Genomic DNA, 50,138 nt, shown 5'->3' with positions numbered 1-50,138 from the left:
TGTGGTCCTACCCCCGTGCTTTTTGTTGCACGGGACCCACGGGTGCAACCAGCACCCGGCTTTCCCTGCGCCCTCTGGCGATTGAGAGGGTGAAACGAGACGCAAAGCTCGGACGCAACGTGCCGCGAGAATGCGAACTTGTATCCCTCACGAATTCCTCCGTCATGCCCCGCGAAGGCGGGGCATCCAGTATCCGGCGACGTCTCGGCTCAGGCACTGCCGCCGCTGGAATACTGGATCGTCCGGTCAAGCCGGACGATGACAGCGGAGCGCTGTTTGACATTTGAATCCGAACCTCGCCCCACGTCGTCCCGGGCTTGACCCGGGACCCGCTCCGCTGCAACCGCTTGCTCGCGCAACAATCCCTCCCTGTGGTTATGGGTCCCCGCCTTCGCGGGGACGACACCGGTGCGAGGCGCGAGAGAATCCGTAAAGTGAGCAAAACCCTCACGACATCAGGCTTGCGATCCAGCCACTCTTCTCGCCGGCTTCCGGCGGTGCCGCATCCGTCGTCCCGCCCGCTGCAGCGGCGAAGCGCGTGAAGAATTCGCCGGCGAGCTTCTTGGCCGTGGAATCGATCAGCCGCGAGCCGAGCTGCGCGAGCTTGCCGCCGATCTGCGCGTCGACCTCGTAATGCAGCACGGTGACCTCGGCGCTTTCCGCCTCCAGCCGCACCGTCGCGCCGCCTCTGGCGAAGCCGGCGACGCCGCCGGAGCCTTCGCCCGAGATGCGATAACTGTTCGGTGGATCGAGATCGGACAGCGTCACCTTGCCGCCGAACGACGCCTTCACCGGTCCGACCTTGATGACGACGGTCGCGGTCATCTCGGTTGGCGACGTCATCTCAAGGCGCTCGCAGCCGGGAATGCACTGCTTGAGCACCGCGGGATCGTTCAGCATCGCCCACACCCTTTCCTTCGATGCGGGGATACGCTGGCTGTCGTTCATCTGCATGAGTAGGTCCTCAATGATATCAGGCGGAAACCGGCAAGCGCTGGCCGCGCCGCCGCTCGATCGTGATCTCGGCCAGGATTGACATCGCGATCTCCTCCGGCGTGATGGCGCCGAGGTCGAGGCCGGCCGGAGCCTTGACGCGGTCAACCAGCGAAGCGTCCACGCCCTCGCCGATCAGCTTGGCGCGCAGCGAAGCCATCTTGCGTCGACTGCCGACGAAAGCGTGATAGCAGGCATCGATCGCGACCGCCGTGCGCAAGGCGGCTTCATCGCCCTTTCCCTGCGTCGACACCACGATGAAGCGCTTCGCGTCATTCAGTTTGCCCAACTGGAAGCCGTCGATCCGCTCGTCGGCATCGGGCACCGCGGCAACATCGGCGGCGGGCGCGGCGAGCGTGACGTGATAGCCGAGCGTCCGCGCCTGCGCGGCCAGCGACAGCGCCACCGGGCTCGCGCCAAGGATGATGAGCGAGGGATGCGGCAATACCGGCTCGACGAAAATATCCATCGTACCTTGGCTGGGGCACATGTTGCTGGCAAAGCGGATGCCGCCGCGGCTCTCGCCGGCCTTGACGCCGAGCTCGGCGAGCAGGTCCTGCGGCTGCACCGACACCATCCGCGGCACGCCATCGGCGAGCGCCTCACGCGCTGCCTTCAGTACTGCACTGCGCGCGCAGCCGCCGCCGATCCACCCCGCAACGATGGTGCCGTCAGGCGCGATGATTGCCTTCGCGCCGGCCTTCGCCGCCGTTACCGAGACCGTGCGCACCACGGTGGCCAGCACGAAAGCCCGTTCGGCCGACTTCATCTGCGCGACCAAGTCCATGACTTCGACATGAGCGGTCATAGGAAGACTCCTTCAGAGCTTCGCCAGATACGGCTCGAGCGCGCGCAGGCTCTGCAGCGTATTGGCGGGTGCATAGAGATCGACATGCGGCAGCGCCGCCTTGATGCCGAACGCCTCCGGCGCATAACCCTCCCAAGCCATCATCGGGTTGAGCCAGACGATGCGGCGGCAACGTCGTGCAAGCTGTGCCATCTCGCGGCCGAGCAGCGCCGCATCGCCGGTCTCATAGCCATCGGACACGATCATCACGCAACTGCGCGAATGAATGACGCGCGCAGCGTGCCAGCGGTTGAAGGTCTGCAGGCTCTCGCCGATCCGGGTCCCACCGCCCGCGCCCTGCGCCATGATCGAGAGCCGGTCGAGCGCGCGGCCGGCGTCCTTCTCCTTCATGGCGTCAGAGACGTAAGCCAGACGAGTATGAAACAGGAATGCCTCGGCCTCGCGGAATTCGTCGAGCACGCCGTGGATGAAGCGCAGGAACACGCTGGTGTACATGCTCATTGAACCCGACGCATCCAAGAGCACGATCAGCCGCAGCGGCTTGTCCTTGCGCTGCCGCTCCACCAGGCTGATCGGCACGCCGCCATGATTGATATTGCGGTGGATGGTGCGGCGCAGATCGAGCCGATAGCCGTGCCGCCGCGCAAGATCCCGCCGCGTCAATCGCGTACGCATGACCTTGGCGAGTTGCGCTGCAGCCTCATGCGCCTGCGCAACCTGGTCGGGATCGGCGAGCTTGCGGAAATCGACCTCGGCGAGATTTTCCGCCCGCGAAGCGCCTTCCATCCGTCCCTCACCGCTACGTCCTTCGGGCACATCGTCGGACGACGGCACTTGGTCAGTCGCGGATTGGCCACCGCCCGGCGCAGGTTGGCGCTCCTGCAGGCGCTTGAGCGATGGACTGTTCGCCGCCTGCCCCGATGCCATGGTCCGCGACCGCGAGCGCACGCGTTTGCCGAGCCAGAACGCATCGAACAGCCCCTCGAATTTCTCCCAATCCGACTTCCGCGCCGAGAACAGATGCTTGAACGCCGACCGCAACAATCCTGGCCGCGCCGCATAGCCTTCGGCCATCAGCGCCGCGGCATCGCGGCCCTCGGCAAGGCCGATGCGAAAGCCGTTGTCGCGCAGCGTGCGGAGAAAGGCTGCAAGCCGACCCGAGACCAGCCGCGAGACCTCGTCGATCTCCTCAAAGCCCGGATTGGTGCCACAGCAGCTCATGCGACCTTCCCTAGCAGGCGCTGCGTCACCTCAGGTGCGAAGCGGGCGCGATCCTCATGAGTCTTCAGCAGGCAGATCAACGTCTCATGCACCGTCTCCGGCGCATCATTGAGATCGCGGATATCGAGGCCGACCAGCGCCGCGGCCCAATCCAGCGTCTCGGCGACGCCGGGGACCTTGCGCAGATCCTCCTTGCGGATCGCCTCCACCATGCGCGCGATCTGCAGTGCCAGCGACGGGCTCACATGCGTAATTCGCGCCAGGATGATCCGCGTCTCGCGATCGACATCGGGGTAGTCGACATAATGATAGAGACAGCGTCGCCGCAACGCATCCGAAAGCTCGCGCGTGCCGTTGGACGTCAGCACGACATGCGGGATCGTCACGGCGGAGACGGTTCCGAGCTCGGGGATCGAGACCTGAAAGTCCGACAGCAGTTCGAGCAGGAACGCCTCGAACTCGTCGTCGGCGCGGTCGATCTCGTCGATCAGCAGCACCGGCGCCTGCGCGCGGCGGATCGCAGCGAGCAGCGGCCGTTCGAGAAGATACTTCTCGGAGAAGATCCGGTCCTCGACGGCATCGGCATCCTCGCCATGATGCGCCTGGATCGCCAGGAGCTGCCGCTGGTAGTTCCATTCGTAGAGCGCGGCCGACTGGTCGAGCCCCTCATAGCATTGCAGGCGGATCAGCTCGGTCGAATACGCCTGCGCCAGCGCTTTCGCGACCTCGGTCTTGCCGACGCCCGCCTCGCCTTCCAGCAGCAGCGGACGCCGCAGCAATCGCATCAGGGAGATCGCGGTCGCCAGCTCCGCATCGGCGATGTAACCCGATGCGGCCAGCGCTTGCGCGATCTCCTCACGTCCTTTCATCTAGGCAACCGCTCCGAGAGTCTTCGCCGCCTTCCAGTTGCGCCAGAAGTCATGCGGCATCTGGATGTGGGTCGAGCCGAGGAACGAGAAGGCATCGTTAACGGCGTTGGAGAACGCCGGCACGCCGCCGACATTCGGGCTCTCGCCGACGCCCTTGGCACCGATCGGATGATGCGGCGACGGCGTCACCGTGAAGTCGGTCTCCCAATGCGGCGTCTCCACCATGGTCGGCATGAAGAAGTCCATGAACGAGCCAGTCACGACATTGCCAGTGTCGTCGTAGCGGATCTCCTGGCCCATCGCGATCGCGAAGGCTTCGGTGAGCCCGCCATGCACCTGGCCCTCGATGATCATCGGGTTGATCCGCGTGCCGCAATCGTCGAGCGCATAGAAGCGTCGGACCTTGTAGACGCCGGTATCGACATCGATGTCCATCACGCAGAGATAAGCACCGAACGGATAGGTCATGTTGGGCGGATCGTAATAGCTCACCGCCTCCAGCCCCGGCTCCATGCCCGGCGGCACGGAGTTGTAGGCGGCCCAGCAGATATCCTTCATCGACATGAACTTCTCCGGCAACCCCTTGACGCGGAAGCCGTCGATATCGAACTCGAGATCATCTTCATGGACTTCGAGCTTGTAGGCCGCGATCATCTGCGCCTTCGCCTTGATCTTGCGCGCCGCCATCGCGATCGCAGCGCCTGCGACCGGCGTCGAGCGCGAGCCGTAGGTGCCGAGCCCGTATGGCGCGGTGTCGGTGTTACCCTCCTCGACCATGATGTTGTCGGCGGGAATACCGATCTCGGTGGCGATGATCTGAGCCCATGTGGTCTCGTGCCCTTGGCCCTGGCTCTTGGTCCCCATGCGCGCGATGCCCGCACCGGTCGGGTGCATGCGGATCTCGCAGGAGTCGAACATCGCGATGCCCAGGATATCGCAGTTCTTCGACGGGCCGGCGCCGACGATTTCGGTGAAGAAGGAGACGCCGAGCCCCATGATCTCGCGGGTCTCGCCGCGCTTGAAGGCCGCGCGCTTGTCCGCCTGCTCCTTGCGGAGCGCGGCGTAGTCGGTTGTCTCCATCATCTTGCGCATGGCGGTGTGATAGTCGCCGGAGTCGTACTCCCAGCCGAGCGCCGAGTGATAAGGAAACTGCTCCGGCTTGATGAAATTCTTCAGCCGCAGCTCAGCAGGGTCCATGCCGAGCTTCTGCGCCAGAATGTCCATCGCGCGCTCGATGCAATAGGCGGCTTCGGTGACGCGGAAGGAGCAGCGATAGGCGACGCCGCCCGGCGCCTTGTTGGTGTAGACGCCGTCGACCGTCAGATGCGCGGTCGGGAAATCATAGGAGCCGGTGACAATGTTGAAGAAACCGGCGGGCCATTTCGACGGGTCGGCGCAGGCATCGAACGCGCCGTGATCGGCGAGCACATGGACGCGAAGGCCGGTGACCTTGCCCTCCTTGGTCGCGGCGATCTCGGTCGTCATGTGATAGTCGCGCGCAAAGGACGTTGCGGTCAAATTCTCGATCCGGTCTTCGACCCACTTCACCGGCTTGCCGGTGACGATGGAAGCGACCGCCGCACAGATATAGCCGGGATAGGCGCCGACCTTGTTGCCGAAGCCGCCGCCGATGTCAGGCGCGATCACGTGGATCTTCTGCTCCGGCAGCTTGGCGATCAGCGACACCACGGTGCGGATCACATGCGGGGCCTGGAAGGTGCCCCAGATCGTCAGCTCGCCCTTGACCTTGTCGAAGGAGCACACGCACTGGCAGGTCTCGAGCGGCGACGGATGAGTACGGTGATAGGAAATCATCTCCTTGATCGTGACCTCGGCCTTTCGGAACGCCGCATCGGTCAGGTCCTTGTCGCCGACCGTCCACTCGAAGATGTGGTTGTGATGCTTGCGCGGCCCATGCGCGCCCGTGGTCTTGCCGGCGAGGTCCTCGCGCAGCACTGGCGCATTATGGTCCATCGCCTTGAACGGATCGACCAGCGGCGGGAGCGGCTCGTATTCGACCTCGACCTTGTTGATGCCATCGTCGGCGGCGTAGCGGTCGGTCGCGACCACGAAGGCCACCTCCTGGTTCTGGAACAGCACCTTGCCGTCGGCCAGCACCATCTGCACGTCGCCGGCGAGCGTCGGCATCCAGGCGAGATTGACGGTCTTCAGCGTCTCGGCGGTGATCACCGCGAGCACGCCCGGTACCTTCAGGGCCTCTTCAGTCTTGATCGCCTTGACGCGTGCATGTGCGTGCGGCGAGCGGACGAAATCGCCATGCAGCATGCCCGGCAGCTTGACGTCGTCGACATAGTTGCCCTTGCCTTGCGTGAAGCGGATGTCCTCGACACGCTTGCGCTTGCAGCCCATGCCTTCGAGCGCGGCGGTGCGTTGTTCCCGCGTGGGAGTCATGTCGTTCATTCCGCGGCCTCCTTGAATTCGACATTGTTGAGCTTGGCGGCGGCATACTGGATCGCCCGAACGATGTTCTGGTACCCGGTACAGCGGCAGAGATTGCCTGACATGCCCATGCGGATGTCCTGCTCGCTCGGCGACGGATTTTCCTGTAACAGCCGGTGCGCGCGCATGATCATGCCGGGCGTGCAGAAGCCGCATTGCAGGCCGTGCATCATGCGGAAACCTTCCTGCAGCGCCGAGAGCGAGCCGTCGGGGTTGGCCATCCCTTCGACGGTGGTGATCTCGGAGCCGTCGGCCTGCACGGCGAACACCGTGCAGCTCTTCACCGACATGCCGTCGAGATCGACGGTGCAGGCGCCGCAATGGGTGGTCTCGCAGCCGACATGGGTGCCGGTGAGCTGCAGATTCTCGCGAATGAAGTGCACGAGCAGCGTCCGCGGCTCGACCAGCCCTTCGACCTCCGCGCCGTTCACTTTCATGGTCACATGCGTCTTTGCCATCTGTTCTCTCCCTCTATGCCGCACGGCCAGCGGCGCGCTGCAGCGCGCGCATCACCATGATGCCGCCGACATGCTTGCGGTATTCGACCGGACCTCGGGCGTCGGCCGCCGGCGCCATGATCGCTTCCGCGGCGGACGCGGCTTGCTTCAGTGTGGCCGCATCGAGATTGCTGCCGATCACGGCGTTGGCAGCGTCCGTCGCGAGCAGCGGCGTCTCGTGCAGATTGGTCAGCCCGATCGCGCAGGTCGCGACCTTGCCGCCTGCCATGGTCAGCACGACGGCTGCGGCAGCGGTGGCGTAATCGCCAACCTTGCGCTTCAGCTTCTCGTAGGCATAGCCGTGACCGGCCGGCGGCACCGGAATGGAGATCGATGTCAGGATTTCGCCGGGCTCGAGCGCGGTGAAATAGGCGCCCTGATAGAATTCGCTCGCCGCGACCTCGCGCTCACCACCGGGTCCGCTCAGGCGGAAATTTGCGCCGAGCACGATCATCAACGCCGGCATGTCGTTCCCGGGATCGCCATTGGCGACATTGCCGCCGATGGTGCCGAGGTAGCGCACCTGGGGATCGGCGATCAGGGCTGCCGCCTCCTGCAGGATGGGCAGAGATTGCCGGATGTCCCCGGACGCCAGCAGCTCGTGCTGGGTGGTCATTGCCCCGATCACGATCGTGTCGCCGTCGCGGCTGATGCCCTTGAGATCAGCGACGCCGTGAAGATCAACCAGATGAGTGGGCGTGGCGAGCCGCAGCTTCATCATCGGCACCAGGCTGTGCCCGCCGGCCAGTGGCCGGGCGTCGTCGCCCAGATCGGCCAGCAATTTGACCGCGCCGGCCAGGGTAGCCGGCCGGTGATAGCTGAAAGGTCCCGGGATCATCGTTTCCTCCAATCGTCCTTTGGCGCCGGTCGGGCGCGTGGACGTTGGCAGGACGGTCTCTCCGGTTTTTCCCGACCGCAATCGTTCGGGCACGGAATGGGGTTTTTCGCACGAAATGCGGATTGCAGGACACGAATTGCGTCAACCGCAGCGACCTATTGGCCGGAGCCGGGCCTAGGCATGGCGACGGCTGAGACCGAGTCGCGCCTTGACCTCGGCGATCTTGGCGCGGCTGACGGGGACGCGATGCGGCGAAGTGCCGTCGAGCTCGATGATCGCGCCATCGCCCTCCCTGCGGACGAAGGCCACATGCGGGATCGCGACGATGTGGCTGCGATGCACCCGCATGAACAGAGCGGGATCGAGCTGCGCCTCGGCCTCGGAGATCGACCACGGACACATCCGCTCCCGAGTCCCGTCATGCACCCGGGTATAATGCGCATCGGCCCGGACGCTGCGCACGTCAGCGATATCTATAAAGTGTGTGCCGTCGGCGCCTTCCACCGGCAGCCGCGGCGCGGGCGCCGAACGGGGCGGCCGGCCGACACCGCCGAGCGGCGCCACGCTCAGCCGCGGTGCAACAGCGGCAGCCGCGACCGTTTCGGGCACGAGCGCATCGGCAGGCAACGCGACCTCGCCGGCCATCGCCGGAACCAGATTCTGGCGGCGCGGATCCGGCACCAGCGACAGCAGGAAGCCAGCCGCGATCACGAAGCAGAGCACGGCAACGATGATCGAAAGGATTTGTTGCGACGCAGCAAGTCCGCCGCCGAGATGCTGATGCGTCCCCGCCGCAAGCGGTGCGAAATGCATCCCCGCCATCGCCGTATAATGCATGCCGGAGACGGCGACACCGAAGGCAATCGAGCTGACAACCAGTCGAAAGCCTTCCTGCTGCGCGAGGAAGGCGCGCAGGCCGCCATAGGCCGTCACCATCGCGACGATCACCGACAACAGGACGAATGCGTCGTCGTGCTCGATCGTGAAATGACCGGACAGACCGTGGATGCCGACATAATGCATGCTGGCGATCCCTGCGCCGAGCAACACGGCGGACGAGGCCACGCGCCTGAGCGACGGCTCGCCGATGCTGACGAAGAACAGGGAGATGCCGACCACCAGCGCGCAGATCAGAAAGGAGATGATCGTGGGCAGGACCAGATAGACGGTGTCGGGCGGCAGCGGGGCCGCCAGCATGCCGACGAAATGCATGGTCCAGATGCCGACAGCCAGAAACGCGGCGGCGCCCGCGAGCAGGATGCGGTTGCTGCCTCCCGGCGTGCCGCGAATCCGCGCCGCCAGGCTGAAGCCCGTATATCCACCCAGGATCGCGATCGCCACCGACAGCGCGACGAGATAGGGATCGTGTCCTTCGAACATGATCGTCTCGGCCGCCCGTCTCCACGGGCTGGCCCCTCCCTAGCCTCCCTACATAACCGGACAGTCAGAGACAGTCTACCGCTGCAGCAACGCCCTGTTCCCTTCGCAGATGCGATGTCATCTCGAAAAGCCTATGGTTGCGCGTGCACGTTCAATTGCGAAAGACATCGTCACGAACGTTGTCATTTGGTAACCAAGTAACAGTTGGCCGCACACAAGGAGACGAACCCATGGAAAAGGTCGCGCCGTTCGGGGCCGCCATCCTCATCCTGCTTCTGACGATTCCGCCAAGCCATGCCGGTCCCTGCGAGGACTCGATCGCGCGCCTTCAAGCCCAGGCCGATGCCGCGATCGAGAAACGCGCCGGCGCCGGGGGTTGGCAGAAGGAGAGTCTCGACGCGACGCGCAACTACCAGCCGACGCCGCGATCGATCGCTGCCACCGAAGGCAAATATGGGCGGCGTCTCCAACGCGTGCTCAATGCGCTCAATCTTGCCCGCGCCGCCGATCGCGCAGGGGATGCCGCGCAATGCAACGCCCAAGTCGACAAGGCCACACGTGCGCTCGCGGCGGCGCGATGAGCCGTCACAGGTGGCCGCACGGCGTGCGGCTGCCAAATGAGCGTAGCCGGAGGCCTAGCCGTTAACGGAGCGCGCGTTTCGCCACTGAGCCGGCGTGCTTCCCGCGATCCGCTTGAACACCGTGGTGAAATGAGCCTGGGTCTGGAATCCGACGCTCAGGGCAACCTCGACGATCGTCATCGTCGTGTGCCGAAGCAGTTCGTCGGCGCGGCGGATGCGCTTTCGCAGCAGATATTCGTGCGGCCGAAGGCCAGTCGCGATCCGGAATTGCGAAGCAAAATGCATCCGGCTCAATCCCGCAACGACCGCCAGATTCGAGAGCGTGATCTTCTTCGACAGATGGCTGTCGACATATTCGGCGACACGCTTCAGCCGCCACTTCTGCAATCCCCCGACCGGTCGCTCGGCAGGAACCGTCGTGACAGCTCGATCATTGACGAATGACCCGTTCTCGGCCTGCAACCCAAGCAACCTGATCGCCACGGCGAGCCGCAGCGCATCGGCGCGAATTCCGGCATGGCGGTCATAGGCCTGCCCGGTGTCCGCGAGCGCATCCGACAGGCATTTGATGACGGGATCCTTGAGCCGTTCGATCGCAGCCTTGTGCTGGAGGAGATCGAGGCTGCCGGCGGCGTTCAGCAGCGCGTCGCGCTCAGCGGCATTCCCCTCCGCATGACCCTGTGCTGCGATCGCGAGCACGAGGTGCAGGCGTTCAAAGGCAAGCGCCATCCTGTCATCGATGACAGGACGGCCGGGCAGCAGCCCCGCCTGCGTCGGCTCATTGACACGTTCGGCTGCGGCTGTCTTGCGGCGATATGGTGTTTCATGGACAGTCGCGTGAACCGGCAGACCATCGTTGAAGTGAACGTTGTCATCTCGTCGAAGCTGAATCTGCGGCATGGTACCATCTCTCTGTCGCCATGGTGACCGTACGCCGGAAGGCCTGTACACGTTACCAATCGAGAGATCACTCTTCCTTGAGCGCCTCTCCTCGGAGCGGCTGCATTCCGACTTGTGCCTTGGAGAATATCTAGCACCGCCGCTCGCTCCATTCTACGGGCGTTTTCACGTACGTATATTGTGGAGCTAAGGCGATCATACCTTGGTATCTGCTGCGTGCGTTCGACGGGTAGGGCGTGCGTTCTTGAAATACCGTCGCGGAAGGCGGGAAGTAACTTTTCGGAGAGCTTAACCTCCGGAGAGCCGTCCTATGACAGGTCCGCTTCGGTCGAGGCGAAACCAGCTTTCGCGCACGTCCGGACGACGATCCCTAATCGCCGCACTCGCTGCTTGCATTTCGCTGTGGCTCGCCGTCGAATCGATTTCGCTCGAACCCGCGACCGCGCAGGCAGCGACGCTTGGCGTGCAGCCATTTCCGAACCTCGCCTCGCCGCTCGGTTCGGCAACGGGTTCCGCCATCCGGCCGGCAGGCATTCCGCTGGGGTCCACCGAACTTGCAACACCCGGCACGAGTCCGGTGCTGCCGCAATCCGGCGCCGCCATGAGTTTCGGAAACGAAAACTGTTTCACCGCCAGCAAACCGAGAGCGGTTTTCGATGGCGGCGGGCTGTCGGGACATTCCTCGGCCGGCTGCGGCGCGCACGGCACGACGAGCATCGTGCGTCCCATGACGTCGACATCGTCATCCGTGGGACCGATCGGAGTTCCCTTGGGCTCGACTGAACTGGGCAGTGCGGGTCTCAGTCCGGCGCTGTCGTTCCCGTCACCTGCGTCATCGCCAGTAGGTTCTTCGCCTCCGGCCGAAGCGCTGCCTTGTCCGGCCGATGGCACCACAACAACGACGGCGGCACCAGGCGGCTGTTGAGACAAACACATTTACGAGGCATGCCGTGAAGCGAAAGATCGCGATCGCAGTGGCCGCTCTGCTCGTGGTGCTGGCGGGCGGCGGGTTCTGGTACATCAAGCGCCCGCTGACGTCAGAGCAAGCCGCCGCAGTGCCGGAGCCGGCGGCGATCCCGGTGATCGCGACGACCGTCACCAGCAGCAATGTCCCGATCTATCTGACCGGCGTCGGCACGGTGATCGCCTACAATACAGACCTGGTGCGCAGCCAAATCCAGGGACAGATCACGCAAATCACCTTTGTCGAAGGACAAACCGTCAAGGCCGGCGATCTGTTGGCGCAAATCGATCCGCGGCCTTATCAGGCGGAGATCGAGCAACTGACCGCCAACCTCGCCCGCGACAATGCGCAGCTCGAGAACGCACAGGCCAATCTGTCGCGGTACACCCAGCTCGGTAACAAGGGCTATGCCACCCCGCAACTGATCCAGACCCAGCAGGCGCAGGTGGCGCAGTTGCAGAGCGCGGTGAAGGCGGATCAGGCCCAGATCGACGAGGCCAAGATCCAGCTCAGCTACACGCGCTTGACCTCGCCAATTCCCGGCGTGACCGGCGTGCGCCAGATCGACGTCGGCAACATCATTCACCCGACCGATCCGAACGGCCTCGTGGTCGTCACCCAGATCGAACCGATTTCACTGATCTTCACGCTGCCGGAAAGCTATCTGCCGCGAATCCAAGAGGAGATGGCCAAGGGTCCGCTGAAGGTGATCGCCTACAGTCAGGACAACAAGATCAAGCTGGATGAAGGCAAGCTGCTCCTCGTCGACAACGAGATCGTGCAGACGACCGGCAGCATCCAGCTCAAGGCCGAATTCCCGAACGCCGCGCATCGGCTCTGGCCCGGCCAGCTCGTCAACGTCAACCTGCTGCTTGAAACCCGCAAAGACGGGCTGACCATCGCCGCTTCCGCGGTCCAGCAAGGCCAGAACGGCTCCTATGTCTACGTGGTGACGCCGGATGGGACCGCGCAGTTGCGCTCCGTGAAGGTCGGCCAGATCAGCCAGGGACAGGCACTGATCGATGACGGCCTCAAGGCCAATGAGACCGTCGTGGTCGATGGCCAATACAGATTGCAGCAGGGCAGCCGCGTCAAGGAATTGCACGGCAAGGCCGCAACCGAAGCCGATCTGCAAAGCTCGGTGCAGAAGGCTATTCCATGAACCTCTCGGCACCTTTCATCGCCCGGCCGATCGCGACCGTCCTCTTGATGGCCGGGCTATTGCTGTGTGGACTTGCCGCCTATCCGCTGTTGCCGGTCGGCGCACTGCCGAACGTCAACTACCCGACGATCCAGATCTCGGCGCAATTGCCCGGCGCCGACCCGCAGACGATCGCATCTTCTGTCGCGACGCCCCTCGAGCAGCAATTGAGCCAGATCCCCGGCGTCACCCAACTGACGTCATCGAGCGCGCTCGGCGTGGCCCAGGTAGTCGTCCAGTTCGAGCTCTCGCGCACTGTCGACAGCGCCGCCGTCGACGTGCTCTCGGCGATCAATGCCGCAAGCCCCTATCTGCCGCAGAATATTCCCTACCCACCAACGATCCGGAAAGTGAATCCGGCCGAGACGCCGATCATGCTGATCGCGCTGACCTCGGAATCGCTGCCGATGACCACGGTCGATGCCTATGCCGAGAACATCCTGCTGCCGAAGATCTCCCAGATTCCCGGCGTCGGCCTGGTCGGCATCGGCGGTCAGCAGAAGCCCGCCATCCGCATTCAGGTCAATCCGCAGGCGCTCGCCGCAAGGGGAATAAGCCTTGAGGATGTCCGCACCGTCATCGCCGGCGCCAATGTCGATCTGCCGAAGGGAACGCTCAACAGCCCGCGCGTGACCTACACGCTCAACACCAACGATCAGTTACTCAATCCCGCCGCCTATGACGAGTTGATCATCGCCTATCGCAACGGCTCTCCGGTGCGGATTCGGGATATCGGCAAGGCGATCGAGGCTCCGGAAAACGACCTGCTGGCCGGGTGGTATGACAAGCAGCCGGCGATCATCCTCGCGGTCCAGCGCGTGCCCGGCGCCAATGTCATCGAGACCGTGGACCGCATCAAGAAGCTATTGCCGACGCTTCAGGCATCCATTCCGCCCGCGATCAAGGTGACGATCGCGGCCGATCGCACCACCACCATCCGCGCCGCCGTCGCCGACGTCCAGTTCACGCTGATGCTGACGGTAGCTCTGGTCGTGATGGTGATCTTTCTGTTCCTGCGGAACCTCTGGGCCACCGTGATTCCGGCGGTCACCGTCCCGCTATCGCTGATCGGCACCTTCGCGGTGCTCTACGTGCTCGGCTACAGCCTCGACAATCTGTCGCTGATGGCGCTGTCGATCGCGGTCGGCTTCGTCGTCGACGATGCCGTCGTCGTCATCGAGAACATCGTGCGTCATCTCGAGAAAGGCCTCACGCCGATGCAGGCCGCGCTGAAGGGTTCAGCCGAGATCGGCTTCACGATCGTCTCCATCACGCTATCGCTGATCGCAGTGTTCATCCCGCTGTTCCTGATGGGCGGCTATGTCGGCAAATTGTTCCAGGAATTCGCGATCACGATCACGGCTTCGCTGTTGCTGTCGCTCGTGATCTCGCTGACGCTGACCCCGATGATGTGCTCGCGGCTCCTGAAGGACGACAGCCACAAGAAACATGGCAGGATTTATCTTGCCTTCGAGTGGGGTTTCGATTCCCTGCTCGCGCTTTATGCCCGCGGCCTGAAGGTCGTGCTGCGCCATCGGTTCGTTACGTTGATGGTGATGCTGAGTACGATCGCGCTGACGGGATTTCTCTACGTCGTCATTCCGAAAGGCTTCTTCCCGCAGGAAGACACCGGCCAGATCGTCGGCATCACCGAAGCCGCGCAGGACATCTCGTTCCCGGCGATGTCGGAGCGGCAGCAGGTGCTGGTCGACACGCTGCTGAAGGACCCCGCCATCGATTCGGTGGCGAGCTATATCGGGCCGGGCGGCCCGACCGCGACGCTCAATCAGGGCCGCATCTTCATCATGCTGAAGCCCAAGCCACAGCGCAAGGCGAGCGCGGACGAGATCATCAATCGGCTGAGGCCGCAGCTCGCGCACATCCAGGGCATCACCCTCTACATGCAGGCCGCGCAGGACATCACCATCGGCGCGCGGCTGTCGAAGACCCAATATCAGTACACGTTGACCGACGCGGATTCGAACGAGCTGACGCATTGGTCGGCCATCTTCCTAGAACGGATCAGGAGCCTGCCGTTCATCACCGACGTCGCCAGCGATCAGGCGAACGCCGGTCCGATGCTGGACGTCACCGTCAATCGCGAGATAGCGTCGAGCTTCGGCATCCTTCCCTCCGCCATCGACAACACGCTGGATGACGCCTTCGGCCAGCGCATCGTCTCGACCATGTTCACCGCGCTGAACCAGTATCACGTCGTGATGGAGGTCTATCCGAGCTTCCAGTACGGGCCCGAGGCGCTGAAGGACATCTACGTGAATTCCGCGAGCGGCCAGCAGGTCCCGCTCAGCCAGCTCGTCAAGAGCGAGATCAAGCCGGCGCCGATCTTGATCAACCATCAGAGCATGTTCCCGTCGGTCACCATCTCTTTCAACCTCAAGCCCGGCGCGTCGCTCGGCGAGGCGGTGGCCGGCATTCAGAATATCGAAAAGGAAACCGGCAAGCCGGCCTCGCTCGCGACGTCGTTCCAGGGCAACGCGCAAGCCTTCCAGTCGTCGCTGTCGGGCACCCCGCTGTTGATCGGCGTGGCGCTGATCGTCATCTACATTATTCTGGGCGTGCTCTATGAGAGCTTCATCCATCCGATCACGATCCTATCGACGCTGCCTTCGGCGGGCATCGGTGCGCTATTGCTGCTGATGGCCGTGCGCATGGATCTCACCGTCATTGCCATCATCGGCATCATCCTCCTGATCGGCATCGTCAAGAAGAACGGCATCATGCTGGTCGACTTCGCGCTCGAGGTCGAGCGCAATGAGGGCTTGAGCCCGGAAGAGGCGATCTATCGGTCCTGCACCATGCGGTTCCGGCCGATCCTGATGACGACCATGGCGGCGCTGCTCGGCGGCGTGCCGCTGATGGTCGGAACCGGCACCGGGTCGGAGCTGCGCCAGCCGCTCGGCTACACCATCGTCGGCGGCCTGATGCTGTCGCAGGTCCTGACCCTGTACACCACCCCGGTGGTCTATCTCTATCTCGACAGGCTGGGCAAATGGCTCGGCAGTATCGGCAAGCGTCCCGCCGAGAAAGTGGTTGCGGCAGCCGCAGAATAAGGAAGTGGATATGGATGCACGTGAACTCTTGAAGCTCGACATGACCGCGGAAACGATGATCATCGTGACGCCGGAACTGACGGTCGGACATTTCGTTCCGGGCATGCCGCGGGTCTATGCGACGCCGATGATGATCCTGCACATGGAGATCGCCGCAGGTGCCGCCATCTCAGCGGCGCTGCCGAAGGGATTTGTCAGCGTCGGCATGGAGGTGAACGTCCGCCATCTCGCGGCAACTCCGATCGGCCAGACCGTACGCGCGACCGCCCGCGTCACCGAGCTCGATTCCAGGCACATCCTGTTCGCCGTCGAAGCCTGGAACGAGGAGCGCAAGATCGGCGAAGGCACCCACCGCCGCGGCATCGTCAACGTCGCAGAATTCGAGAAGCGGTTCGGCGTGAATGAGAATGCGGCTGCGTGAGTCCTCTTTAGCGGAGCACGAGACCAGATCTCGGGACCTCCACCTCGCCCCCGCTTGCGGGGAGAGGTCGGAATTCAAGCGAAGCTTGAATTCCGGGTGAGGGGGAGCCTCCGCGAGTGCAACTCGCACCGTATCCGTGGAAGCAGCCCCTCACCCTACCCTCTCCCCGCAAGAACGGGGAGAGGGAGGAGAGAGCGGGCCCGCTTAGTTCTGCTCCCTCACCGAGCGCACGATCCGCACCGGAATGCCCTTGGACGACGGGGTGAAGCTCATGGGATCATGCGCATAGAGCGGCACCAGCGGATTGGTCTCGGGATAATAGGCGGCGCAGCAGCCGTTCGGGAAGGAATAGCCGACCACGCGGAAATTGTGCACGCTGCGCTCCATTCCGTCGGTCGAGAGCGTGACGAGATCGACCCGGTCGCCGTCCGCAAGGCCGCGCTTCTTCATTTCCGCCTCGTTCAGGAACACCACGTCGCGCTGACCGTACACGCCGCGATAGCGGTCGGACATCGAATAGAGCGTCGTGTTGTACTGATCATGGCTGCGGATGGTGCTCAGCCAGAGCATCTCCGGATCGCTTTCACAGCTATCTTCGCCCAATCCTTCGAACAGCAGGAAATTGGCTTTTCCCGACGGCGTCATCCAGATGCGCTCGCGCGCCGTCGAGGTGAGATGGAAGCCGCCGGGCACGCGGATGCGGGCGTTGTAGCCTTGGAAGATCGGGAACACGTCCTCGATCGCATCGCGAATGCGGTCGTAGTCGGCGACTAAGGCCTCCCAATCCACCACGCTGCGGTTGCCGAGGGTGGCGCGTGCGATTCCGGCGATGATCGCCGGCTCGCTCAGGAGATGCTCGGAGGCTGGCTTGTTGCGGCCGCCGGAGGCATGAACCATCGACATCGAATCCTCGACCGTGATCGATTGCGGTCCGGTCGCCTGGATGTCGATCTCGGTGCGCCCGAGGCACGGCAGGATCAGCGCATCGCGCCCATGGATCAGATGACTGCGGTTGAGCTTGGTCGAGACATGGACCGTGAGATCCAGATTGCGCAACGCGGCCTGCGTCTGCTGCCAGTCCGGTATCGCCGCGGCGAAATTGCCGCCCATGGCGACGAACACCTTCACCTCGCCGCGCAGCATCGCCTCGAGCGCCGTCACCACGTTGTGGCCGTGCGCGGGTGGCGGCTTGAAGCCGAAGCGATGCTCCCGCCGATCGAGGAATTCCTTGGTCGGCACTTCGGTGATGCCGACGGTGCGATCGCCCTGCACATTCGAGTGGCCGCGCACCGGACAAAGGCCTGCGCCCTCGCGTCCGATGTGGCCGCGCAGGAGCGCGAGATTGGCAAGCTGCTGCACATTGCAGGCGCCGCGCTTGTGCTGGGTGATGCCCATGCCATAGACGATGATCGCGCGCTCGGCCTTCATATAGACGTGGGCGGCATGCTCCAGATCCTCGCGCGAGAGACCGGACTGCCGCTCGATATCAGGCCATTGCGCCGCCTTCAGGTCCGCGATGAATGCCTCGATGCCGGCTGTATGGCCACGGATGAAATCCCAATCGAGGATCTCGGGCTTGTCGCTTGCGCGCGCAGCCTCATCTTCCTCGACCATCACCTTCATGATGCCTTTGAGCGCGGCAATGTCGCCGCCGACGCGTACCTGGTAGAGCGGCGAGCTGATCTTGGTGGCCGAAAAGGTCGCCATCTCGATCGGATTCTGCGGATACTGGAAGCGCTCCAGCGCCCGCTCGCGGAACGGATTGAAGGAGATGATCGCGGCCCCCCGACGCGACGCCTTCCACAGGCTCGTCATCATGCGCGGGCTGTTGGTGCCGGGATTCTGGCCGAAGATGAAGATGCAGTCCGCCTTGTCGAAGTCGTCGAGCAGCACGGTGCCCTTCCCCACCCCGAGCGACTGCGGCAGGCCGACACTGGTCGCCTCGTGGCACATGTTCGAACAATCAGGAAAATTGTTGGTGCCGTATTCGCGGGCGAAAAGCTGATAGAGGAACGCGGCTTCGTTCGACGTGCGACCCGAGGTGTAGAACTCCGCCATATTAGGGTCGGGCAGTGCGTTGAGGTGGCGGCCGATGATCGCGAAGGCATCATCCCAGCTTACCGGACGGTAATGATCGGACGTCCTGTCATAGACCATCGGATGGGTGAGCCGACCGACCATTTCGAGATCGTAATCGCTCCAGCCGGACAACTCGGTGACGGAGTGCTCGGCGAAGAACTCCGGCGTGCAGCGCTTCGCCGTCGCTTCCCACGCAACTGCCTTGGCGCCGTTCTCGCAGAACTCGAACGACGACGTATGCTTCGGATCAGGCCAGGCGCAGCCCGGACAGTCGAATCCTTCGGGCTGGTTCATCCGGCTCAGCGTCGTCGCGCCCTTGATCGGAACGCGCTGCTCGATCAGATGCTCGCTCAACGCCTTGAGCGCTCCCCATCCGCCGGCCGGCTGATGATAGGGACGGATGGATTTGCGAACGGTCATCGGCAAAGGCCTTTTTTAGAATGCCAGGGTCGGTTGAGTAAAGGAGAGCTGTCCAACCGATGTCTTTCCAAAACGAGGCGGGATTTGCACAATCGCACCGCTCGCCGCGTGAGAAGCTAGCACGTCGTGCTCACGCAACTGCGCGTCATCTGTCATCGCGGCAGTGCGTTCCAGAAAAAGCGTGTCATTACGGAAGCAAAACCAACAGCGCCTGCCTAGGTCTTGATGAACGGGCCGCTGATGAGCGGATCTGTGCCGGTTCGATCATCTCTTTCTGGAGTCTCAGCTCATGTTCTCGCGACGAGATTTTATGGCAGCGTCGGCTGTCGGAGCCGCAATGACCGCATCCGCGCATGCGGCAAGCTTCGGTAATCCGGACGAGCCGCCTCAGGGCGCCATCAACGCCAAGTCGCCTGGAAGTCTGACCGATCCCGGTCCGCAGAATCCAGCCATTGCAAAACAGTTTCCATCCGCATTCACTCCGCCCGCGACCGACGTTGGCGGCCTGCCTACGACCTGGGCGTCCTTCAACAATGCACCGAGACGCATTCAGAACGGCGGCTGGGCGCGGCAGGTCACGGTCGACGATTTCGCGATCTCGAAGGAAATATCCGGCGTGAACATGCGCCTCGCCGCCGGCGGCATTCGCGAGCTGCATTGGCATCAGGCCGTCGAGTGGGCCATTATGACCTATGGCACCTGCCGCGTGACTGTTCTCGATGCAGAGGGGCGTCCTTATGTCGGCGACCTCAAGGCGGGCGACCTCTGGTATTTTCCGGCCGGCACGCCACACTCGCTGCAGGGCCTCGGACCCGACGGCTGCGAGTTCGTGATCTGCTTCGATGACGGCCACGCCGACGAGTTCAATACGCTGCTGCTGTCGGATTGGATTGCCCACACGCCGCCCGAAGTGCTCGCCAAGAACTTCGGAGTTCCGGTCGAAAGCTTCGCGAACATTCCGCTGCACAACCTCTGGATATTCCAGGGCACCGTGCCAGGCGACCTCGCCGGCGACCGCGCCGCGATGAGCAGGAACGCAGAGATGCCGCCGCATCCCTTCATCTTCTCGCTCGAAGGCTCGCGCCCGCTCAAGCAGTCCGAGGCCGGCACCATTCACGTTGCCGACAGCACCAACTTCAATGTCGCAACGACCGTGGCCTCGGCGCTGGTCACCCTCAAGCCGGGCGCGGTCCGCGAGATGCACTGGCATCCGAACGCCGACGAGTGGCAATACTACATCAAGGGCAAGGCCCGGATGACGGTGTTCAACACCGGCCCCAATGCGCTGACAATGGACTTCAACGCGGGCGACATCGGTTACATCAAGAAGAACTACGGGCACTATGTCGAGAACGTCGGTGACACCGACCTGCAATTCGTCGGCGTGTTCCGCGCCCCTCGCTACGAGGAAGTCTCGCTGACGAACTGGCTCACGCATACGCCGCCCAAGCTGGTAGCGCAGCATCTCAACATCGACGAAGCGATGATTGCCAAGTGGCCCGACAACAGTCCGGGTATCATGCCGAAGGCATGAACCTGGGTATCATGCCCAAGGCATGAACCTGGGTATCTTGCCGAAGGCATGATCGCAGTCGGGCGGACTCATTGCGCCCGTCCGACATCCTCATGGAGCGGCAGGGTGAACTGGAAGGTCGCGCCCGGCCCGGCATTGCGGGATGCAGACAACTTTCCGCCATGGGCCTCAACGATCGAGCGGCAGATCGACAATCCCAAGCCAAGGCCGGCCGACTTGGTGGTGAAGAACGCATTGAACAGCCGCTCGGCGTTCTCGTCGGAAAAGCCGACGCCGCAGTCCGCCATGATCAGGATGGCCTGATCGGCATCGAAACTGCGCTGCGATCGGATCAGCAATTCGCGCGGCCGATCCGTAACCGGCTGCATCGCCTCGATGCCATTCATCACCAGGTTCATGACGACCTGCTGCAATTGAACCCGGTCGGCGCGGACGATCAGCGGATCGGTCGCAAGCTCCGTACGCAGCGTGATCTGCTTGCTCGTGAGCTCGCGCCGCATCAGCACGCGGGCCTCGTTGACGACCTCGTTGATGTCGAGAAGCGCCCGCTCCGTATCGGTCTTGCGCGCCAGCGCCCTAACGCGCCCGATCACGTCGGCCGCGCGGCTGACATCCTTGACGATCCATTCCACCGAGCGCCGCGCATGCTCCATGCCTGCCGCGCCGCGGTCGAGCCAGCGCAGGCAAGCCTCTCCGTTTGACATGATCGCGGCCAGCGGCTGGTTCACCTCGTGGGCGATCGAGGACGTCAACTCGCCGAGCGTGATTACGCGCGTCGCGTGCGCGAGGTCCGCCTGCGCGTCGTTGAGTGCGGCCTCGGCCTGCTTGGCGGCGGTGACATCGGTCACCGCGCCGATGTACTCGATGCCATCAGGACCGTTCTTCACGGCATGGGCCAAAGTGCGAATATGCTTTAGCGCGCCATTCGGCATCACCAGCCTGGCTTCGTGACCGAAATCCACGCCATTCTGCGAGGCCTCGTCGAGCAATTGCTGCACGAAATCCCGATCTTCGGGATGCATGCGCTGCAGAACGAACTCCAGTGTCGGCGTTGTGGCCGGATCGCATTCGAAGATCCGAAACGTCTCCTCCGACCAGCTGATCTCGCCGGTCGCCACCTTCCAGCCGAAACTGCCGGTGCGGCTCAGCCGCTGCGCTTCGGCCAGGTACATTTCGCTCCGCAGCAGCCGGGCCTCGGTCCGCTTCTGCGCTTCGAGCGCACCCAACAGGTCGCGGCGGGAAAGCTCGAGCGATCGCGTCGCCTTTCGCTGTGCTGAAGCGATCCAGTTGACGAACAGCGCCGTGATCAAGAACAAAGTCACTCGCGGGATCTGATGAACATCGATCTCGAACGAACCAATCGGTGTCGCCACGAAATACTCGAACGCCAAACCTGCAAGCGCAGTCGACACCAAGCCGGGGCCGAGGCCACCAAACCAGGCCGCAAACATGATCGCGCAGAGGAACAGCGAGACGTACGGTTCGATGTTCAGGTACTCGACCGCGGCCTTGGAGGCGATTAGAGCTGCAGCGACCGACAAGATCGCAACCGCATAACGGGAGAACGTCGCCCAGGGCGTCTGATCGAAATCGGTCAGTCCCAAGCGCCAATCTGAAGATGGCCGCGGGGCATCGACGGACAAAGCGGGCGCACCTGTTTCGCTGCTACGCTGGCCCGGATACATGCCAAATGCTCCTTGTGCCGCCCGATCATGAAATCCCTGCTTACGGTCGCGCAAGCGTTCTTCCAACTCAAGACTCGTTCTTCCAACTCAAGAGCCGTTGAATTTCCGTGTAGCAGGAGTGGACGAGCCGTGAACGGCGGCCGCGATGCGGTTTTGGTGATCATCGGGACCCGTCCCGTCTGGCGACCGACCGGGGTCGGAAAAACCCGCCTGCCGAAGAATTCAGATCTTGACAGTCGGACCTTGCCCATCACGCCCCTGCAGGGCCTGTTCAAGGTTTTGAATGAGATTGTCGGTCTCGAACGGCTTGGTCAAGAGACAGACTGCACCGGCACTTGCGGCGTGGGCGGACACGGCCGCCTCGGGAAAAGCCGTGATAAAGATGAAAGGTATCTCGTTGCCGCGGGCGCGCAGGCGAAGCAGGAGCTCGACGCCGTTAGTGCCGGGCATATTGACGTCGGCGATCACGCAGGCGGTCTGGTCGAGCACGCCGGACTGCAGAAATTCGTCAGCCGACCCAAACGCGAGAACGCCATAACCAAAAGACCTCAGCAGATTGTCGGTCGCGGTACGGACGGACGCATCGTCGTCGATGATGGAGATCATCGGTGTTGTCGGCAAGATCGCTGTCCTTTTGGGGAAACGGGGAATAAGGATCCGCTAGCGCGCGATGACTTTTCCTCGAATCGTCAGCCCGCCTAGATTCTTGTCCGGCACACGATCTGCCGCGCAAACGTTCCCCATTTGTCGCGCGGAAAAGCCGGCACCGCTTCCCCGGATCGCACGCTCGTAACGTTAAAATGCGCTCTATCAAGATACCGGGGAATCATACTTAGGTTTCTCGCCCACAGCTATCGGCGGCGAATTCCGATCATTTCGGCCATCCTGACCAGATCGGCGAGCGATTTTGCGCCCATCTTCTTCATGACGCGCCCGCGATGGATTTTGACGGTGATCTCGGCAACCCCGATCTGCGCCGCAATCTGCTTGTTCATGAGGCCCGCAGCCACCAAAGCCAGCACTTCGCGTTCACGGTCGGTCAGGGTCTCGAAATGTTCTCGCAAGCCCGTAACGGCTTTCTCAGCCTCGCGCCTTTCGCGATCGCGCTTGATCGCGGTCATCACGGAATCGAGCATATCCTGATCGCGGAACGGCTTGGTCAGGAAGTCGATCGCCCCGCCCTTCATGGCGCGGACGCTCATCGGAATGTCGCCGTGACCGGTCATGAAGATGATGGGAATGTGGACGTCGGCCCTGGCCAATTCGAGCTGGAGGTCGAGCCCGCTCAACCCGGGCAGCCGGATGTCCAGCACCAGGCAACTCGCGACATCAGGCAACTTGCTGTGCAGCAATTCCGCGGCGGAGCCGAACTCCTGCACCTCCAGGCCCACCGATTGGAACAGGTTGGCAAGCGCCCGTCGTACGCTCTCGTCATCGTCGACGACGAAGACAACTGACTCCTGGCCCGTCGTCAGGTCGTGAGGCGACGCAAACGGATTCATGCGCCATCTCCGCATGCAATGGCCGAATGAGAACTCCAGCGGACGGCAGCAGACGGATGTTTCGGATTCAAAACTGATTTTCCGGGTATCCCTGACCTCTGACGTTAGAACACATCAGCGGAACCTCCGCAATTCTACGGGGGTGCCGGGAATAGGACGCAACCATGCTCCCGCGGCGCTGCTGCTATGCCTGCGACAAAATAGCCAACCGGGATCGAAGGCCTAGCGGCCGACTTCCACACTGGCAGTGGTGCCGGCAACGAGGCGCACCCCGTCAGGCACATGATCGATGCGAATATGCACCGGGATCCGCTGCGCCAGCCGCACCCAGGTGAAGATCGGATTGACCGACGCGAGCCCGCCCTGCCCCGGCTGCGCATTGGTGACAGTGATGCCGCGCGAGACCCCGCCGACATGGCCACGGATGAGCTGGCTGTAGCCCATCAAGCGGACTGTCGCCGGATCATTGTCGCGAATCCTTCCAAGGCTCGTCTCCTCAAAATAGCCGTCGACCCAGAAGGAATCGGCGTCGACCAGCGAGACCAGGTTTTGGCCGATATTGGCGTAGTCGCCGCGCTGGGCCAGCAGATTCGTCACATAGCCATTGACGGGCGAGCGAACGGTGACACGGCTGAGATTGAGTTCCGCCTTGGAGACCATGGCCTGGCCCGCGGCGACAGCGGCTTGCAGTTGATGCAGCGAGCTTGCCGATTGCTGAAAGACGTCCGTCGACACCCAGCCTTCTCCGCGCAGCTTCGCCTGCCGTCCTTCGTTGGCGCGCGCGTAGTCGAGCGCGGCCTGGTCGCGCGCAACCTGAGCGCGGGCAGCGTCCAACGCGATCTGGTAGTCGTTCGGTTCGATCTCGAACAGCACGTCGCCCTTGCGCACCATCTGGTTGTCGGCGACCGGCAGGTTGACGATCCGCCCGGCAATCTCCGGCGCGACGGTCACGACATAGGCCCGCACCATGCCGTCGCGCGTCCACGGCCGCCCCATATAGACGTCCCACGCGAACCATCCCAACAACGCCGCCACCACGACAGCGCCCAGCGTGAGCAGTGCCGGGATCACGGAACTGAGCGATATCGTGCGGCTCGCCCCGCCTGCCGAAGAGCGCAGCAGAGCTTTCTCATCCCCCGCCAATCGCGTCTGAACTTCAGACATCGCTACACCTCAGCTACCACCAAAACCACGCATGAAAGCAGAATGATATAAATCGCGAGCACGAACAGCGCCGGATGCCAGACATGGCGCAGCAAGCCGAAGCCCGCCACCATCCGTCGCAACACGACCAGGATAAGCCAGGCCGCCACCATCAGCAACGAAAGCGGGGCGACGTAGACGCCAAACAGGTTGACTTCCGAAAAGCTCATGGCGGCGATGTTTCGAAATAGGTCTTATGTTGTGCGAGCGTTTCCGACAGCACGAGGATGCTGCCGCGCGCCCGCTCCCTGACGGGCAATCCCGGCGTCGTGGGCGCGACCGCGGCAAGCTTCGCATCGAAGTCTCCGAGGCGCTCGATCGCAGCCGCGATATCGGCTTGCGCGACCGCATCCAGTGCAACGGAGAACTCCTGATCAAGGTCGAAGCGACCGGCGACGGGACGAAGCCGGATGATGGCATTGCCCACCACCAGGGCCGACAGGAGATCAGAGCGTGCCGTCGGCTCGGTCTTTTCAGGGAGCGCCTGCAGGTAGTTGTAGATCCGTCCTTCCCACGCCTCCGATGTCAGTTGCAGCCGGTCGGTGGCAAGGCGCCGTAGTTCCCGCAGCGTCCGCCGCAGCAGACGGCGGACACGGAGCTCCGCCGACAGCGGCGGCACCATGCGGAACGCAAGCGCGGCCGCGCCGAGTCCCACGAAGATCGCCAGCGCGACATTGTAAAAGGCGAGCGTATTGTAGGTCATCTGGTTCGCCGGCCCGAGCAGCGGAATGAAAGTCGCGACCAGCGCGATGAAGACCGGCGGCAGCCAGGGTTGGGTCATCAGCGCACCGGCCGGAATGAGGACAAGCCCGATCACAAGGCAGAGGCCGGCGAAGGATGTCATCTGCGGCAGAAGCGCGAAGTTGGCGATAGCCGCGAGCACGGTGGTGATGGCGGCGCCGACCATGAACAGCATGGTGATGCCATAGGCCTGATCGGGCCGCGCCGAGAACAGGGTGAGCGCGATCGCCGCAAAGGCGACGGCAAGCGCGCCATTCGGCCACGCCGTCACGACCCAGAACAATTCGACCGCGGCGATCGCGGTGAATGCCCGTGCCGCATTGAGAAGCGAGGGAGCATAGTCCGGAACCGGAAACCTCTCATGCCGCCGCGCCCGAACGGGCTGCGCGGGATCAGTCAGCACGAGCAAGCCGCCAAACGCCCTTCGAAGCGCAAGCAGCGACCGCGCCGCCTCATCGACGATCAGCTTGATCGACGGCGTCGCACATCGCATCGCGAGCAATTCACGCACGGCTGCAGCACATGACCTGCGCAAACGCGCCGGATCGGTTTGTGCGATCGTCGCAACGCCGACGGATTGCGCCGTCAACTCCGTTGGAAAGCTGCGGGCGATCTGGCCGATTTCATGCCGCCCCTCTTCGCTTGGCAGCAGATCGAGATGGACGGCCACCCTTCGCCATGCGGACATTGCGCGGAGAAGACCAGTCGATGCCGACTCTAATTCCAGCATGTGATAGCGAACGTCATAGGACTCGCCGCCTGCCTCATCCATAAGGGGATCGAGAGCACCGATCCGCTGCGCCAGACCGAAGCCGATCCGGCGGGATCCCTCTCGCCTTTCCGACAACGTCGCGACGAGCTGAGCCAGGATTTCCGTCGCCAGCGCAGCCATCTCCTTCGCCAGCCGCCTTGGCGCATCGCCGAAATCCGTCATCGCCATCACCAGGCCCGAGCACACGATGCCGACGCAGATCTCGCTGGCGCGGTTCACCGCAAGCGTGAAGACCTCGCCATTGGCGCCACCGGTGGCGCCAAGCAGGTCGCTTGCGACGATTGCAGCGGTAAAGCCCGCGAGCGCTGCCGAATAGGACGCGAAATTGCGCAGCAGCGTTGCCACGAAAGCGCAGCCCGCGCTCCAAAGCGCCAGTCCAAGCAGGAATCCGACCCGCTGTTGCGGAAAGAGTGCTGCCAGCACCACGATCGCCACAGCGCCGATCGTCGTCCCGATCAGGCGAAACCAGCCCTTGCGTAGCGCAGCGCCAAGGTGCGGCTGGCTGGCGATCGCGGCCGATGCACCGGCCCAGGACGGAATCTCGAGCTGAAGCCAGAAGCTGAGATAGAGGGCGAGGCAAACGCTTGCCCACAAACGCAACCCAAACATCAGCGCCGACGCCGGAACGCGCAGCCGGTCGGCAAGCCGTCTTGCTTCGGGAAGCCGGCCCGCAGTCCAATCAAGCAGAAGCGACGCCGCCCTGGTCATCTGCCTCACCTATGCACATCGGGCAGACTGCGCGCTGATCTCAATCGAGCTCAGGCCGCATCAGTAATGATCGGTCATGGGACCGACCTTACCACGGAACACGCGGTAGCCGATCACGATGTAGAGCAGCATGAGCGGGAACACGAACAAGCCCTCGCCCCAGAACATGAAGGCGAGGCTGGAATGCGGCGCGGCCGCCTCCTCGATTGTGATGACAGAGGGGATCATATAGGGCCAGAACGACAGCGCCAGTGTCCCGAAGGCGGTAACGAAGATCGTCGCCACCATGTGGAACGGCCAGTAATCGTCGTGGCGGAGGATGCTGGTGGCAAGCACCAGTGCCGCCGCAGCACCGATCGCCGGAAACACGAACAGATAGGGCCTGTCGGTCCACCGCTGCAGGATCGGAAGATTCTCGGTGAGTGCATGGGCGAAGACGACGATCAGGAACACCAGCACGGCGATCGCAAGGACCGGGATCTGGCGGCGCGCAGTGGCGCGAACCGCCCCTTCGCTCTTCCGCACCAGCCAGCAGGCGCCGAGCAGCGCGTATCCGAGGCAAAGGCCGATACCGCACAATACGGCAAAGCCGGTCAGCCAGCCGAGCGCGCCGCCGGAATATTCGCCATTGGTGAACTCAAGTCCCTCGACCAGCGCGCCGACCATCGCGCCCTGCATGAAGCTCGCAACAAGCGAGCCACCGGAGAAGGCGACATCCCAGACCCAGCGCGAGGCCAGCGCCTTGTTGCGGAACTCGAACGCCACGCCGCGCAGGATCAATCCCAGCAGCATGACGATGACGGGGATGTAGAAGGCCGACAACAGGATCGCATAGGCGGCGGAAAACGCGCCCCACAGGATCACGCCAGCCACGACCAGCCAGGTCTCGTTGCCATCCCAGACCGGCGCGACCGTGTGCAGCATTTCGGCCCGATCCTTCTCGTTCTTGGCCAGGCCGAACAGCATGCCGACGCCGAGGTCGAACCCGTCGAGCAGGAGATAGATCAGGATACTGATTGCGAGCAGCGCTACCCAGAACATCACCATGTCTATTCTCCTGCACTGATGTAGCTGCGTGCGCCGACCGGGGGCTGATCGGCCATCGACATGGGCCGGTTCGGTGCCGCTTCGCGCGGCTCCGTGGTCGGAATTCCGGCCGGGCCGGCGCGCAGCAGGCGATAGATGTAGTAGGTGCCAAACGAAAAGATGAAGGCGTAGACCAGAACGAACAGGATCAGCGTGGTCAACGCGGCGGAGGCGGTGAGGAACGGCGTCATCGCATCAGCCGTGCGCAGCACGCCATAGACGGCCCAGGGCTGACGGCCGACTTCCGCGGTGTACCAGCCGGTGAGGATCGCGATCCACGGCAGCGGAAAGCTGAGAAAGATACCCCAGAGCAGCAGGCGGTTCCGCTCGAGCCGATGCTTGAGGCTGAGATAGGTCCCGAGCCAGGCCAGCCCCAGCATCACGAGACCGCAGCCGACCATGATGCGGAAGGTGAAGAACGGGATGATCACCGGCGGCCGGTCCTTTGGCGGGAATGTCGTCAGACCGACTTCCTTTGACGTCAAGCTCATGCTGCCGATGATGCTGCCGAGCACGGGAATGCTGATCGCGTATTTGTTGGACTCGGTGCTCGAATCGGGGACCGCGATCAGCACTTCGGAGGCGGGCTGCTCGTCGTGCCAACGGGCCTCGATCGCGGCGAATTTGGCCGGCTGATAATCGTGGACATAGTCGCCGACGAGGTGTCCGATGAAGAGCTGGATCGGAAGCAGCACCGCCGCAAGCGAAAGGCCCATGCGCAGCATCACCCGCGCCTCTACGTAATAGGTCCGTCGCATCAGGTACCACGCGCCGGTCGCCGCCACGCAGAACGCACCGGTCAGGTAAGAGGCGATCAGCATGTGCGGAAAGCGCACCCAGACCACGCGATTGAAGAGGATCGCCACCCAGTCGTCAGGCGCGAACTGTCCCTTCTCCAGGACATAGCCGACCGGCGCCTGCATCCAGCTATTGTTGACCATGATCCAAAACGCCGAAAGCGTCGTTCCCAGCGCCACCATGGCAGTGGAGAACAGATAGAACCATGGCGGCACGCGGTTGCGGCCGAAGATCAGGATGCCGAAGAAGCTCGCCTCCAGCATGAAGGCGGTGAACGTCTCGTACGACAATAGCGGCCCCTGGATCGGTCCCGACATCTTGGCCAGCACGCTCCAATTGGTACCGAACTGGAATCCCATGACCACGCCCGACACCACGCCCATGCCGAAGGCAACGCCGAAGATCTTGAGCCAGAACTCGAACAGTGTCCGGTACACCGGCTTGCCGGTACGCATGTGCATCGCTTCGAGCACGGTCAGCCACGCGGCCAGGCCGATCGTGAACGACGGGAAGATGATGTGAAAGGAGATGGTGAAGGCAAACTGCAATCGTGACAGGAGAAGTGCTGTGGCATCCATCGGAAGTCTCCTGCCTTCTCAAGCCCGTTGCGCTGCCGAGGTCGGCGTGGCGGCCGGCGGTGGAATGTTGTCGACCTTCAGAATTTTGGCGGTGGTCGCACGGATGCGCCGGCAGAAATCCGCATCATCGATCAGCGATATGCCGTAGGAGGGGATGATCTCTTTCAGCTTGGGCAGCCAGGCGTTCGCCGTGAGCTCGCCGGCAAAGCACTTCTCCAGCACGCTGATGGCGATGAAGGCCGCGGTCGAGGCGCCCGGCGACGCGCCAAGCAGCGCGACCAGCGAATGGTCAGCAGCGCCGACCAGTTCCGTGCCGAATTCGAGCAGTCCGCCGCGCTTGACGTCCGGCTTGATGATCTGGACGCGCTGGCCTGCGACCTGCAGCCGCCAGTCCTTGGGATCAGCGTTCGGATAATACTGGTCGAGCGTCGCCAGCCGATGGCTCTCGGACTGCAGCACCTGCCCGATCAGATATTCGGTCAGGTCGAAATTGTCGCGCGCCACCGCAAGCAGCGGTTCGACGTTGGCGGGCCGGATCGACTCGAATAAATCAAGCCGCGAGCCGTGCTTGAGGAACTTGCTGGAGAAGCCGGCATAAGGCCCGAACAACAGCGAGTGCTGCCCGCCGATGACGCGGGTGTCGAGATGCGGCACCGACATCGGCGGCGAGCCGACCGCAGCCTTGCCATAGACCTTGGCATGGTGACGCTTATTGACCGCGGGATCGTCGCAGCGCAGCCAGATTCCCGAGACGGGAAAGCCGCCATAGCCATTCCCTTCCGGAATGCCGGATTTCTGCAACAGCGGCAGCGCGCCGCCGCCGGCGCCGATGAACACGAACTTTGCCTTGACCGACCGTTTCTCGCCAGTGTCGGTATCGCGGACCTCGATCCGCCAACGACTGTCCTGATCGCGAATGAGATCGGTGACGGCGCTCTTGTAGTGGACAGCGCAGCCGGGCTGGCTGACGAGATGATGAACCAGATGATGGGTCAGCGAGCCGTAGTCGACATCGGTGCCGGTGATGATCCGCGTTGCAGCGACCGGATCGTCGCTACTACGGCCTTCCATCACCAGCGGCACCCAGTCGGCGATCTGCTTCGGATCCTCTGTGTACTCCATGCCCTCATAGCAATGATGGGCCGACATCGCCTTGAACCGCTTCCTGAGGAACTCGACATTGTCGGCGCCGGACACGAAGCTCATATGCGGCACCGGATGGATGAAGGAGCGCGGATCCGAGATCGCGCCCTTGCCGACAAGAAAGGACCAGAACTGCCGCGACAGATCGAATTCGACATTGACCTGCAGCGCTTTGGAAATGTCGACGCTGCCGTCGGGCCGCTCCGGCGTGTAGTTCATCTCGCAATTGGCGGCGTGCCCGGTGCCGGCATTGTTCCAGGCGTCCGAGCTTTCCAGCCCGCAATCCTCCAAGACCTCGAACATCGAGATGGTGAGTTGCGGCTCCAGTTCCTTGAGGAAAACGCCCACCGTAGCGCTCATGATGCCTGCGCCGATGAGGACGACGTCCGGCTCACCAGTGGGGGTGCTCTGCATGGATATCTCCTTCCGGGTTGATATCGCTGTCCTGAACGTCTCACGCCGAGGCGGGCTGCTGCTCCTTGGAGCGGAACGGCACATGCGCACCGGGCCGCAGCACCACATAGGCGCGGCGCCAGGATGAATTGTCGGTCAGTTTCCAGCTATGTCCGGAGCCGGCAGTGTCTTCCGCCAGCAGGATGTCGCCGGGATGCAGCAGGAAGTGCTCGCCATCGCGGGTCTGGAACTCCAGCGTCCCGGAGAGCGTGATCACCAATTGGCGGATCGGCGCGGTGTGCCAGGCGAACGCGCCGCCCGATGCCGTCTCCTGGAAGGAGATGGTGACGGCGTCGGCCTTGCTGCTGAGCCAATCGCCGCGCTGGCCCGGCTCGAGCTCGATGAGCCCATCCTCGAAATGCGAATTGCTGTCCTCACCGGTCCATAACCTGACGCATCTGATCATGCTGCGCTCCTTCAGCTCGTCGGTGTGCCGGCTTTGACCGGCGCGTTGCCTTGGGCCACATAGGGCTTGACCATCTTGGCGGGATCGACGACGCGGTCGAATTCCGGCTCGCTGACGAAGCCGAGCTTCAGCGCCGCCGCCTTCAGCGTGAGATCGTTGTCCATCGCGTAGTGCGCGATCGCCGACGCCTTGTCGTAGCCGATCACAGGCGCGAGCGCGGTGACCAGCATCAGCGAGCGCTCGACATATTCCTTGATCTTTTTCTCGTTGGGCTTGGTGCCCTCGACCAGGAACTTGCGGAAATTCGTGCAGCCGTCGGTCAGGATCGTGATCGACTGGGCGATGTTGTGGATCATCAGCGGCTTGTAGACGTTCATCTCCAGATAGCCGCTGGCGCCGCCGAACCCGACCGCAACGTCGTTCGCCATCACCTGCACCGCGATCATCGTCAGCGCCTCGGCCTGGGTCGGGTTGACCTTGCCCGGCATGATCGAGGAGCCCGGCTCGTTCTCCGGGATCATCAGTTCGGCAAAGCCGGCGCGCGGACCGCAGGACATCAGGCGGATGTCGTTGCCGATCTTGTAGAGCGAGACCGCAAGCGTGCGCAGCGTGCCGGAAAGCTGCACCAGCGCATCATGCGCGCCCTGCACGGTGAACTTGTTGGGCGCACTGACGAACGGCAACCCGCTCAGGCGCGCGATCTCGGCGGCGACGGCCTCGGCAAAGCCCGGCGCGGCATTGATGCCGGTGCCCACGGCAGTGCCGCCAAGCGCCAGCCGAAACACGCCCTTGAGCGCGTCCTCGATCCGCGCAAGGTCATCGGCGAGCATGCCGGCATAGCCCGACCATTCCTGGCCGAGGGTCAACGGCGTCGCATCCTGCATGTGGGTGCGGCCGATCTTGACCACGTCGTCCCACTGTTTGGCTTTGGCATCGATCGCGTCGTGCAGGGCCTCCACCGCCGGAACAAGGCGTTGCGTCACGTTGACGGCGGCCGCGATATACATGGCGGAAGGAAAACTGTCGTTCGAGGATTGCGACATGTTGACGTGATCGTTCGGATGAACCGGATGCTTGCTGCCGAGCGGCGTGCCTGCGAGCTGGCAGCACCGGTTCGAGATCACCTCGTTGACGTTCATGTTGAATTGCGTGCCGCTGCCGGTCATCCAGACGTGCAGCGGAAACATGTCGTGATGCTGGCCCTGCAGGATCTCGTCGCAGACATGGACGATCAGCTTGTGGACCTTGGCATCGAGCCGCTTGCCGGCATGGTTGGCGTTCGCGGCGGCCTTCTTCAGGATCGCATAGGACTGGATCATCTCGCGCGGCATCAGGTCCTTGCCGATGCTGAAGTGCTCGAGCGAACGCTGGGTCTGGGCGCCCCAGAGCTTATCGGCGGGGACTTCGACTTCACCAAGACTGTCGGTTTCCTTGCGGAAGTCACTCATGATCGCCTCTCTTTACGCGCGGTTCGAAAAGCAAGCATCGGCGTTGCGGCAAGGCTACGTGCGGGGTCGCGTACAGGCTTCCTGAAACGAACGTCTTTTACGGAATTGCATGTCAGCACTGCGCTGCGACAATTTTCGCGAATTTCCGTCGTCACGAGCAAGAACGACGCGCCAGCGCGGAAGGCCGCGCACAGGCACATCAGTACAAACGGCTACGCTTGCCGCTATCGCCGATAATGTTCACTTTGGCCGAGGCCGCGAAAGCATTCACGCCGTCGCAAAGCCATCGCCTGTCTCAACGGAACGGCGACGCATTCCCGGCGCGAAGACAACACGGTCGGGATGCGTGAACACTTCGTAGCCGTCGTCGCGCGCAATGGCGATCAAGGTGATCCCCGCTTCGTCAGCGGTCTTGATCGCGAGCGTCGTCGGTGCGGAAACGGCGACGATGACGGGCGCACCGATCATGGCGGTCTTCTGCACCATCTCGACCGAGATGCGGCTCGTGAGCAGAATGGCGCCGTTCGAGACCGACCTGTTGTGGCGGATCAGTGCGCCGGCGAGCTTGTCGAGCGCGTTGTGGCGGCCGACATCCTCGCGCACCGGGCCGACGCCGCCATCGGCCTGCCAGAAACCGGCCGCATGCACGGCGCGGGTTTTCTGGTTGAGGTCCTGCAGCGAGGGAAGCGCACCCATGGCTTCCAGGAGATCGCGGGCATCGAACGTCGCGTCCTTCTTCACCCTGGGAACCGCGCGCCTCGCCTGCACCAGGCTTTCGATGCCGCAAAGACCGCAACCGACGGGGCCCACCGAGGCACGGCGCCGCGCGAACAAGGCCGCGGTCCGATTTTCTGCAAGCCAGATCCGGACCTCGATGCCGAGATCAGTCTCGATCAGATCGAGACTCCTGATCTCCTCAGCGCGGGCAACGATGCCCTCCGTCACGGCGAAGCCGACGCCGAAATCCTTCAGATCGGCAGGCGTCGCCATCATCACGGCATAGGTCGATCCGTCGAAGGTCAGCGCGATGGCGGTCTCTTCCGCCACCGCTCGCGACGAAGAGCTCGCGCGGCCGCCCCGCCAGTTCAGGCCGGTTCGTTCGATGAAAGCACCATCGGCGGCCATGATCACCTCAGCTCGGGTTCGGCATCGAATTCGCGGCGGGCTACACGGCTCAGGTCAGGAGTTCCTGTTCCGCGTCGCCTCATAGAGGAACCAGGTCCGGCGCTCGGTCTCGTCGATCCAGTTTTCCAGCAAGCTCGCGGTGGCGACGTCGCCATATTCGTCACAGACATTGTGAACCTGGCGCATCTCCCGCGTGAGCTGTTGGTTGTCGCTGCCCAGTTCGGCGAGCATGTCCTGCGGATCGACATAGTCGGCGTCGTTGTCGAGGATGCGCTGCTGGCGTGCGATCTGACCGATCGAGCGGATCGTGGTGCCGCCGATCTTGCGCGCGCGTTCGGCGATCGGGTCGGTCATCGCGAAGATCTGGTCGGATTGCTCGTCGAGCAGAAGATGGTAATCGCGGAAGTGCCTGCCCGACATATGCCAGTGGAAGTTCTTGGTCTTGACATAGAGCGCGAACACATCGGCCAGCAGGGCGCTGAGCGCGGCTGAGATATCGCGAGTCGCCTCGGCCTTGAGGTCGGTCGGGCTCTGCAATTCGGGGCGCGTGGACTTGAGCATTCGTGCCATCCTTGTTTCTTGGTCGGCGGCCGCAGCGCTTCCGGGCCGTCCTCGACGGTTGCGATACCGTGCATCTCAGAGCGTATCTTTCCAGAGCCTGCGGACTCTTTCGGATTCGCACGGATTTCGAGACATTCTTCCGAATTGGCTGCGAAACCCGCGCAGAACGGGGCGGGTCAGACTTTGCGAAAGCTTGCGCGGTACTGGCTCGGCGTGATCCCGAGGCGCTTGACGAACACGACGCGCATATGCTCGGCGCTGCCAAAGCCGCTTTCATGCGCGACCACTTTCAGCGCAAGGTCGGAGCCTTCGAGGCGGTTGCGCGCGGCATCGACGCGCGCGCTTTCGACGAATTCGGCCGGCGTCACATTGGTCTCGCGCTTGAACGCGCGCGCAAAACTGCGTGCGCTCATTCCGGCGACCTGCGCCAGCACCTCAACACCGTTCCGCTCACGCAAATGCGCCATCACATGAGTATGGACGCGCGCGATCGGCGAATCCTTCTCGGCCGGCGGCACGAGATAGGGACTGAACTGGGATTGCCCGCCCTGCCGCTGCGCCACCACGACGAGCCGCTTGGCGACCGCGAGAGCGACTTCCGGCCCGTGATCATCCTGCACGATCGCGAGCCCGAGATCGATTCCTGCCGTGACGCCGGCCGAGGTGAGCAGCGGCCCGTCGCGGAGATAGATGCGATCGAACTCGACCTTCGCCTTCGGGAACTGGCTGGCAAGACTAGGCGCATTCTGCCAATGCGTCGTGACCGTCTTGCCGTCGATCAGGCCGGCATGGCCGAGCGCGAACGCGCCGGTGCAGATTGAGCCATATTGCTGACAGCGCGAGGCCCTCTCGCCAAGCCAGTCGACAAGCCGTGGATCCGGCGGCGTGGTCGGAAGCGCCGGTCCGCCGGCGACCAGCGCGAGATCGAACGCCTGCTCCGCATCGGCAAACGTCATCTCCGGCGTGATCGACATCCCGTTAGACGCGCGGTACGGTTGCCGTTCGGCACCGATCAGCGTGAGGACGTAGCCGCGATCCGTTCCGACGAACGCGTTAGTCTCGGCGAACACGTCAAGCGGGCCAGCGACATCGAGCGCCTGCACTCCCGGAAAGATAGCCAGCGCGACCGCCTTCATCGACCAACAATCCAGTTGATGCGCGTGGATGCGCGCCATGACTATGCATGCAATCCTGCCAGCCGGCCATGCATTTCAGCCAGCGGCTTCTTGCACGAACGCCATCGGCAGAAAAGCATGGTGTTTTGACGGTTTCGCAGGGATCGGCGGCGTTGTTCGCGCCAACGTAAAGCGTCAATTGTCAGGTGAGCTATTCACCAAGACCATAAGGACATCAGATCATGACCAGGATCATTGCCGGTATCACCGTTCCCGACAGCAAGCTGGCGCGCGAGGTCGACGAACTGGTTCGCGACACCGAATCCGAACTGCTCTACCACCATTCCAATCGCGTCTTCCTGTTCGGCGCGCTGGCCGGGCAGCGTCGCGGGCTGAAGGTCGATCATGAACTGCTCTATGTCGGCGCGATGTTCCACGACATGGGCTTGCAGGCACCCTATGCCAGCACAAGCGAGCGTTTCGAGGTCGACGGCGCCAATGCCGCCGCAAGCTTCCTCCGCGCCCATCGCATCAATGAGCGCGACGTCGAGGACGTCTGGGACGCGATCGCGCTGCACACCACGCCAGGCATCCCGCAGCACAAGCGGCCGGTGGTGGCGCTGGTGACGGCCGGCGTCGAGATGGATGTGCTGGGGCTGGATTTTGACTCCTTCACGGCCGCACAGCGCCATGAGGTCTGCGCCCACCATCCGCGCGGCCACGACTTCAAGAACGGCATCATCGATGCGTTTGCGGCCGGCACGATCAAGAAGCCGCAGACGACTTTCGGCAACGTCAAGGCGGACGTGCTGGCGCTGCGCGACCCGACCTACCACCGGATCAATTTCTGCGACGTCATCCTGAACTCGAAATGGTCGGAATAACGAAAGCATCTCCTCGATGCGAACCGATTGAACCGAGAAGGATTGACAGCTCACCACCTATGCGGATTCGGCCTGAACCTCCGATCTGGCGGCTGGTTGCCTAACCCTGCGGTGCCCGGCATGCTAGGCCTCCTCGATCCCTCCCTGCGAAGGCCTGAACACCGCAATGTCCGACCAGTTCTCCAACACCCAGCAGATCCGCAAACCGGCCGTCACCTCCAAGGGCGGCATCGTCGCCGCGCAATCGCGAAGGGCTGCCGAGGTCGGCGCGGCCGTGCTGGCGGCGGGCGGCGATTGCGTCGATGCCGTGGTCGCGACCACCTTTGCGCTCGGCGTGGTGGAGCCCTGGATGAGCGGGATCGGCGGTGGCGGCGCCATGGTGCTCTACCGCGCCCGCGAAAACCGCTATGAGGTGATCGACTACGGCATGCGGGCCCCGAACAGCCTTCGCATCGAGGACTATCCGCTGACCGGCGACGGCACCGCTTCCGACCTGTTTCCCTGGGCGCGGGTGAAGGACGACCGCAACCTGCATGGCCCCGGCTCGGTCGCGGTGCCCGGCGTGGTGGCAGGCATGGAGGAGGCGCATCGCCGCCATGCCAAATTGCCGTGGAAGGACTTGCTCAAGCCGAGCGTCGATCTTGCCGGCGAAGGCCTGTTGGTCGATTGGTGGACCACGCTGATGATCGCGAGTTCAGCCGCCGACCTCCGCCGCTATCCGGCGAGCGCGGCCGCCTATCTGCAGGATGGCCTGCCGCCGAATGCGCAATGGGGCATCAAGTCGGTGGTGCGGCTGCCGCAGGACCGGCTGAAGGCAACCATGGCGCAGCTTGCCGCCGAAGGACCGCGCGACTTCTATGAGGGCGGCCTGGCGCGCAGCATCGCCGCCGACATCCGGGACAGCGGCGGCGCACTGTCGGTCGAGGATCTGGCTGCGTTCCGCGCGCATGTGCGCGAGCCGCTGCGCATCCCCTATCGCGGCGGCTACGTCTATGCGACGCCCGAACTGACCGCAGGGCCGACGCTCGCGCATACGCTGCGTTTGCTGCAGCAGAGCGTCCAACCCTCGCCCTCCCCGGAGGCCGCCGCCTACACGGCTTACGCACAGGCGCTGCAGACCGCCTATCGCGAACGCCTGCAAGGCATGGGCGATGCCGATGGCCGCCGCTCGCTCGGCGCGGAAGCGGTCGCGCCCGCCTGCACCACGCATTTCTCCGTCGTCGACCGCGATGGCAACATGGCGGCGGTGACGCAAACGCTGCTGTCGACCTTCGGCTCCAAATTCGTGACGCCACAGACCGGCATCACCATGAACAACGGCATCATGTGGTTCGATCCGACGCCGGGCACGCCGAATTCGCTGGCGCCGGGCAAGCGCTGCCTGACCAACTATACGCCGGTCGTGGCGCAGGCTGCTGACGGCCGGCGCCTCGCCGTCGGCGCCTCAGGTGGCCGGCGGATTCTTCCGGCGGTGACGCAGCTTCTCTCCTTCGTGATGGATTTCGGCATGAACCTCGATGCCGCGATCCATCAGCCGAGGATCGACGCCAGCGAAGGCGCAATCGTGATCGGCGATGCGCGGCTGCCACCAGCGGCGCGGGAGGCGCTGCGCGCACGGTTCGACTATGAAGAAGCGCGGATGCAGACGATGCCGCTGAAATTCGCTTGCCCCAGCGTCGTGCTGCGCGACGGCGCCAGCAACAGCGGCGCCGCGGAGCCGTTCCACGCCTGGAGCGAAGCGGTGGCGGAAGGTTGATGTCTCTCTCTTCACCTCTCCCATCGGGAGAGGTCGGCGCGCAGCGCCGGGTGAGGGGTTACGGTTTCTCATGGGCACTCGAGCCCCTCACCCGAATCGCATCTTGCGATGCGATCCGACCTCTCCCCGATGGGGAGAGGTTTTGCACCTCCCGCATAGCACCAACTCGATCTCATCTCATCGGCTCAATTCAACCCGATATCGCCGCCGACAGTACCGCTTCGAGTTCCTGCCTGACATCGTCGAGCGGCTGCGCGTTGCGGGCGGCGCGGCACAGCGCGAGCGCGCCCTCGATCGAGGCGACGACCAGCGCGGCCAGCCGCCGCGCGCGGGCCGGCGTCACGCCGTCGCGGCGCAGCGCGGCGATCATGATCTGCTGCCAGTCCGCGAACACGCCGTCGGCGAGATCGAGCAAGTGGCGCTGCGCGGCTTCGTCCGGCGCTCCCGCATTGTCCATGGCGTCGGAGACATATTGCTCGACCGCCACGGCGAGCACCGGGCAACCGGCCTGAAACCTGCTGCGCTCGAGAATTTTTCGCCACAATGCGATGAAGGCGCGCAAGCCATCGATCGTGCCGCGCTCGCGCGTGAACTGCTCCAGCGGCTTGCTCACCTGTGCGCCGGCATAGACGATCGCATCTTCGATCAATTGCTGCTTGCCGCGTGGAAAATGATGGCTGATCGAGCCGCGCGGCGTGCCGGTATGGCGGACCACCTCGCGCATGCTGGTGGCGTTGACGCCACGGCGGCTCAAGAGGTCGGCCGCTCCCGCCACCATCTTTGCTCTCGTGCTGGAAGTCATCCTTGCCTCTCGGATTCGTCGATCCAGACTAGACTATGACACTTGACATAGCCAGCCCCGATATGCAGCTATGTCAGGCGTCATAGGCGACCGGACGAGAGTGGCGCGATGACGAATGCTGACAACGAAAGGGAGGGTACATGACCACGCCAGGCAGCATCCGGACTGAAGCACACGACCACATCTTCAAGATCGTCATCGACAACCCGGCCAAGAAGAACGCCTTTTCGCCCGCGATGATGGAGCAGCTCTCGGACGCGGTGACCGAGTTGCACAACAACGAGACCTATTGGGTCGGCGTCATCTGCGCCGAAGGCAAGGATTTCACCGCAGGTCTCGACATGCCGAAATTCTTCGGTCCCACCGCCGAGAAGCGCAACATCAAGGAGGGCAATGTCGACGCGTTCGGCCTTTCCAAGCGCTGCAGGAAACCGATCGTCACGGCAGTCCAAGGCATCGTGTTCACGATCGGCATAGAGCTGATGCTGGCAGGCGACATCGTCGTTGCCGCCGATGACAGCCGGTTCTGCCAGATGGAGGCAAAGCGCGGAATCGCGCCCCTCGGCGGCGCACATTTCCGCTTCCTGTCGCGCACCGGATGGGGCAATGCGATGTATCACCTGTTCCTGTGCGACGAATTCACGGCGCAGCGCGCCCGCGAGATCGGCCTGGTCCAGGAAGTGGTGCCGGCGGGCCAGCAGATCGCCCGCGCGATGGAGCTTGCCGCCGCGATCGCGCGCAACGCGCCGCTCGGCATCCAGGCGAGCAAGGAAGCAGCCGCGAAATATATCGAGGGCGGCGAGGCCGCTGCGATCGCCTTTATCCCGTCGATCCGCGAACGCGTCCTGAACAGCGCCGACGCCCGCGAAGGCATTCAATCCTTCATCGAGCGGCGGGCTGCGGTGTTCCAGGGACGCTGACGCGGCTGTACTCTAAAGCCGCGTCAGAAGATCATCGATCCGGATCGGGAAGCGGCGCACGCGAACGCCGGTGGCGTGCCATACCGCATTGGCGACCGCACCGGCGCTGCCGGTGACGCCGATCTCGCCGACGCCCTTGATGCCGAGCGCATTCACATGCGGATCGTGCTCGTCGACCGTCAGCACATCGAGCGACGGCACATCGGCATTCACAGGGATATGGTACTCGGCGAGGTTCGCGTTCAGGATGCGGCCGGAACGGTGGTCCATCACGGCTTCCTCGTGCAGCGCGAACGAGACGCCCCAGATCATGCCGCCGAAGAGCTGGCTCTGCACCATCAGCGGATTGATAATGCGGCCGGCTGCAAAGGCGCCAACCAGGCGCGTGACGCGGACCTGGCCGAGTTCGGGATCGACCTTCACCTCCGCGAACACAGCGCCATGCGCATGCATGGCATAGTTCGACTGCGCTGCCGGATCGGCCGCGCCGCCACCGCTGGCTTCGATCTCGGCGACGCCGGCGCGCGTGAGGATGTCGGCATAGCTCTCGCTGCGCGCTTCATCGTCGCGGCGGAACAGCCGCCCTTCCCGCGCGATCACGCCGGCATTGCCGGCGCCGAACAGCGGCGAGCGCTGGTCATTGGTCGCGAGATCGGCGAGCTTTGTGATCACCGCCGCGCCGGCACTGTGGATCGCAGCACCGGCGGTCGCGGTATGGGCCGAGCCGCCGGCAATGCCCGCGTCCGGCAGATCCGACGTGCCCGACCTGAATTCGACCTGGTCGATGCCGAGGCCGAGTCCGTCTGCCGCGATCTGGGCGAGCGCGGTCCACGCGCCCTGCCCCATGTCATGCGCGCCGGTCTCCATCACGCCGGAGCCGTCGCTGCGGATCACGGCGCGCGCCTGCGCCTGGAACATCAGCGCCGGAAAGGTCGCGGTGCCCATGCCCCACCCGACCAGGAAACCATCATCGTCGTGCATCTGCCGCGGCGCGAGCGGACGCCCTGCCCAACCGAAGCGTTCGGCACCCTTGGCATAACACTGCCGCAGCGCCTTCGAGGAGAACGGCTTTCCGGAGATCGGCTCGACCTCGGCGTAGTTCTTCAGGCGAAAATCGAGCGGGTCCATTCCGCACGCCACCGCGATCTCGTCGATGGCACTCTCGAGCGCGATCGAGCCGGTCGCCTCTCCCGGCGCGCGCATGAACAGTGGCGTGCCGGTATTGACGCGCACCGCTTCATGCGAGGTCTTGATCGCGGGGCTTGCATAGAGCGTGTGCGAGGCGTCGGCGGCCGGCTCGTAGAAATCATCGAACGTGCTGGTCGTGACCTTGGCGTGATGATCGATCCCGGTCAGGCGACCTTCGCCGTCGGCGCCGATGCGCAGCGTCTGCCGGGTCGGCGGACGATGGCCGACCGGGCCGTACATCTGGTCACGGCGCAGCACGAGCTTGACCGGACGTCCCACCAGCTTGGCCGCCATGATGCCCAGCACTTGCGGCCCGGAGACCAGTCCCTTCGAGCCGAAACCACCGCCGAGGAACGGGCTGCGGATATGAATATTGCCAGGCGGAATGCCGAGCAATCCGCCGAGCCGCATCTGTGCCATCGCCATGCCCTGGCTCGGCGTATCGATCGAGAGCTTGTCGCCGTCCCAGGCCGCGACCATCGCGTGCGGCTCCATCGCATTGTGATACTGCGCCGGCGTTTCATACGTCGCCTCGATGCGGTTCGATGCACCGGCGAGCGCAGCATCGACATCGCCATGCCGGACCTCGGCCGGATTGCCGATACCGACCACCGGCGGCACATAGCTCTCGGCACCATCAAGGCCGACCCGCGCGGACTCGATGTGATATTGCGGCGACAGCAGTGCCGCGCCTTCGGTCGCGGCTTCCAGCGTCTCGGCGATCACGACCGCTATCGCCTGGTTCGCATAGCGCACCTCGTCGTTCTGCAGGAGCTCCATCTTGAATGCGAAAGGATTGGGCTTGCCGTCCGGATCTTCGGCAAGCGGCGGCTTGTGCGAGGGCGTCATCACGTCGACGACGCCGGGATAGCGCTTGGCGGCATCGACATCGAGGGAGGTCACACGGCCGCGCGCGATGGTGGAGACGGCGATCACGGCATAGAGCATGCCCGCCGGGTGATTGTCGGCGGCATAGCGGGCCTGGCCCTTGACCTTCAGGACGCCGTCGCGGCGGGTCAGCGGCTGGCCGATATTCGAGCCGTGCCTGAGATGGGCAGGATCGCGGGTGAGCTCAAGCGACATGGCGCACTCCTGATGAGAAGGGAGAGCCGGGAAGCGCGGGAATGCGCGCCGGCGTGCCCGCGGTGGCGAGTGTCAACGCCCGCACCACGATACGCTCTGCGAGTTCGATCTTGAACGCGTTGTCGCCGGACGGCTTTGCATCGGCAAGCGCGATGCGCGCAGCCTCGCGGAAGCCCGCAGCATCGGGCGTAACGCCGGCAAGACTCTGCTCCGCGGCCCGCGCGCGCCAGGGCTTTGCCGCGACGCCGCCGAGCGCGAGCCGTGCCTCGCGGATCAGACCTTGCTCCAGCCGCAGGCTCGCGGCGGCCGATACGACCGCGAATGCATAGGAGGTGCGTTCGCGAACCTTGATATAGCGTGCATGCGCGGCAAAGCCGCGTGCCTCCGCCGGCAGCCGCAGCGCGACGATCAGATCACCGCGCTCGAGCAAAGTCTCCCGCTGCGGCGTGTCGCCGGGCAGGCGGTGCAGCGCCTCGAGCGCGACCTCGCGCCGCCCGCTCTTGCCCTCGATCTCGACGACTGCATCCAGCGCAACCAGCGGGACGCAAAAATCGGAAGGATGCGTGGCGATGCAGGCTTCGCTCCAGCCGAGCACGGCATGCAGCCGGTTTTCGCCATGGCGTGCATCGCAGCCGGCGCCGGGCCAGCGCTTGTTGCAGGCACTGGGGGCGTCGTAGAAATAGGCACAGCGCGTCCGCTGCAGCACGTTGCCGCCGACAGTCGCGGCATTGCGAAGCTGCGCGGAAGCGCCCGACAGCAGCGCCTCGGCCACTGACGGAAAGGCGCGGGCGAACTCCGCATCATGCGCGAGATCTGCATTGCGGACCAGCGTGCCGATCCGGACGCCGCCGTCGGCAAGATATTCGACGCGGTCCAGCCCCGGCAGGCGCGTGACGTCGACCAGCCGGCTCGGATGGCAGACACCGCCCTTCATGAGGTCGAGCAGATTAGTGCCGGAAGCAAGATAAGTGGCGCCCTTCTCGGACGCGGCCGCGACCGCCTCGGCGATGGTGGCGGGCCTGACGTAATCGAACTTCATCATGCGGAGCGCCTCTGTTCGGAGTTCGCGAGAGTTTGTTGGGCCTCAAGCACGGCTTCGGTGATGCCGGCATAGGCACCGCAACGGCACAGATTGCCACTCATGCCTTCGCGCACGCGCTCGGGATCATCGCCGGCCTGGCCTTCGGTGATCAGTCCGATTCCGCTCATGATCTGTCCGGGCGTGCAGAAGCCGCATTGAAAGGCGTCATGCGCGATGAAGGCGGCCTGCACCGGATGGAGTTGGTCGCCATGCGCGACACCTTCGATGGTGAGGATGTCGGCGCCGTCCTGGCTCACCGCCAAGGCGAGGCAGGAATTGATGCGCCGCCCGTCGACCAGGACGGTGCAGGCGCCGCACTGGCCGCGGTCGCACCCCTTCTTGGTGCCGGTCAGATCAAGACGTTCGCGCAACAGATCGAGCAGGGTGACGCGAGGGTCGTCGAGCTCGATCTCCCGCCGCACGCCGTTCACGGTGAGGCTGATGGAGAAATTCATGCAGGGCTCCGATCAGTGCTATGGTGGAATTGTTACAGTGGTAATGCGCCGCCGGCGTCCGCCAATGTGTTGATCGGCGGACCTTTGCAGGCCGGGTACTCATCGCATATACGGAGGCATCCTCCGTTTTACAAGGGAGGGGAAATCACAAATCTGATGGTCAGTCAGTTCGCAGGAATAGTTCGCAAGCCACGCGCAGATGCCGTGCGCAACCGGGAGCGCGTGCTGGAAGCGGCGAAAGCCGTGTTCAGCGCTGGTGGTCCCGAGGCCAGCCTGGAGGCTGTGGCACGGCACGCCGGCGTCGGCATCGGAACGCTCTACCGTCACTTTCCGACGCGCGAAGCACTGTACGAAGCAGTGTATCGGCGCGAGGTGGATCAGCTCGGCGACCTCGCGGAGCAGTTGCATGAGGAGACCGATCCGGTCGAAGCGCTGCGGCATTGGCTGCATGCCAACGTGCAATTCGTCGCCACCAAGAAGGGCATGGCGGCGGCGCTGGCGCTGGTCGCGCACGGCTCGCCTGAGCTTCACGCCTATTCGCTCGACCGACTGACCAAGTCGATCGCCGCGCTGCTCGCCCGCGCCGTCGCCGCCGGCGAGATCCGGGCCGATATCAGCGCCGAGGACGTCCTGCGCGCGCTGATCGGCCTGTGCTACATGCACGACCAGGCAGGCTGGCAATCGACCGTGCTGCGGCTATTGGATGTGTTCATTGACGGACTGCGCCTGCAACCGGCGCAGAAGGCGACGGTGGCGGTGCCGAAGCCGGCGAAGAAGGCAGTCAAACGAAAGCGTTGACCGCGCACACCGTCATTGCGAGCCAACGGGTCGCGCGAACGCGCGCCCGATGACAGGCTCCGCGAAGCAATCCGTCGCGCCGAAAGCGGAGACGTGCATTGCTTCGTCGCTTCGCTCCTCGCAATGAGGGAGGGAAATCACCCGAACCGGTGATCGTAGCGCGTGATCGACAGCTCGCTCACATCGATCTCCGGCTTGCGTCCGGACAAGAGGTCTGCCAGCACCCTGCCCGAGCCGCAGGCCATGGTCCAGCCAAGCGTGCCATGGCCGGTGTTGAGATGGAGGTTGCCGTATTTTGTCGCGCCGATCACCGGAGGTCCATCCGGCGTCATCGGGCGCAGGCCGCTCCAGAACGTCGCCTTGGCAAGATCGCCGCCACGCGGAAACAGATCCATTAGCGAATGATCGAGCGTCGCGCGACGCGCGGCATAGAGCTTGTCGGAATAGCCTGAAATCTCTGCGGTGCCGCCGACGCGGATGCGGTCGCCGAGCCGCGTGATCGCGACCTTGTAGCTCTCGTCCATGACAGTCGATTCCGGCGCGCCGCTGGCATCTACGATCGGCACCGTGATCGAATAGCCTTTCACCGGATACACCGGCAGCGAAATGCCGAGCGGCCTGAGCAGTCGCGGCGACCAGCTTCCGAGCGCGACGACATAGGCGTCGGCCTGCAGCACGCCCTTGCTGGTCGCAACGCCGGTGACGCGCGAGGCGTCGGCGATCAAGCCATCGATGGCGACGTTGAATTCGAAGCGCACGCCGAGCTTTTCGGCATCGAGCGCCAGAGCCTGCGTAAACATGTGGCAATCGCCGGTCTCGTCCTGCGGCAGCCGCAGTCCGCCGGCGATCTTCTCCTTCACCGCGGCGAGCGCCGGCTCGGCGGCAATGCAGCCCTCGCGATCGAGCACCTCGAACGGAACGCCATATTGCTTGAGCACCGCAATGTCATCGGCGGTGTGGTCGAGCTGGGCGGCGTAGCGGAACAATTGCAGCGTGCCGCGGGAACGCTCGTCATAGTGGATGCCGATCTCGCTGCGCAACGCGCGCAGGCAGTCGCGGCTATATTCCGCGATCGGGATCATCCGGCTCTTGTTGACCGCGTACCGCTCCGCGGTGCAGTTGCGCAGCATCTTGAGCAGCCAGATCCACATCGCGGGATCGGGCTTCGGGCGAACCACCAGCGGACCGTGCTTCATCAACAGCCATTTGATGGCCTTGATCGGCACGCCGGGACCGGCCCATGGCGAAGAGTAGCCGGGCGAGACTTCGCCGGCATTGGCGAAAGAGGTTTCCAGCGCAGGCTTGGGCTGGCGGTCGACAACCGTCACCTCATGACCGGCGCGCGCGAGATAATAGGCTGACGTGACGCCGATGACGCCGCTGCCGAGGATGATGACTTTCACGCTTTTCAGGCTCCCGCCGCGGCATGACTTGCCGCTGCAAATAATCTCCGCAACGGCTGGAGCAAGGTCAGGCTACGCGCTTGATGGCGTCGCCGAGGATCGACACCATGTCGTCGATGTGGCTGCGCTCGACGATCAAGGGCGGCGACATCGCTAAGGAGTCGCCGCTCTGGCGAAGGTAGAGGCCGTGATTGAAACAATCGACCATCAGGTCGTAGCCGCGCGCGCCCACCCCGTCCTTGCGCGGAGCGACTTCGACGGCGCCCATCAGGCCGACATTGCGGATGTCGATCACGTTCGGCAAGCCCTTGAGCTGATGCAGCGCATCGCGCCAATGCTCGGCGAGCGAAGCGCCGCGCGTCAGCAGGCCTTCGTCCTTGTAGATGTCGAGCGTCGCAAGGCCGGCGGCGCAGGCCACCGGATGCGCCGAATAGGTGTAGCCGTGGAACAGCTCGATCTGGCTTTCCGGCCCGGTCATCAGCCCGTCATAGATCTTGCGGCTGGCAAACACCGCGCCGCAGGGAACGGTGCCGTTGGTGATGCCCTTGGCGGTCGTCATCAGGTCAGGCGTCACGCCGAAGAACTGCGACGCGAACGGCGTGCCGAGCCGGCCGAACCCGGTGATGACTTCGTCGAAGATCAGGAGAATGCCGTGCTTGTCGCACAATTCGCGCAGCCGCTGCAGATAGCCCTTCGGCGGCGGCAGCACCGCGGTCGAACCCGGCACCGGCTCGACAATGACGGCTGCGATCGTCTCGGCACCGTGCAGCGCCACCAGCCGCTCGACGTCGTCGGCGAGTTCGGCGCCGTGCTCCGGCTGATCCTTTGCAAACGCGTTGCGGGCGAGATCATAGGTATGGCGGATATGGTCGACACCGGGCAGATGGGTCGCGAAGGCCCGGCGGTTGGCCACCATGCCGCCGACCGACATGCCGCCAAAACCGACGCCGTGATAGCCGCGCTCGCGGCCGATCAGGCGCGTGCGGGTCGGCTGGCCGGCGGCGCGGTGATAGGCGAGCGCGATTTTCAGCGCGGTATCGACCGATTCCGATCCCGAATTGGTGAAGAAGACGCGGTCCAATCCCGTGGGCGCCAGCGCGGCGAGGCGTTCGGCGAAATCGAACGCGATCGGATGGCCCATCTGGAACGACGGCGCGAAGTCCAGCGTCATCAACTGCCGCTCGACCGCTGCAGCAATCTGCTTGCGGCCGTGGCCGGCATTGACGCACCAGAGCCCGGCCGAGCCGTCGATCACCTTCCGCCCATCGACGCTCGTGTAATACATGCCCTCGGCGGAGGCGAACAGCCGCGGCGTCTCCTTGAACTGCCGGTTGGCCGTGAACGGCATCCAGAACGAATCGAGCTTGATGGTGTTCGGAATCTGATGAACGGTCACGGCGTCGCTCCACTGCTGACGCCGCAGCCGAACATGCTCCTAAACGCGCAACAAGCCCTTTTCTGTGCCGCCGCAACCCATTGATCTCATTGGGGCGGACGCGGCATATTTGCGCGATCCGCAACACCTGCAACAGGGATTCTCTCCATGAGCGTCGATATCGGTGGCCGGCTGCGATTCATTCGCGCGCAGCAGAAGCTGTCGCAGCGCGAACTCGCCAAGCGGTCCGGCGTCACCAATTCGACGATCTCGCTGATCGAGTCCAACCAGATGAACCCATCCGTCGGGGCGCTGAAGCGCATCCTCGATGGAATTCCGATGGGACTGGCGGAATTCTTCGCGCTTGAGCCGGAGCGCCGCCGCAAGGTGTTCTACCGCTCCGACGAACTGACCGAGATCGGCAAGACGCCGATCTCCTATCGCCAGGTCGGCGACAATCTGTTCGGCCGCAGCCTGCAGATCCTGAAAGAGCGCTACGAGCCCGGCAGCGATACCGGCCGCGTGCCGCTGGTGCATGACGGGGAGGAAGGCGGCATCGTGGTCTCCGGCAAGCTCGAGGTCACCGTCGATGACGAGCGCCGCATCCTCAATCCCGGCGACGCCTATTATTTCGAAAGCCGCCGCCCGCATCGCTTCCGCTGCATCGGCGGCAAGCCCTGCGAGGTGATCAGCGCCTGCACCCCACCGACATTCTGAGACATTCTGAACCTGGCGGACGCCGCGCGGCGCCTCACAGATTCCGGGTCTGCTTGTCGCCCCAGGCGATGACCGCAGCGATCGTCACGAATATCGCCGTCACGCCAATAACGACCAGGATGGTATCGAGGGTCATGGCTTCTCTCCGTGGCTGATGGAGAAAAGCTAGCGGATTGCCGCCACAGCGCTTTGCGCTCGATCAAATCCGAAAGGATGGTAGGCCTAGGCCATCGCCAGCCGCTGCCGCGAGCGGATCAGCAGCATCAGCATGATGGTGACGTTGAGCGCGTTCCAGGCGAGCCCGTTGGCGAAGGCGGCGGCGTAGGAGCCGGTGGCATCGAAGATCACGCCGGAAATATAGCCGCCCAGCGACATGCCGATCACCGAGGCGAAGATCACGATGCCCACCCGGGTGGCGGCCTCCGCGGCCGGCATCGCCTCGCGGATGATGATGGCGTAGCTCGGCACGATGCCGCCCTGGAACAGGCCGAACATCGCCGAGATGATGTAGAGCGAGGTCAGGCTGTCGAAGAACAAATAGAACAGCAGCGCCGTGCCCTGCGCGACCGAGCCGAGCAGCAGCGTGCGGATGCCGCCGATCCGGTCGGCGAGGAAGCCCGAGCCGATGCGGCTGATGATGCCGAAGCCGAGCATCAGGGACAGCATCTCGGCGCCGCGCGCCACGCCATAGCCAAGGTCGCCGCAATAGGCGACGATATGCACCTGCGGCATCGCCATCGCCACGCAGCAGGCGATCGCGGCCAGTGAGAGGATCGCCGTCAGCGCGTTGGTGGAGAGCCGCACATTGACGCGCGGCGGCGCCGCGTTGAGATGGCTGCGCCGGCTCGCCGCGCCCGTCAGGCGCCGCAGCACCAACAGCGCGACTGTCATCGCGACCGCGGTGAAGATGCCGATCGCGACATGCGTGGCGCGCCAGCCGAACTGCTGCATGCCGAGATTCACCAGCGGCGGCCAGATCGTGCCGCCGATATAGTTGCCGCTGGCGGCGATCGCGACCGCGAGTCCGCGGTAGCGGTCGAACCAGTGCGAGGCTTCCGCCATCAACGGCCCGAAGGTCGCCGATGACGACAGTCCGATCGCGAAATGAAACAGGATGAACGACCAGATCGACGGCGAGTAGCCGGCGCCAATATAGCCGAGCCCGAGGATGCCGATCCCGAGCCCGATCGCGGTGACGATGCCGTAGCGATCGGTGATCTTGCCGGTCAAAACCCCGCCCGAGCCGAAGCCGATCATGACGAGGGTGAATGCGAGCGAGGCGGTCCCTCGCGTGGCGGCGAAATCCCCCTGCACCACCGGCAGCGCCACCACCACGGACCACATGCCGACGCTGCCGAGCGCTCCGATCACCACGGCGACAGCGAGCCGCAGCCACGACTGGCGCGAATCGGGAATGAACTGGTCCGGATTTGGGCTGATCTGAGAAGGAATTTCCACGGCGAGGCCAAACTTCGTCGCGAATTGCCTCCTGGTCAAGCGCTTTGGCGAAATATTGGGCATGCGGAAACCGCCGGGATAGCCAACGAACCGGCATCTAGCGCGTTTAACCGCGATCGGGATCGTCGCTCAGCGCAGAATGATGTTGCCGGCGCCTTGGCGAAGCCGGCGATTGGCGATACTTTGCCGACGATGTTCGTACGCTTGACGAAACCGCAACGGGCCAAGGCAGGGTGGTTGATCGCCCTGCTCTACCTGTTTTGCGTCGTTGCGCCGGGGGCCGCACTTGCGGTGGGCAATCCCGCATGCTGGCTGCCGGCCGAGGTCGGGCTGGCGGCCGCCGACGCGCATGCCAGTGCCGAGCAAGGCTTGCACAAGCATGGCTCGCACGAACATGGCGGCACGCACGCCGCCCATCAGGCCGGCAGCGGCGACTTCAAGCACAAGCATGACGGCAAGACCTCGCCAGGACCGTGTTGCGCCATGCTATGCCTTTCCGCGATGACGGCCGATTTGCCCAGCATCGCGAAGCCCACGCAGCCGATATCGACCTCCGTCTCGGAAATCTACCAGCGCGTGCACGATACGGCGCCCCCTCTGCCCTATCGTCCACCCAACACCTGAGCTGACGTGACGACGTAGGCGCCGCGCGGAATC

At 63.9% G+C, this 50,138-nt stretch carries 43 protein-coding genes; 11 read left to right on the top strand and 32 right to left on the bottom strand.

The window, feature by feature from the left end; all coding sequences use genetic code 11:
* Positions 1 to 447: 447 nt before the first annotated feature.
* The 8 genes from ACZXDY_RS02790 to ACZXDY_RS02755 all read right to left on the bottom strand — a co-directional run bounded on the left by ACZXDY_RS02790 (position 448) and on the right by ACZXDY_RS02755 (position 9,066).
* Positions 448 to 954 carry an SRPBCC family protein gene (locus ACZXDY_RS02790; RefSeq protein ID WP_464344376.1) on the bottom strand — a complete coding sequence of 169 codons (507 nt, stop codon included), beginning with the start codon at positions 952 to 954 and terminating at the stop codon, positions 448 to 450.
* 19 nt (positions 955 to 973) lie between these two features.
* Positions 974 to 1,801 (bottom strand): XdhC family protein, encoded by an 828-nt coding sequence (locus ACZXDY_RS02785; protein ID WP_028162165.1) that lies wholly within the window; start codon positions 1,799 to 1,801, stop codon positions 974 to 976.
* Between the two features lie 12 nt (positions 1,802 to 1,813).
* Complete coding sequence (locus ACZXDY_RS02780) at positions 1,814 to 3,022, bottom strand: vWA domain-containing protein (protein WP_464344375.1); 1,209 nt, start codon at positions 3,020 to 3,022, stop codon at positions 1,814 to 1,816.
* Complete coding sequence (locus ACZXDY_RS02775; RefSeq protein WP_464344374.1) at positions 3,019 to 3,891, bottom strand: AAA family ATPase; 873 nt, start codon at positions 3,889 to 3,891, stop codon at positions 3,019 to 3,021. Before ACZXDY_RS02775 ends, ACZXDY_RS02780 begins: the two co-directional genes overlap by 4 nt.
* Complete coding sequence (locus ACZXDY_RS02770; protein WP_464344373.1) at positions 3,892 to 6,312, bottom strand: aerobic carbon-monoxide dehydrogenase large subunit; 2,421 nt, start codon at positions 6,310 to 6,312, stop codon at positions 3,892 to 3,894. It lies immediately after the preceding gene.
* Entirely contained in the window at positions 6,309 to 6,809 is a 501-nt protein-coding gene (locus ACZXDY_RS02765; protein WP_028162161.1) for a (2Fe-2S)-binding protein, read from the bottom strand. Before ACZXDY_RS02765 ends, ACZXDY_RS02770 begins: the two co-directional genes overlap by 4 nt.
* A gap of 13 nt (positions 6,810 to 6,822) precedes the next feature.
* Positions 6,823 to 7,686, bottom strand: coding sequence for an FAD binding domain-containing protein (locus tag ACZXDY_RS02760; protein ID WP_464344372.1), 864 nt, complete (start codon positions 7,684 to 7,686; stop codon positions 6,823 to 6,825).
* Between the two features lie 174 nt (positions 7,687 to 7,860).
* On the bottom strand, positions 7,861 to 9,066 hold the full coding sequence (locus tag ACZXDY_RS02755; RefSeq protein WP_464344371.1) for an MHYT domain-containing protein: 1,206 nt from the start codon (positions 9,064 to 9,066) through the stop codon (positions 7,861 to 7,863).
* 230 nt (positions 9,067 to 9,296) lie between these two features.
* Here ACZXDY_RS02755 and ACZXDY_RS02750 point away from each other — a divergent pair, with 230 nt between their 5' ends.
* Positions 9,297 to 9,647 (top strand): hypothetical protein, encoded by a 351-nt coding sequence (locus tag ACZXDY_RS02750; protein WP_028162158.1) that lies wholly within the window; start codon positions 9,297 to 9,299, stop codon positions 9,645 to 9,647.
* Positions 9,648 to 9,701: 54 nt separating this feature from the next.
* Here the strand turns inward: ACZXDY_RS02750 and ACZXDY_RS02745 are convergent, their stop codons facing one another.
* A complete protein-coding gene (locus ACZXDY_RS02745; RefSeq protein WP_464344370.1) occupies positions 9,702 to 10,547 on the bottom strand; it encodes a helix-turn-helix transcriptional regulator in 846 nt (281 codons plus the stop codon).
* Between the two features lie 288 nt (positions 10,548 to 10,835).
* Positions 10,836 to 11,264 carry a hypothetical protein gene (locus ACZXDY_RS02740; RefSeq protein ID WP_464344369.1) on the bottom strand — a complete coding sequence of 143 codons (429 nt, stop codon included), beginning with the start codon at positions 11,262 to 11,264 and terminating at the stop codon, positions 10,836 to 10,838.
* 233 nt (positions 11,265 to 11,497) lie between these two features.
* On the opposite strand from ACZXDY_RS02740, the gene ACZXDY_RS02735 reads away from it, so the two are divergent.
* The 3 genes from ACZXDY_RS02735 to ACZXDY_RS02725 are packed head-to-tail and all read left to right on the top strand — an operon-like array spanning position 11,498 to position 16,204.
* Positions 11,498 to 12,673, top strand: a complete 1,176-nt coding sequence (locus ACZXDY_RS02735) for an efflux RND transporter periplasmic adaptor subunit (RefSeq protein WP_464344368.1) — start codon at positions 11,498 to 11,500, stop codon at positions 12,671 to 12,673.
* Positions 12,670 to 15,783 (top strand): multidrug efflux RND transporter permease subunit, encoded by a 3,114-nt coding sequence (locus ACZXDY_RS02730; RefSeq protein ID WP_464344367.1) that lies wholly within the window; start codon positions 12,670 to 12,672, stop codon positions 15,781 to 15,783. The genes ACZXDY_RS02735 and ACZXDY_RS02730 overlap by 4 nt, the downstream gene beginning before the upstream one ends.
* Positions 15,784 to 15,793: 10 nt before the next feature.
* Positions 15,794 to 16,204 carry a thioesterase family protein gene (locus ACZXDY_RS02725; RefSeq protein ID WP_028162156.1) on the top strand — a complete coding sequence of 137 codons (411 nt, stop codon included), beginning with the start codon at positions 15,794 to 15,796 and terminating at the stop codon, positions 16,202 to 16,204.
* A 204-nt stretch (positions 16,205 to 16,408) separates the two neighbouring features.
* Here ACZXDY_RS02725 and ACZXDY_RS02720 read toward each other — a convergent pair whose 3' ends face one another.
* Positions 16,409 to 18,703: an FdhF/YdeP family oxidoreductase gene (locus ACZXDY_RS02720; protein WP_464344366.1), complete on the bottom strand. Its 2,295-nt coding sequence runs from the start codon at positions 18,701 to 18,703 to the stop codon at positions 16,409 to 16,411.
* A gap of 289 nt (positions 18,704 to 18,992) precedes the next feature.
* Between ACZXDY_RS02720 and ACZXDY_RS02715 the strand changes: the two genes are divergently transcribed.
* Positions 18,993 to 20,237, top strand: coding sequence for an oxalate decarboxylase family bicupin (locus tag ACZXDY_RS02715; protein ID WP_464344365.1), 1,245 nt, complete (start codon positions 18,993 to 18,995; stop codon positions 20,235 to 20,237).
* A gap of 68 nt (positions 20,238 to 20,305) precedes the next feature.
* On the opposite strand, the gene ACZXDY_RS02710 is transcribed toward ACZXDY_RS02715, so the two are convergent.
* The 14 genes from ACZXDY_RS02710 to ACZXDY_RS02645 all read right to left on the bottom strand — a co-directional run bounded on the left by ACZXDY_RS02710 (position 20,306) and on the right by ACZXDY_RS02645 (position 35,582).
* On the bottom strand, positions 20,306 to 21,841 hold the full coding sequence (locus tag ACZXDY_RS02710) for an ATP-binding protein (protein WP_464344364.1): 1,536 nt from the start codon (positions 21,839 to 21,841) through the stop codon (positions 20,306 to 20,308).
* A gap of 303 nt (positions 21,842 to 22,144) precedes the next feature.
* Positions 22,145 to 22,543 carry a response regulator transcription factor gene (locus ACZXDY_RS02705; protein WP_028162153.1) on the bottom strand — a complete coding sequence of 133 codons (399 nt, stop codon included), beginning with the start codon at positions 22,541 to 22,543 and terminating at the stop codon, positions 22,145 to 22,147.
* Between the two features lie 230 nt (positions 22,544 to 22,773).
* On the bottom strand, positions 22,774 to 23,424 hold the full coding sequence (locus ACZXDY_RS02700; RefSeq protein WP_028162152.1) for a response regulator transcription factor: 651 nt from the start codon (positions 23,422 to 23,424) through the stop codon (positions 22,774 to 22,776).
* 222 nt (positions 23,425 to 23,646) lie between these two features.
* A complete protein-coding gene (locus tag ACZXDY_RS02695) occupies positions 23,647 to 24,588 on the bottom strand; it encodes an efflux RND transporter periplasmic adaptor subunit (RefSeq protein WP_464344363.1) in 942 nt (313 codons plus the stop codon).
* 2 nt (positions 24,589 to 24,590) lie between these two features.
* A complete protein-coding gene (locus tag ACZXDY_RS02690; protein WP_028162150.1) occupies positions 24,591 to 24,797 on the bottom strand; it encodes a DUF1656 domain-containing protein in 207 nt (68 codons plus the stop codon).
* Entirely contained in the window at positions 24,794 to 26,848 is a 2,055-nt protein-coding gene (locus ACZXDY_RS02685) for an FUSC family protein (protein ID WP_464344362.1), read from the bottom strand. The genes ACZXDY_RS02690 and ACZXDY_RS02685 overlap by 4 nt, the downstream gene beginning before the upstream one ends.
* 60 nt (positions 26,849 to 26,908) lie before the next feature.
* Positions 26,909 to 27,895, bottom strand: a complete 987-nt coding sequence (cydB, locus tag ACZXDY_RS02680; RefSeq protein WP_464344361.1) for a cytochrome d ubiquinol oxidase subunit II — start codon at positions 27,893 to 27,895, stop codon at positions 26,909 to 26,911.
* A gap of 2 nt (positions 27,896 to 27,897) precedes the next feature.
* Positions 27,898 to 29,310 (bottom strand): cytochrome ubiquinol oxidase subunit I, encoded by a 1,413-nt coding sequence (locus ACZXDY_RS02675; RefSeq protein ID WP_464344360.1) that lies wholly within the window; start codon positions 29,308 to 29,310, stop codon positions 27,898 to 27,900.
* A gap of 18 nt (positions 29,311 to 29,328) precedes the next feature.
* Positions 29,329 to 30,867 (bottom strand): malate dehydrogenase (quinone), encoded by a 1,539-nt coding sequence (mqo, locus tag ACZXDY_RS02670; RefSeq protein WP_464344359.1) that lies wholly within the window; start codon positions 30,865 to 30,867, stop codon positions 29,329 to 29,331.
* Between the two features lie 40 nt (positions 30,868 to 30,907).
* Complete coding sequence (locus ACZXDY_RS02665; protein ID WP_028162145.1) at positions 30,908 to 31,312, bottom strand: cupin domain-containing protein; 405 nt, start codon at positions 31,310 to 31,312, stop codon at positions 30,908 to 30,910.
* A gap of 11 nt (positions 31,313 to 31,323) precedes the next feature.
* Positions 31,324 to 32,760, bottom strand: a complete 1,437-nt coding sequence (gene fumC / locus ACZXDY_RS02660; RefSeq protein WP_464344358.1) for a class II fumarate hydratase — start codon at positions 32,758 to 32,760, stop codon at positions 31,324 to 31,326.
* Between the two features lie 267 nt (positions 32,761 to 33,027).
* Positions 33,028 to 33,885: a formate dehydrogenase accessory sulfurtransferase FdhD gene (gene fdhD / locus ACZXDY_RS02655; protein WP_051396524.1), complete on the bottom strand. Its 858-nt coding sequence runs from the start codon at positions 33,883 to 33,885 to the stop codon at positions 33,028 to 33,030.
* A 54-nt stretch (positions 33,886 to 33,939) separates the two neighbouring features.
* Positions 33,940 to 34,446, bottom strand: a complete 507-nt coding sequence (locus ACZXDY_RS02650; protein WP_028162143.1) for a Dps family protein — start codon at positions 34,444 to 34,446, stop codon at positions 33,940 to 33,942.
* 176 nt (positions 34,447 to 34,622) lie between these two features.
* Positions 34,623 to 35,582, bottom strand: coding sequence for a GlxA family transcriptional regulator (locus ACZXDY_RS02645; RefSeq protein ID WP_464344357.1), 960 nt, complete (start codon positions 35,580 to 35,582; stop codon positions 34,623 to 34,625).
* Positions 35,583 to 35,803: 221 nt separating this feature from the next.
* Here ACZXDY_RS02645 and ACZXDY_RS02640 point away from each other — a divergent pair, with 221 nt between their 5' ends.
* Complete coding sequence (locus ACZXDY_RS02640) at positions 35,804 to 36,445, top strand: HD domain-containing protein (protein WP_464344356.1); 642 nt, start codon at positions 35,804 to 35,806, stop codon at positions 36,443 to 36,445.
* Positions 36,446 to 36,611: 166 nt separating this feature from the next.
* Complete coding sequence (locus ACZXDY_RS02635; protein WP_464344355.1) at positions 36,612 to 38,201, top strand: gamma-glutamyltransferase family protein; 1,590 nt, start codon at positions 36,612 to 36,614, stop codon at positions 38,199 to 38,201.
* A 190-nt stretch (positions 38,202 to 38,391) separates the two neighbouring features.
* On the opposite strand, the gene ACZXDY_RS02630 is transcribed toward ACZXDY_RS02635, so the two are convergent.
* On the bottom strand, positions 38,392 to 39,003 hold the full coding sequence (locus ACZXDY_RS02630) for a TetR/AcrR family transcriptional regulator (RefSeq protein ID WP_464344354.1): 612 nt from the start codon (positions 39,001 to 39,003) through the stop codon (positions 38,392 to 38,394).
* 140 nt (positions 39,004 to 39,143) lie between these two features.
* Here ACZXDY_RS02630 and ACZXDY_RS02625 point away from each other — a divergent pair, with 140 nt between their 5' ends.
* The gene (locus ACZXDY_RS02625) at positions 39,144 to 39,923 is read left to right on the top strand and encodes a crotonase/enoyl-CoA hydratase family protein (RefSeq protein ID WP_464344353.1); all 780 of its coding nucleotides are present in this window, start codon (positions 39,144 to 39,146) and stop codon (positions 39,921 to 39,923) included.
* A 12-nt stretch (positions 39,924 to 39,935) separates the two neighbouring features.
* Here ACZXDY_RS02625 and ACZXDY_RS02620 read toward each other — a convergent pair whose 3' ends face one another.
* Genes ACZXDY_RS02620 through ACZXDY_RS02610 form a run of 3 tightly spaced genes read right to left on the bottom strand, consistent with a single transcriptional unit; the run spans position 39,936 to position 43,730 of the window.
* A complete protein-coding gene (locus ACZXDY_RS02620) occupies positions 39,936 to 42,194 on the bottom strand; it encodes a xanthine dehydrogenase family protein molybdopterin-binding subunit (protein WP_464344352.1) in 2,259 nt (752 codons plus the stop codon).
* Positions 42,184 to 43,236, bottom strand: a complete 1,053-nt coding sequence (locus ACZXDY_RS02615) for an FAD binding domain-containing protein (protein WP_464344351.1) — start codon at positions 43,234 to 43,236, stop codon at positions 42,184 to 42,186. The genes ACZXDY_RS02620 and ACZXDY_RS02615 overlap by 11 nt, the downstream gene beginning before the upstream one ends.
* Complete coding sequence (locus ACZXDY_RS02610) at positions 43,233 to 43,730, bottom strand: (2Fe-2S)-binding protein (RefSeq protein WP_464344350.1); 498 nt, start codon at positions 43,728 to 43,730, stop codon at positions 43,233 to 43,235. The genes ACZXDY_RS02615 and ACZXDY_RS02610 overlap by 4 nt, the downstream gene beginning before the upstream one ends.
* A 156-nt stretch (positions 43,731 to 43,886) precedes the next feature.
* On the opposite strand from ACZXDY_RS02610, the gene ACZXDY_RS02605 reads away from it, so the two are divergent.
* On the top strand, positions 43,887 to 44,528 hold the full coding sequence (locus ACZXDY_RS02605; protein ID WP_464344349.1) for a TetR/AcrR family transcriptional regulator: 642 nt from the start codon (positions 43,887 to 43,889) through the stop codon (positions 44,526 to 44,528).
* A 137-nt stretch (positions 44,529 to 44,665) separates the two neighbouring features.
* Here ACZXDY_RS02605 and ACZXDY_RS02600 read toward each other — a convergent pair whose 3' ends face one another.
* The gene (locus ACZXDY_RS02600; RefSeq protein WP_464344348.1) at positions 44,666 to 45,931 is read right to left on the bottom strand and encodes a D-amino acid dehydrogenase; all 1,266 of its coding nucleotides are present in this window, start codon (positions 45,929 to 45,931) and stop codon (positions 44,666 to 44,668) included.
* Between the two features lie 67 nt (positions 45,932 to 45,998).
* The gene (gene aptA / locus ACZXDY_RS02595) at positions 45,999 to 47,327 is read right to left on the bottom strand and encodes an omega-aminotransferase AptA (protein WP_464344347.1); all 1,329 of its coding nucleotides are present in this window, start codon (positions 47,325 to 47,327) and stop codon (positions 45,999 to 46,001) included.
* A 147-nt stretch (positions 47,328 to 47,474) separates the two neighbouring features.
* Between aptA and ACZXDY_RS02590 the strand changes: the two genes are divergently transcribed.
* Positions 47,475 to 48,023 (top strand): cupin domain-containing protein, encoded by a 549-nt coding sequence (locus ACZXDY_RS02590; protein ID WP_464344346.1) that lies wholly within the window; start codon positions 47,475 to 47,477, stop codon positions 48,021 to 48,023.
* Positions 48,024 to 48,245: 222 nt separating this feature from the next.
* Here ACZXDY_RS02590 and ACZXDY_RS02585 read toward each other — a convergent pair whose 3' ends face one another.
* Positions 48,246 to 49,481: an MFS transporter gene (locus ACZXDY_RS02585; protein ID WP_464344345.1), complete on the bottom strand. Its 1,236-nt coding sequence runs from the start codon at positions 49,479 to 49,481 to the stop codon at positions 48,246 to 48,248.
* A 237-nt stretch (positions 49,482 to 49,718) separates the two neighbouring features.
* On the opposite strand from ACZXDY_RS02585, the gene ACZXDY_RS02580 reads away from it, so the two are divergent.
* A complete protein-coding gene (locus ACZXDY_RS02580) occupies positions 49,719 to 50,105 on the top strand; it encodes a hypothetical protein (RefSeq protein WP_464344344.1) in 387 nt (128 codons plus the stop codon).
* Positions 50,106 to 50,138 lie beyond the last annotated feature (33 nt).

Source organism: Bradyrhizobium sp. LeoB3 (assembly GCF_055456055.1).
Note: the sequence above shows the minus strand (reverse complement) of the source record. Positions and strands in the feature narration are given on the sequence as shown.

Bases quoted from the DNA above. Each gene is read 5' to 3' on its own strand.
- ACZXDY_RS02675 (WP_464344360.1), bottom strand. From the start codon at position 29,310: ATGGATGCCACAGCACTTCTCCTGTCACGATTGCAGTTTGCCTTCACC.
- ACZXDY_RS02770 (WP_464344373.1), bottom strand. From the start codon at position 6,312: ATGAACGACATGACTCCCACGCGGGAACAACGCACCGCCGCGCTCGAA.
- ACZXDY_RS02790 (WP_464344376.1), bottom strand. From the start codon at position 954: ATGCAGATGAACGACAGCCAGCGTATCCCCGCATCGAAGGAAAGGGTG.
- ACZXDY_RS02720 (WP_464344366.1), bottom strand. From the start codon at position 18,703: ATGACCGTTCGCAAATCCATCCGTCCCTATCATCAGCCGGCCGGCGGA.
- ACZXDY_RS02730 (WP_464344367.1), top strand. From the start codon at position 12,670: ATGAACCTCTCGGCACCTTTCATCGCCCGGCCGATCGCGACCGTCCTC.
- ACZXDY_RS02780 (WP_464344375.1), bottom strand. From the start codon at position 3,022: ATGAGCTGCTGTGGCACCAATCCGGGCTTTGAGGAGATCGACGAGGTC.
- fdhD (WP_051396524.1), bottom strand. From the start codon at position 33,885: ATGGCCGCCGATGGTGCTTTCATCGAACGAACCGGCCTGAACTGGCGG.
- ACZXDY_RS02645 (WP_464344357.1), bottom strand. From the start codon at position 35,582: ATGAAGGCGGTCGCGCTGGCTATCTTTCCGGGAGTGCAGGCGCTCGAT.
- ACZXDY_RS02620 (WP_464344352.1), bottom strand. From the start codon at position 42,194: ATGTCGCTTGAGCTCACCCGCGATCCTGCCCATCTCAGGCACGGCTCG.
- ACZXDY_RS02755 (WP_464344371.1), bottom strand. From the start codon at position 9,066: ATGTTCGAAGGACACGATCCCTATCTCGTCGCGCTGTCGGTGGCGATC.
- ACZXDY_RS02625 (WP_464344353.1), top strand. From the start codon at position 39,144: ATGACCACGCCAGGCAGCATCCGGACTGAAGCACACGACCACATCTTC.
- ACZXDY_RS02650 (WP_028162143.1), bottom strand. From the start codon at position 34,446: ATGCTCAAGTCCACGCGCCCCGAATTGCAGAGCCCGACCGACCTCAAG.
- ACZXDY_RS02635 (WP_464344355.1), top strand. From the start codon at position 36,612: ATGTCCGACCAGTTCTCCAACACCCAGCAGATCCGCAAACCGGCCGTC.
- ACZXDY_RS02665 (WP_028162145.1), bottom strand. From the start codon at position 31,312: ATGATCAGATGCGTCAGGTTATGGACCGGTGAGGACAGCAATTCGCAT.
- ACZXDY_RS02775 (WP_464344374.1), bottom strand. From the start codon at position 3,891: ATGAAAGGACGTGAGGAGATCGCGCAAGCGCTGGCCGCATCGGGTTAC.
- ACZXDY_RS02590 (WP_464344346.1), top strand. From the start codon at position 47,475: ATGAGCGTCGATATCGGTGGCCGGCTGCGATTCATTCGCGCGCAGCAG.
- mqo (WP_464344359.1), bottom strand. From the start codon at position 30,867: ATGCAGAGCACCCCCACTGGTGAGCCGGACGTCGTCCTCATCGGCGCA.
- ACZXDY_RS02700 (WP_028162152.1), bottom strand. From the start codon at position 23,424: ATGAATCCGTTTGCGTCGCCTCACGACCTGACGACGGGCCAGGAGTCA.
- ACZXDY_RS02690 (WP_028162150.1), bottom strand. From the start codon at position 24,797: ATGAGCTTTTCGGAAGTCAACCTGTTTGGCGTCTACGTCGCCCCGCTT.
- ACZXDY_RS02745 (WP_464344370.1), bottom strand. From the start codon at position 10,547: ATGCCGCAGATTCAGCTTCGACGAGATGACAACGTTCACTTCAACGAT.
- ACZXDY_RS02715 (WP_464344365.1), top strand. From the start codon at position 18,993: ATGTTCTCGCGACGAGATTTTATGGCAGCGTCGGCTGTCGGAGCCGCA.
- ACZXDY_RS02615 (WP_464344351.1), bottom strand. From the start codon at position 43,236: ATGATGAAGTTCGATTACGTCAGGCCCGCCACCATCGCCGAGGCGGTC.
- cydB (WP_464344361.1), bottom strand. From the start codon at position 27,895: ATGGTGATGTTCTGGGTAGCGCTGCTCGCAATCAGTATCCTGATCTAT.
- ACZXDY_RS02750 (WP_028162158.1), top strand. From the start codon at position 9,297: ATGGAAAAGGTCGCGCCGTTCGGGGCCGCCATCCTCATCCTGCTTCTG.
- ACZXDY_RS02605 (WP_464344349.1), top strand. From the start codon at position 43,887: ATGGTCAGTCAGTTCGCAGGAATAGTTCGCAAGCCACGCGCAGATGCC.
- ACZXDY_RS02760 (WP_464344372.1), bottom strand. From the start codon at position 7,686: ATGATCCCGGGACCTTTCAGCTATCACCGGCCGGCTACCCTGGCCGGC.
- ACZXDY_RS02740 (WP_464344369.1), bottom strand. From the start codon at position 11,264: ATGCTCGTCGTGCCGTGCGCGCCGCAGCCGGCCGAGGAATGTCCCGAC.
- ACZXDY_RS02640 (WP_464344356.1), top strand. From the start codon at position 35,804: ATGACCAGGATCATTGCCGGTATCACCGTTCCCGACAGCAAGCTGGCG.
- ACZXDY_RS02765 (WP_028162161.1), bottom strand. From the start codon at position 6,809: ATGGCAAAGACGCATGTGACCATGAAAGTGAACGGCGCGGAGGTCGAA.
- ACZXDY_RS02725 (WP_028162156.1), top strand. From the start codon at position 15,794: ATGGATGCACGTGAACTCTTGAAGCTCGACATGACCGCGGAAACGATG.
- ACZXDY_RS02685 (WP_464344362.1), bottom strand. From the start codon at position 26,848: ATGACCAGGGCGGCGTCGCTTCTGCTTGATTGGACTGCGGGCCGGCTT.
- ACZXDY_RS02630 (WP_464344354.1), bottom strand. From the start codon at position 39,003: ATGACTTCCAGCACGAGAGCAAAGATGGTGGCGGGAGCGGCCGACCTC.
- fumC (WP_464344358.1), bottom strand. From the start codon at position 32,760: ATGAGTGACTTCCGCAAGGAAACCGACAGTCTTGGTGAAGTCGAAGTC.
- ACZXDY_RS02695 (WP_464344363.1), bottom strand. From the start codon at position 24,588: ATGTCTGAAGTTCAGACGCGATTGGCGGGGGATGAGAAAGCTCTGCTG.
- ACZXDY_RS02785 (WP_028162165.1), bottom strand. From the start codon at position 1,801: ATGACCGCTCATGTCGAAGTCATGGACTTGGTCGCGCAGATGAAGTCG.
- ACZXDY_RS02610 (WP_464344350.1), bottom strand. From the start codon at position 43,730: ATGAATTTCTCCATCAGCCTCACCGTGAACGGCGTGCGGCGGGAGATC.